Raw genomic sequence first — 57,671 nt, 5'->3', positions numbered from 1 at the left:
CCCGGCCACGTCGACGAGGCGCTGGCGGTCCAGGCGGTGGCGTTCGGACTCGACCCCGACGAGGTGGCCGTACGCCGGCAGATCGTGCTGCGCCACATGACCTTCCCGGGCGCCCGGGCCCTCGGCGCCACCACCCGGGGCCGGCTGGCCGGCTTCGTCTACGGCATGCCCAACGACCGCTCCCACTGGTGGTCCACCGTCGTGGAACCCCGTCTGCGTGCGCAGGGCCACGAGGACTGGCTCGACGACTCGTTCGTCATCACCGAACTGCACGTCCACCCCCGGTACCAGAAGCACGGCATCGGCCGCGCGCTGATCACCACGATCACCGACGGCGCCGACCAGCCCCGCTCGATCCTCTCCGCGATCGACATCGAGAGCCCCGCCCGCCGCCTGTACCGGTCGCTCGGCTACCGGGACCTCGCCCGCCAGGTCCACTTCCCCAGCGCCGTCAAGCCGTACGCCGTCATGGGCGCCCCGCTGCCCCTCCTTCGCGAATGACGGACAATCGATTACCGCCGCCCCCTCCGGCCCGGCTAACCTCCTGTCATCACCCTCCTCCACTCCCGGCCGCGCTCGGGCGGGGGGACCCCCATCAGCAGGAGTACGACAACCATGGCGAACGCACCGGTCCAGCGCATGTCCCAGTTGATGGCGAAGACGCTGCGCGACGACCCGGCGGATGCCGAGGTCCTCAGCCACAAGCTGCTGGTCCGCGCCGGTTACGTGCGCCGCACCGCCGCCGGCATCTGGACCTGGCTGCCCCTCGGCAAGAAGGTCCTCGCCAACGTCGAGCGCATCGTCCGCGAGGAGATGGACGCCATCGGCGCCCAGGAGGTGCTGCTCCCCGCACTGCTGCCGCGTGAGCCCTACGACGCGACCGGCCGCTGGGAGGAGTACGGCCCCGAGCTGTTCCGCCTGCAGGACCGCAGGGGCGGGGACTACCTCCTCGGCCCCACCCACGAGGAGATCTTCACCCTGATGGTGAAGGACCAGGTGTCCTCCTACAAGGACCTGCCGGTCACCCTCTACCAGATCCAGAGCAAGTACCGCGACGAGGCCCGCCCCCGGGCCGGCGTCCTGCGCGGCCGCGAGTTCCTGATGAAGGACTCCTACTCCTTCGACCTGGAGGACGAGGGCCTCGCCCGGTCCTACGCCCTGCACCGCGCGGCCTACCAGAAGATCTTCGAGCGCCTCGGCCTCGACTACCGCATCTGCGCGGCCACCGCCGGCGCCATGGGCGGCTCCAAGTCCGAGGAGTTCCTCGCGCCCGCCGAAGCCGGCGAGGACACCTTCGCGGACTGCCCCCACTGCGACTTCGCCGCCAACACCGAGGCGGTCGCCTACGAGCTGCGGCCGGTCGACGCCTCCGGCGTCCCGGCCGCCGAGGACATCCCCACCCCGGACACCCCGACCATCGAGACCCTCGCCGCCCAGCTCGGCGTGGAGGCCTCGGCCACACTGAAGAACCTGCTGGTCAAGGTCGACGGCGAGATCGTCGCCGTGGGCGTCCCCGGCGACCGCGAGGTCGACATGGACAAGGTCGAGGCGCACTTCGCCCCGGCCACGGTCGAGATGGTCACCGAGACGGACTTCGCCGCCCGCCCCGACCTGGTCCGCGGCTACGTCGGCCCGCAGGGCCGGGACAAGGTGAAGTACGTCGCCGACCCGCGCGTCGCGCCGGGCACGGCCTGGATCACGGGCGCCAACCGGGCCGACACGCACGCGCGGAACGTGGTCGCGGGCCGCGACTTCGAGGTCGACGCCTACGTGGACGTCGTCGTGGTGCAGGAGGGCGACCCCTGCCCCCGGTGCGGCACCGGCCTCAAGCTGGACCGCGCCATCGAGATCGGCCACATCTTCCAGCTGGGCCGCAAGTACGCCGACGCCCTCAAGCTCGACGTCCTCGGCCAGAACGGCAAGCCCGTCCGCGTCACCATGGGTTCCTACGGCATCGGCGTCTCCCGCGCGGTGGCCTCCCTCGCCGAGCAGACCGCCGACGACAAGGGCCTGTGCTGGCCCGCGGAGGTCGCCCCGGCCGACGTCCACGTGGTCGCCGCCGGCAAGGCCCTGCAGACCGAGCTCGCCCTCGACGTCTCCGAGAAGCTGTCCGCCGCCGGCCTCCGCGTCCTGGTCGACGACCGGGCCGGCGTCTCCCCGGGCGTGAAGTTCACCGACTCGGAGCTGATCGGCGTCCCGCACATCCTGGTCGTCGGCCGCCGCGCGGCCGACGGCATCGTGGAGGTCAAGGACCGCCGCACCGGCGAGCGCGAGGAACTCACCGTCGACGAGGCGGTCGCCCGCCTCACCGCCTGACCCCACCGAGCCCGTGCGGTGCCCCGCTCCCGCACGGGCTCGCCCGGCCGTCGTGCGAGGGGGCGTGCCCGGGCGCCCCGGTCCGCGTCCGCCCGCGCGTGCCCGGGTCCCGCACGCGCCGGAGCCCGCGCACCGGCACCGAACAGGACCGTCTCCTCCCGGCGACCCGATCCGCACGACCGGCCCCTGGCGCCGCGTCAGCCAGGGGTTGCCCCGGCTGACGCGGCACTAGAACCAGCTCGCGAACTCCAGGAGCAGTTCCGCGTCGCGCTCGCGGCCGACGCGCCGGGCGCGTACGCCCGACTCCACCGCGCGGAACAGGGTCCATCCGGCCAGGCGTTCCCGGTCGACCTCCAGGGACTCCGCGAGGCGTCTCACCCGGCGGCGGGTCGTCGTCGCGCCGGAGGGCTGGGCGATGAGGTCCTCCACCCGGTCGCGGACCAGCCGGGCCAGGTCGAAGGCGCACTCGCCGACCACCGGATCCGGCCCCACCGCCAGCCACGGCGTCCGGTCCCCGGCGAGCACCTTGCTCTGCCGGAACGTGCCGTGCAGCAGCTTGTGCTCCGGCGGCGCGGCCACCAGCTCCTCGCGCGCGGTGAGCGCCGCCTCCACCAGCGGCGCGACCTCCGGATCGGCCGCCGCACCCGCCCGCATCGCCAGGGCCTGCCGGCCGGTCCGCTCGGCCACCGTCTCGAAGACGTGCCCGTCCTGCCCGTGCGGCGGAGCCACCCAGAGCCGGCGCAGCGTCCCCGCCGCCTCCAGCAGCGCCTTCGCCTCCGGCAGCGACCGCACCGACACGTCCGGGTGCAACCGCTCCAGCAGCAGCACACCCTCGGTCCCGGAGGCGGGCGGCTCCAGCAACCGGACCGCTCCCCGCCCGTCCCAGTGGGCCAGCGCGGCCCGCTCGCCCTCCGGGCGCGCCCGGCGCGGCGCCAGCTTCAGCACGGCGGGCGCGCCGTCCGCCGTGCGCACCAGGACGACCAGGCTGCTGCGCCCGCCGGGCACCTGGACCCGCTCCACCGTCAACTCGCGTTGTGCGACGGCCCCGCGCGCCACCTCCGGCAGCCGCTCCAGCCAGGCGTCGCCCCCGGGCGCCGTCTCGGCGAGCGCCCTCACCAGCCGCTGCGGCGGGTCGAAAACCATGCGCGAGTCGCTTCCTTCCTGCTGTACGCGGTGCCCGCCGCCCCGTCACGCCGTCGGCGCCGGGGTCCCCGAAGCCGTACCGCCCCGCTCGGCGAGCCCAGGGAAGGCTACGCTCCCGCCGCTCCAGCGCACCGACCGCACCGCCGCCTCCCGCATCGCCTCGGCGGCTCCCCGGCGCCCTTCCCCCGTGCTGTCGCGCACCAGATCGGCGTACACCCCGGTCACCCGGTCCTCCAGCTCCGCCGCCAGCCGCACCGCCGAGGCCGCGTCCGGCACCGGGAACGGCAGCGCGTACCCCGCGGCGGCGGCGACGGGCTCGCCGCCCGCGTCCCGCACCGCGCGCACCAGCGCGTCCCTGCGCGCCCGGTGCGCGTCGTACGCCGTGCGTGCCTCGGTGCGCCGCTCCCGGCCGATCCGCCCGCCGACGACCCCGTAGCCGTACACCGCCGCGTGCTCCGCCGCCAGGGCCGCCTGCAGGGCCCGCAGTTCCCGGTCCTCCGCCTCGTTCACCGTCCCGCCTCCGTCAGCAGATACGCGTGCGCCGCCCCGGCCGCCGCCACCGAGGCCAGCAGCCGGGCCAGCTCGCCCGGCGCGTCCAGCAGCGCCTCCGCGCGCCGGCTGGCGATCTCCCGCTCGGCGGCGGCGAGTTCGGCGAGGGCGTCCTTCTCCCGCGCGGGCACGGCGGCCGCCGGGGAGGCCGGGGGCGAAGCCGATCCGGTGGGCGACGGCGAGGCGGAGCCGGAGGGCGACGCCACCGGCGCGCCGCCGAACGCCTTTTCGTGCCGTACGACCTCCGCGCGCAGCGGACGCAGCCGCTCCGCCAGTTTCGGATGCGCGGCGACGACCGCGTCGTACCGCTCGGCCAGCGCCCTGCTGTCCCGGGCCGCACGCGCGCGTGCCCGGTCGGCGGCGGAGGGCCGGCTGCCGCCGGTGCCGGAGCCGCCGGACCCGGCGGAGCAGCCCGCAGCCAGCAGGACCGCCGGGGCGACGGTGAGCAGACTCCTTCTGCGCGGCCCCGAACGGGCGCGCGGAGACGAGGGGAACGGCACGGCAGACGTCCTCGGGGGCTCGTACGAACGGGGCGACGAAGGCAAGGGGCCGCTGGCCCGTGATCACGGTACCCGGGCGCCCGCCCGGCAGCGGTCAGCGGCACCCTCCGTGACCGGGTGGACGGCAACACCCTCCGCGACCGGATACCCTTTGAGCAGACACGCGCCCCATCCCACAACAGCACACGCGGCCGAGGAGTCACCCGGATGAGCACCACCCAGAGCGAGAGGCTTCGAGAACTTCTGGAACCGCTCGTCAGCTCCCAGGGGTTGGACCTCGAGGAGATCGCCGTGGACTCGGTCGGCCGCAAGCGTGTGCTGAGCGTCGTCGTCGACTCCGACACCGGTGCGGACCTGGACCGGATCGCCGATGTGAGCCGCGCGCTCTCGGCGAAGCTCGACGAGACGGACGCGATGGGCGGCGGGGAGTACACCCTGGAAGTCGGAACCCCGGGCGCGGAGCGCCTCCTCACCGAGCACCGGCACTACGTGCGCGCCACCGGCCGTCTGGTGCGGTTCCAGCTCGCCGAGGGCGGCGAACTGGTCGCGAGGATCCTTGAGGTGGACGACGAAGGCCTCGACGTCGAGGTGCCCGGAGTGAAGGGCCGCAAGGCCACCGCGCGCAGACTCGCCTTCGACGGCATCACCCGGGCGCGCGTCCAGGTCGAGTTCAACCGCAAGGACGACGCGTCCGGCAACAAGAACGACAAGAACGACAAGAAGGAAGAGGAGGCGTAGCCGTGGACATCGACATGAGCGCCCTGCGGGGCTTGGTACGGGAGAAGGAGATCTCCTTCGACCTGCTGGTCGGGGCGATCGAATCGGCCCTCCTCATCGCCTACCACCGCACCGAGGGAAGCCGCCGCCACGCGCGCGTGAAGCTCGACCGGGAGACCGGACATGTGACCGTGTGGGCGAAGGAGGACCCCGAGGACATCGAGGAGGGCCAGGAGGCCCGCGAGTTCGACGACACCCCGTCCGGCTTCGGCCGTATCGCCGCCACCACGGCCAAGCAGGTCATCCTGCAGCGCCTGCGCGACGCCGAGGACGACGCGACGCTCGGCGAGTACGCCGGGCGTGAGGGCGACATCGTCACCGGTGTGGTCCAGCAGGGCCGCGACCCGAAGAACGTGCTGGTCGACATCGGCAAGCTGGAGGCCATCCTGCCGGTGCAGGAGCAGGTGCCCGGCGAGACCTACCCGCACGGCATGCGGCTGCGCAGCTACGTCGTCCGGGTCGCCAAGGGCGTGCGCGGTCCGTCCGTCACCCTGTCGCGCACGCACCCCAACCTGGTGAAGAAGCTGTTCGCCCTGGAGGTGCCGGAGATCGCCGACGGCTCGGTGGAGATCTCCGCGATCGCCCGTGAGGCCGGTCACCGCTCGAAGATCGCGGTCCGGTCCACCCGCTCCGGTCTGAACGCCAAGGGCGCCTGCATCGGCCCCATGGGCGGCCGGGTGCGCAGCGTCATGGGCGAGCTGAACGGTGAGAAGATCGACATCGTGGACTGGTCCGACGACCCGGCCGAGATGGTGGCGAACGCGCTGTCGCCGGCCCGGGTCTCCAAGGTGGAGATCGTCGACATGGCGGCCCGGTCCGCCCGGGTCATCGTGCCGGACTACCAGCTCTCCCTGGCGATCGGCAAGGAGGGGCAGAACGCCCGTCTCGCCGCCCGTCTGACCGGCTGGCGGATCGACATCCGGCCGGACACGGAGCAGACCGGGGAATAGATCCAAGCCGCGGGACGCTGACATCACGACAGCTTCGCTCGCGGCACTGTTCGATTCTCGCCCCGAAGGGGTGAGGTCGCTCCGGGGAGGTAGACTAGGGAGTGTCTGGCCGGACACGTGCTGGCGTATGCCCCGAGCGCACTTGCGTGGGGTGCCGGGAGCGAGCGGTCAAGAACGAGCTGCTGCGGATCGTGGCGATCGAGGACGCGTGCGTCCCGGATCCTCGCGGTACGCTGCCCGGCCGGGGTGCGTACGTGCACCCCGTCCCGGTCTGTCTCGACCAGGCAGTGCGCCGCAGGGCGTTTCCTCGGGCGCTACGCGTCCCGGGGCCGCTCGACGTAAAGGCGTTGCGCCACTACGTCGAGCGGGCACAAGGTTGCTGAGCAGTGGCTCTGAGCCGACTGGGCAGGCAACACGGTAAGAACATGCCGCACGGAACCCCTCGTGCGGTCTGGTACCTCGCGAGTCGAAAGCAGGTCGAGATTGCGATGAGCACTCGATGAGTACGCGATGAGTACGCCCATGAACTAGCGACGGTCCGGACGCAACCCGGACCTCAGAGGAGCGAAGTGGCTAAGGTCCGGGTCTACGAACTCGCCAAGGAGTTCGGTGTCGAGAGCAAGGTCGTCATGGCCAAGCTCCAGGAACTCGGTGAATTCGTCCGTTCGGCGTCTTCGACCATCGAAGCGCCCGTTGTACGCAAACTGACCGACGCCTTCCAGCAGGGCGGGGGCAACGGCAAGTCCGCCGCGAAGCCCGGTGCGCCCCGGAAGGCCGCCCCCAGGCCCGCCGCGCCTTCCCCGGCGCAGGCTGGGGGTCCCTCCCACGGCGTCAGGCCAGTGGGGGAGCGTCCGGCCGCACCCAAGCCGCCGGCCGCACCCAAGCCCGCCGCGGCCCAGCCGCCGGCGGCTCCGGCAGCGCCGGCAGCGCCGTCGGCTTCCTCGCCGGCGGCCTCCCGTCCGACGCCGGGCCCGCGCCCCGCGCCGCGTCCGGCTCCGGCGGCCCCGGAGTTCCAGGCCCCGCCGGCGGCTCCGCCCGCGGCGGCGGCCCCGGCCCCGTCCGGTCCGAAGCCCGGTGGCGCGCGTCCCGGTGCCCCCAGGCCCGGCGGCCGTTCCGGCGGCCCGGGTCAGGGCCAGGGTCAGGGCGGCCAGGGCCGTCCGGCCGGTCAGGGTCAGCGTCCCGGTGGCGGCGCTCCGCGTCCGGGCGCCCGCCCGGCCGGTCCGCGTCCCGGCAACAATCCCTTCACCTCCGGTGGCTCCACCGGAATGGCCCGTCCGCAGGCGCCGCGTCCGCAGGGCGCGCGTCCCGGTCCCGGTGCCCCCGGCGCCGGTCCCCGTCCGCAGACCCCCGGTGGTCAGGGCGGCGGCGGTCCGCGTCCGCAGGCTCCGGGCGGACAGCGCCCGACGCCGGGCTCGATGCCGCGTCCGCAGGGCGGCCCCCGTCCCGGCGGCGGCCCCGGCGGTCCGCGTCCCAACCCCGGCATGATGCCGCAGCGTCCCGCTGCCGGCCCGCGTCCCGGCCCCGGTGGCCGCGGTCCGGGCGGTGCGGGTCGTCCCGGCGGCGCCGGTGGCGGCGGTCGTCCCGGTGGCGGCGGCGGTTTCGCCGGCCGTCCGGCCGGTCCCGGCGGCGGTGCCGGTCGTCCCGGTGGTGGCGGCGGCGGTTTCGCCGGTCGTCCCGGCGGCGGTGGCGGCTTCGGCGGCGGCGGTGGCCGTCCCGGCTTCGGTGGCCGTCCCGGCGGTCCCGGTGGCCGCGGTGGCACGCAGGGCGCCTTCGGCCGTCCCGGTGGTCCCGCGCGTCGCGGCCGCAAGTCGAAGCGGCAGAGGCGCCAGGAGTACGAGGCCATGCAGGCCCCGTCGGTCGGCGGCGTGATGCTGCCTCGCGGCAACGGCGAGACCATTCGCCTGTCGCGCGGTGCGTCGCTCACCGACTTCGCGGAGAAGATCAACGCCAACCCGGCGTCGCTCGTCGCGGTCATGATGAACCTCGGCGAGATGGTCACCGCGACCCAGTCCGTCACCGACGAGACGCTCCACCTCCTCGCCGGCGAGATGAACTACAACGTTCAGATCGTCAGCCCGGAGGAGGAGGACCGCGAGCTGCTCGAGTCCTTCGACCTGGAGTTCGGCGAGGACGAGGGCTCCGACGAGGACCTGGTGGTCCGCCCGCCGGTGGTCACCGTCATGGGTCACGTCGACCACGGAAAGACCCGGCTGCTCGACGCCATCCGCAAGACGAACGTCATCGCGGGCGAGGCCGGCGGCATCACCCAGCACATCGGTGCCTACCAGGTCGCGACCGAGGTCAACGAAGAAGAGCGCAAGATCACCTTCATCGACACCCCGGGCCACGAGGCGTTCACCGCCATGCGTGCCCGTGGTGCGCGGTCGACCGACATCGCGATCCTGGTCGTCGCGGCCAACGACGGCGTCATGCCGCAGACGGTCGAGGCGCTCAACCACGCCAAGGCGGCCGACGTCCCGATCGTCGTCGCGGTCAACAAGATCGACGTCGAGGGCGCGGACCCGGTCAAGGTGCGCGGTCAGCTGACCGAGTACGGCCTGGTGGCCGAGGAGTACGGCGGCGACACGATGTTCGTCGACATCTCCGCCAAGCAGGGTCTGCACATCGACAGCCTCCTCGAGGCCGTCATCCTCACCGCCGACGCCTCGCTCGACCTGCGGGCCAACCCCACGCAGGACGCGCAGGGCATCTCGATCGAGTCCCGGCTCGACCGCGGCCGCGGTGCCGTGGCGACCGTCCTCGTCCAGCGAGGCACGCTGCGGGTCGGCGACACGATGGTGGTGGGCGACGCCTACGGCCGCGTGCGCGCCATGCTCGACGACAACGGCAACAACGTCGCCGAGGCGGGCCCGTCGACGCCGGTCCAGGTCCTGGGCCTGACCAACGTCCCGGGCGCGGGCGACAACTTCATCGTCGTCGACGAGGACCGTACGGCCCGTCAGATCGCCGAGAAGCGCGCCGCCCGCGAGCGCAACGCCGCGTTCGCCAAGCGCACGCGCCGCGTGTCGCTGGAGGACCTGGACAAGGTGCTCAAGGCCGGCGAGATCCAGCAGCTGAACCTGATCATCAAGGGTGACGCCTCCGGTTCGGTCGAGGCCCTCGAGTCCTCGCTGCTCCAGCTGGACGTCGGCGAAGAGGTCGACATCCGCGTCCTGCACCGCGGCGTCGGTGCGGTCACGGAGTCCGACATCGACCTGGCGATGGGCTCGGACGCCATCGTGATCGGCTTCAACGTGCGCGCCGCCGGGCGGGCACAGCAGATGGCCGAGCGCGAGGGCGTGGACGTCCGGTACTACTCGGTCATCTACCAGGCGATCGAGGAGATCGAGGCGGCCCTCAAGGGCATGCTCAAGCCGGAGTACGAGGAGGTCGAGCTCGGCACGGCGGAGATCCGCGAGGTCTTCAAGTCGTCCAAGCTGGGCAACATCGCGGGTGTGCTCATCCGCTCCGGCGAGGTCAAGCGCAACACCAAGGCGCGCCTCATCCGCGACGGCAAGGTCATCGCGGAGAGCCTCAACATCGAGGGTCTGCGTCGCTTCAAGGACGACGTCACCGAGATCCGCGAAGGCTTCGAGGGCGGTATCAACCTCGGAAACTTCAACGACATCAAGGTCGACGACGTCATCGCGACGTACGAGATGCGCGAGAAGCCGCGGGTGTAACACCCCACGGTGTGTGCCGGCCGGCGGGACAGCAGTCCCGCCGGCCGGCTCGTGCGTGCGGGGAGGGCGGCGCGGTCCGCCGGGCGCAATATCCGTCGATCGGTCCGCCTCCTTCGTTGTACGGTTCTGATGTCCCCGCCCACCACGGATGGCGGGGCCATCGATCCCGTGCCGGCGGGTGAACCGGTTGCACTCATGTATGTGGGGACGCTGTCCTTCGACCTCCTCCTCGGCGACGTACGGTCGCTGAAGGAGAAGCGCTCCGTCGTCCGCCCGATCGTCGCCGAACTCCAGCGCAAGTACGCGGTGAGCGCGGCCGAGGTGGATCACATGGACCTCCATCGCAGGGCCGTCGTCGGCCTGGCCGTGGTGTCCGGCGACGCGGGGCATCTGACCGACGTACTGGACCGGTGCGAGCGGCTGGTCGCCGGGCGCCCCGAGGTGGAACTGCTGTCCGTCAGGCGGCGCTTCCACGGCGAAGACGACTGACGACCACACCCCAGAGATACGCAGACAGGAAAGAACGGGAGACGGACCAGTGGCCGACAACGCGCGGGCGAAAAGGCTGGCGGACCTCATCCGAGAGGTGGTGGCCCAGAAACTGCAGCGCGGGATCAAGGACCCGCGGCTCGGCTCGCACGTCACCATCACGGACACCCGGGTCACGGGCGACCTCAGGGAGGCGACCGTCTTCTACACGGTGTACGGGGACGACGAGGAGCGGGCGGCCGCCGCGGCCGGTCTGGAGAGCGCCAAGGGCGTCCTGCGCTCCGAGGTGGGCCGGGCGGCGGGCGTGAAGTTCACGCCGACCCTGGCCTTCGTCATGGACGCGCTGCCGGACACGGCCCGCACCATCGAGGACCTCCTCGACAAGGCGCGCCAGTCCGACGCCAAGGTGCGCGAGGCGTCCGCAGGCGCCACGTACGCCGGCGGGGCCGACCCGTACCGCAAGCCGGACGACGACGAGACGGACGACACCGCCGAATGACCCAGAAGCCCACCACGCCCGACGGACTTGTCATCGTGGACAAGCCGTCGGGCTTCACTTCGCACGACGTGGTCGCCAAGATGCGCGGCATCGCGCGCACCCGGCGCGTCGGCCACGCCGGGACCCTCGACCCGATGGCGACGGGCGTCCTCGTCCTCGGCGTCGAGAGGGCGACCAAACTCCTCGGTCACCTGGCGCTGACCGAGAAGGAGTACCTGGGCACCGTCCGGCTCGGGCAGAACACGCTCACGGACGACGCGGAGGGGGAGATCACCTCCTCCACCGACGCCTCCCACGTCACCCGGGAGGCGATCGACGCCGGCGTCGCCGAGCTGACCGGCGCCATCATGCAGGTGCCGTCCAAGGTGAGCGCCATCAAGATCAACGGCGTGCGCTCCTACAAGCGCGCCCGGGACGGCGAGGAGTTCGACATCCCGGCCCGGCCGGTCACCGTCTCCTCGTTCTCCGTGTACGACGTCCGGGAAGCCGTCGCCGACGACGGCACGGCCGTGCTCGACCTGGTGGTCTCCGTCGTCTGCTCCTCCGGGACGTACATCCGCGCCCTCGCCCGCGACCTGGGCGCCGGCCTCGGCGTGGGCGGGCACCTCACCGCGCTGCGCCGCACCCGCGTCGGCCCCTACAAGCTGGACGCGGCCCGCACCCTCGACCAGCTCCAGGAGGAGCTGTCCGTGATGCCGGTCGCCGAGGCCGCCACCGCCGCGTTCCCGCGCTGGGACGTCGACGCCCACCGGGCCCGGCTCCTCCTCAACGGCGTGCGGCTGGAGATGCCCGAGGCGTACGCGGGCTCCGGAGCCGTCGCCGTCTTCGGGCCCGAGGGCCGGTTCCTGGCCCTCGTCGAGGAACACCGCGGCAAGGCCAGGAGCCTGGCCGTCTTCAGCTGACGGCACCGGCGGGCCCGTCCGTGGAGCGGCGTCACGGGGATGGACGTGCCGCCGCTCCACGGTCCCCCCTCGGTTCCCCCACCCCTAGGGTTATCCATCCACCCCGCTCCGTTCACCCGTAAGCGCGGGCGCTCGGAGTGAAGCGGGGGAGCGGAAGGGGGCGCGTTCGCCGAGCGGTCTGTCCCGCTGATCATCCCGGCCGTACTGTCGCGGACAAGGGCACGGATGCACGGCGGGAGGCCCGACGATGCCGTCGCGAAACGGATCCCCCGACCGCGGGGACTTCTCCTCGAACCGCACCGAGGTCACCGTGCGAGGCGGGCCCGCCGACGCCGTCCTGGTCCGCATCCAGGACCTCGCCGGCCGTCCGCGCGGCACCGGCTTCGCGGCCGACCACCACGGCACGGTCCTCACCGGCCACGAGGCCGTCGACGGCCTGCCCCTCCTCGTGCTGTACGGCGCCGGGGACCGTCACCACGTGGTGACCGCCGACGCGGTGACCCCGCTGCCCACGCTCGGCCTGGCCCTGATCCGCACCGAAGGGCTCGGTGTCGCACCGCTGCCCGTCACCGCGCGAGGGAGCGTCGAAACGGGCGCCTACGTGCGGATCGCCGCCGAGGGCTGGCGCGAGGCGCGCGTGCTGGGCACGAACACCGTGACCTACACCGCCACCGACCGCCCCCACATCCTGCGAGGCGCCCTGGAGCTGGCGGTCGGCACCGCCGGCCGGGACGCCCTGCGCCTGGGCGGCGGAGCCGCGGGCGGTCCGGTGCTCGACGCCACCACCGGCACGGTGCTCGGCGTCATCGGCACCGCCCTGCGCTCGGACGACCGCGACGTGGGCTTCGCCGTACCGCTGTTCCCGGGGGCCTGCGGGGAGACCGCGCTCGCCGGTCTGCTCGCCGAGAACAGGGCGACGGTCCCGGCCTACGGCACCGACCTCAACCTCGCCGGGCTGGTGCGGCTCACGGCCGCCACGGTGGCACGGCACCGGCCGCCCGGGGCGCCGGAGCCCGTCGAACGGCCCGCCCTCCACTCGGAGTTCGCCGCGTTCGAGCGGGGCGAGGCCACGGTGCTGGGCCTCGTCGGACCCCCCGGCACCGGCCGCACCACGGAACTCGCGGCGCTGGCCGCCCGGCGCCACCGTGCCGGCCGCCCGACGCTCCGGCTGCGCGGCGCGGACCTGCGCGAGGACGACGGCTCGGTCGCGGACGCCGTCCGCCGGGTCACCGACCGTGCCGCCGCCGAGGTCGCCGCCACGCTCACCCCCTTCGCACCCCCCGCGGACGCGCTCGGCGACCTGGGCCCGGAGCGCCTCGCCCGGCTCGCCCACGCCGCCGGCCGCCCCCTGCTGCTGCTCCTCGACGACCCCGAGGAGACGCCACCGGTCCCGGCGCACCGCCGCGCCGAGTGGGCCGCCGCCACCGCCCGGTGGCTGCGGGCGGTGGGAGCACGGCTGGTGGTGGCCTGCCGCGCGGAGCACTGGGAGGAGGCGGGGTTCCCGGAGAAGTCCCTGCACACCGGCGAACCCCGCCCCGACGGGCTGCCCGCGTGCGTGGCGCTCGGCGATCTCACCGCCGAGGAGGCCCGCCGGGCCCGCGCCCGCCTCGGCGTCCCGGAGGGCGCCGTGACCGACGCCGACGCCCGGCACCCCCTGACCCTGCGACTGTTCGCCGAGGTCCGGGCCGCCCTGGACGGCACCGCTCCGGAGACCGGTGCCGCCCCCGACGCCCCCGACGCCCCCGTCGTCCCCGCCGACCGCGACCTCGTCCTCTCGGCCCACCTGGACCTGACCTGCCTGCGCATCGCCGTCCGCCTCGCCGAGGAGAACGGGATCCGCGGCACCGCCGTACGCCGGCTGGCCGCCAGGGTGGCGGGACAGGTGCACGAGGCCGCCCGGCGCAGCCTCGCCGGCCGGCAGGGCGAGCTGGACCCGCAGACGTTCGACACGGTGTTCCCGTGGGACCGCGCACCGGACCGGCTCGGCGGCGGCACCGGCTGGGCCCCGGCCGTCCTCGCCGAGGGCCTCCTCGTCCCGGCCGGGACCGGCTACCGGTTCGCCCACGAGGAACTCGCCGACTGGCTCCAGGGCATCCACCTCGACCTCGACGGCGCCCTGCGCGCCCTGGTCCACGACCGGCGCGCCCCGCGGAGCCCCGACGCCGTGCCGCACCACCGCGTCGGCCCCGTCGTCCAGGCCCTGCTGCTCCTCGCCCGCCGGCACGGCACCGGCCGCCTCGCCTCCCGGCTGACGGACCTGACGCACGCCCTGGACGCCGACCCCGACGCGTGGTGGGCCGCCCGCCTGCTCACCGAGACCCTCACCCGCGTGCCCGACGCGACCCCGTACACGGATGTGCTGCGGTTGCTGACCGACCGCGTCGTGGCCTGGCGCGAGCAGCGCCGGTCCGTGCGACCGGAGCTGGGTCCCGCCTTCTGGACCGCTCTGCGGCTGCCGCTGCGGGCGCGGTGCGCGCTGCTGCGCCGGCTGGTCCACGCCGACGGCCCCCCGTGCGAGAGCGGGCCCCGCTTCCTCGACGCCGCCGCCGGTCTGCTCGCCGCCGACCCCGTCGCCGTACTGCCGCATGTGATCCGCTGGTTCGAGGACGAGCGGCCGTTGCCCGCCACCCCGCACGCGACCGTCGCGACGGCCGCGCAGGCGCTGCTGCACACCCACCGGCACCAGGCCCTGGACGCGCTGACGGAGGCGCTCGCCGACAGCGCGCACCGGCGGGCCGACCAGCTGCTCACCGTGCTGGCGGAGGAGGAGACCGCGGCGGTCTGCCGGGCCGCGGACCGGTGGGCGAAGGACCCGCGCCCCGCGCGCCGGGCCGCGGCGATCACCTACGGGCTGCGGGCCGCGCCGCACGCACGCGACGACACCGACCGCACCCTGCTGAGATACGCGGCCCTCGCCGTACTCGTCCGCAGCGCCGACCGCGAACTGCACGGCGGCGCGCTCGCCCTCCTCGTCCGTGACCCGAACAGCAGGGACCGGCACCTCGCGCGGGCCCTGGAACACTTCGCGGCGGGTGACCCGCACCTGCCGCCGAGCGCGCTGACCGGCGCCCTCGGCACCCACCCGGAGCCCGTGCTCGACGCCTTCCGGACCAGGCTGGCCCGGGTGGACGCGGGGGAGACCTTCCGCGCCCTCGCCGACGCCACCACCCCCGCCCTCTCCCGCCCGGTCGCCGCACTCGTGCGGGAGGCGGCGGAGCGGCGGCCGGAGCTGACGGGACACGTGGCCGCGTACGCCGACCGCCGGCTGGACCGGGGCCCCGCCGTCCGTGCCGTACTCCGGGGCCTGATCACCGGGCTGCTGGACGGCGGTCCGCAACCGCTGCGGGCGGCCCTCGCCGCAGTTCTCGCCGCCCCCGGGACACCGGCCTCCCGCCCACTGCGCCGCGAACTGCTCGACGTCCTGCTCACCCGCGAGACCGACCCCGGCGTGCTGGAGGCGGTGCTGCGGGCAGCCGCCCGGAACACCGGCCCCGACCTGCGCGTACTCGTCCACGGCGCCGGGCTGCTGCTCGCCCGCACCGCGGAGGGCGCCGCCCGCCTCGACCGCTGCCTGGCCGACCTCGGCCGCCACGTCCCGGGGTTCGCCGCCGCCGTGGCCGGCTGGCTGGCGGACGCCCCGCGCGAGTGGGCCCTGCTCGTGGGACCCGGCACCCGCCGGACCCTCGAGAACCCGGCGGACACGACCGTCCCCGCCTGACCCCGGGCCGCCGGGCGCCCCCGTCACACAGCCCCCATACCGATGCGGGCCCCCGGCACACGGCATGGCACCCTTAGAGCTGCGCAGGGAAGTCCACGGACTCGGGTTCGTCCGACGAGGTTTCGACAAGGAGCAGGCACAGTGCAGCGCTGGCGTGGCTTGGAGGACATCCCCCAGGACTGGGGGCGCAGCGTCGTCACCATCGGTTCCTACGACGGGGTCCACCGCGGACACCAGCTGATCATCCGGCATGCCGTGGGCCGCGCCAGGGCGCTCGGCGTCCCCGTCGTCGTCGTCACCTTCGACCCCCACCCCAGCGAGGTCGTCCGCCCCGGCAGCCACCCGCCGCTGCTCGCCCCGCACCATCGGCGCGCCGAACTGATGGCCGAACTGGGCGTCGACGCGGTACTGATCCTCCCCTTCACCACCGAGTTCTCGAAGCTGTCCGCCGCCGACTTCGTGGTGAAGGTCCTGGTCGACAAGCTGCACGCCAAGGCGGTCGTGGAGGGCCCCAACTTCCGCTTCGGGCACCGCGCCGCGGGCAACGTGGCGTTCCTCGCCGAGCAGGGCCGGGTCTACGACTTCGAGGTCGAGGTCGTCGATCTGTACGTGACCGGTGAGGCGGGCGGCGGCGAGCCGTTCTCCTCGACGCTCACCCGCCGCCTGGTCGCCGAGGGCGAGGTCGAGGGCGCCGCCGAGATCCTGGGCCGTCCGCACCGCGTCGAGGGCGTGGTCGTCCGGGGTGCCCAGCGCGGCCGCGACCTGGGCTTCCCCACCGCCAACGTCGAGACGCTCCCGCACACCGCCGTCCCCGCCGACGGCGTCTACGCCGGCTGGCTGCACGCCCAGGGCGAGGCCATGCCGGCCGCGATCTCCGTCGGCACCAACCCGCAGTTCGACGGCACCGAGCGCACGGTCGAGGCGTACGCCATCGACCGCGTCGGCCTCGACCTGTACGGCCTCCACGTCGCCGTGGACTTCCTCGCCTTCGTGCGCGGCCAGGCGAGGTTCGGCACGCTCGAGGCGCTGCTGGAGCAGATGGCCGCGGACGTCGAGCGCTGCAGGGAACTGGTGGCCGCGGCCGGGAAGCCGTAGCCCCACGGCACGCCCCCGCCACCGCCGGCCGACGGCTCACGACCCATGGGCCGCTGGACGCGGACGCCGTCCCGGCCGGGGCCCGACGACGGGTCGCGGCCGCGCACACGAAAGCGGCCCCTGGCAAGGGGCCGCTCACGTGGCGGGGCGGACGGCCCGCCCGAGGAGCCTTACTGCTGCCCGGGGTGTCCCGGGTGTCCGGGCTGTGGCTGTCCGGGCTGCGGAGGATACGGCTGGCCCGGGACCTGCGGGTAGGCCTGCCCGGGGTACTGGGCCGGGGGCTGCGCGGGCTGGCCGTAGGCCTGTCCGGGCTGCGGCTGCTGGGGGTAGGGCTGCTGGGGGTAGGGGCCCGGCCGGCCCGGGACGGGCCCGCCCGGCAGCGGCGGGGCGGCGACCGGCGGCGGGTTGCCGTCCGAGGTCCACAGTCCGTGCGACTGCTGATGACGGACGAAGTCCTCGGCGACCAGCGCCGCGAGGTTGAAGTACGCCTCCCGCACCTTCGGCCGCATCATGTCGAGGTCGACCTCCGCGCCGGCGGCCAGGTGCTCGTCGAACGGCACCACGAGCACACCCCGGCACCGGGTCTCGAAGTGCGCCACGATGTCCTCGACCTTGATCATCTTGCCGGTCTCGCGCACTCCCGAGATGACGGTGAGGGACCGCGAGACGAGATCCGCGTACCCGTGCGCGGACAGCCAGTCCAGCGTCGTACTGGCGCTGCTCGCACCGTCCACGGACGGCGTGGAGACGATGATGAGCTGGTCGGCGAGGTCCAGCACCCCGCGCATCGCGCTGTAGAGCAGACCCGTGCCGGAGTCGGTCAGGATGATCGGGTACTGCTTGCCGAGCACGTCGATCGCGCGCCGGTAGTCGTCGTCGTTGAACGTCGTGGACACCGCCGGGTCGACGTCGTTGGCGATGATCTCCAGACCGGAGGGCGCCTGCGAGGTGAACCGCCGGATGTCCATGTACGAGTTGAGGTACGGGATCGCCTGGACGAGGTCCCGGATGGTGGCGCCGGTCTCGCGCCGCACACGGCGGCCGAGCGTGCCGGCGTCCGGGTTGGCGTCGATCGCGAGGATCTTGTCCTGCCGTTCGGTGGCGAGGGTGGAGCCCAGCGCGGTGGTCGTGGTCGTCTTGCCCACCCCGCCCTTGAGACTGATGACGGCGATGCGGTAGCAGGACAGCACCGGCGTACGGATCAGTTCCAGCTTCCGCTGACGCTCGGCCTCCTCCTTCTTCCCGCCCAGCTTGAAGCGCGAACCGCCGGCCGCGGGGCGGCTGCTCTTCGCCTTCTGCCTCCTGCTGTTGAGCAGCCGGTCCGACGACAGCTCCACGGCCGCGGTGTAACCGAGGGGCGCCGCGCCGGGGTTGGTCGGCTGCCGCTGGTCGTGCTGAACGGCCTGCGGCCAGACGGCCCCGGTACGCGGATCGACGGGCTGCTGCGGCACCTGCCCGGGGTGCGGGGGCTGTGCCTGCGGCGGCACTCCGGGCTGCTGCGCCGGTGCGCCGGGCTGCTGCTGGGGGAAGCCGTAGGCACCGGGCTGGGCCGGGGGAGTGGGCGGCTGGGCGGGGGTGCCCTGCTGGGGGAAGCCGTATCCGGCCGGGGGAGCCGGCGGCTGGGCGGCGGGTCCCGGCTGGGGGAAGCCGTATCCGGCCTGCGGGCTGGGTGCGGGCGGGGTCCCGGGCTGCTGCGGGGCGGGGGTGCCCTGCTGGGGGAATCCGTACCCCGCCTGCGGAGCCGGTGGCTGCTGCACGGGGGGTTGCTGCGCGGGCGGCTGGGGGAAGCCGTACCCGGCCTGCGGCGCGGGCGGGACAGGGGCGGCCGGGGGGTTCCAGGCGGCGGGCGCGGGCTGCGGAGCCTGCGGCTGGAACGGCGGCTGCTGGACAGGCGCGGCCGACTGGTCCTGGGCCGCCGCGGGCTCGGGCCGGGGTTGTCCGGGCCCGCCCGCTCCCGCCGGCTGGGGGGCGGGTACGGGCGGGTCCTGCGGCGGCTGTACGGGCCACTGGGCCGCGGGCGCCGGGACGGCGGGGTGCGCCGGAGGCACCGGCGGAGCCTGTGGCACCGGGGGAGTCCAGGCGGGCGGGGCGTCGGACACGGCCGGGACGGCGGCCGAGGGCGCGCCGTCCTCCTCGACGTCGGTCACCGGCGTGGCGCCCTCGGGCGCGGCGGCATCGTCCGCGTCGGTCACGGGGGACCCGGCGTCCTCGGCTGCCGTGTCGCCGACCGCGGAGGCTTCCCCGGTCGCGACGCCCTCGACGTCGTCGACGTCCTGAGGCTCCTCGGCCTCCCCGGTGTCCCCGGCCTCGGAGGTGGGTACCTCGCCGAGGCCGGGGACACCGGACGGGGCGGAAGCACTCTCCGCGTCATCGGTGTCCGAGGTGCCCGCCGCGACGCCGGAGACATCGGCGCTGCTCTCGGGGGCGTCCGCCCCGGCCTCGTCGCCGGCCGGCTCGGGCCGCGGCTCCGCCTCCGGCGTCGCCGCGGCATCGCGCTCGGCGATCTCCCGCTTCAACGCGGCGGCGGAGAACCGAAGCGTGGCGCCGCTCTCCAGATCCCCGTTGCCGGGCTGCGCCTCCTGCTCACCCGCGGCCGCCGGCGCGGACCACTGCGACCGGAACCCGCCGGCCGGGACGTTCGGCACAGCAGCAGGGGAGGCCGTACCGGATTCCGTGCGCTTCTCCTCCCCTTCCGGTTCCGGCCGCTGCGGCTCGAACCCGCTCCCCACCGGAAGCCGGGGCACGGCCACCGGCTCCCCGGAAGGCGGCGCGGGCGGCGTGAACGGGGTGCCCGGCGCAGGCGTGTGCGGCGGCGGAGTCAGTCCGGGCAACGGCGGAACGGGCCCGGCGGAAGGGGGAGCCGAGGGAACCGAGGGAACCGAAGCAGGCGAAAAAGGGGACGAACCGGAAGACGAAGCGGGTGAGTTGGGCGAACCGGACGTACCGGAGGCGGTGGGGGAACCGGAGGACGAGGGCGACGCCCCCGACTCCGAACTCCCCGAAGCGTTCTGGGTGTACCAGGCCGGCGGCGCGTAGTCGATGGTGAACTCGCCCGTCGTCTCGATGGCGGACTCCGCGTCGGGCTGGTCATCGCCGGGTGTCGCCCAGCCCCCGCGCGTCCCGTCCCGGTCGCTGCTCACAGTTCCTCCTGGTGTGGTCGAGCACCCTCGTGCCGTGCTGAGGCGACCATTTCTCGTCGTCCGACGTGTCCGAAAAGGAAACGAAGTCGTCCGAACCGGCCCTCCCTGTAGGACGCCGATGTCTGGCCCCCGGGTTCTGGCGTCGCGCCGGGTACCACCCTAATCACCAGTAGCCCTGCCCCGTCAGCCCTGCCCACCTCGCGGCAGCTGCGGTTCGCGGCACGCACGGTCACTCACCACTCGGCAAACACCCGCAGATGCGTCAAACCGCACATGGGGCCCAAAGAGTTGTGAGCCGTCCGGTCAGTCCATGCGACGCGGCGTTCCCACCAGACCGATCTCGGCATCCGTCGGCTGCGTCATCACGTACTGCCGGTCCCGCTCCGTGCACCACAAGGTGACGCCGTCGGCGAGGGTGGGAAGTGACTCGTACTCGGCTCGGGGCAATCCCGTCACCCGCCCGATCTCCACCGCCTCATCGGGCGAGACGCGTTGCACACCCACCAGGCGTGCCTGACGCGCCAACCTGGGCGCAACCGGACTCAGATAGGGCAGAAGCGTGAGGACGGACTGCCAGGGCGCCGAGGTCACCCGCCCGCGCGGCGGTCGCATGCCGCAGTCCCGGATCACCAGGACGGGACCCGTCGCCGAGGCGCCGAGCGGAGGTACCCGGCCCACCTCGTGCACGGTCATCCCGGACTGGCCGCCGCCGACCGCCTGCACGACCTGCGCCCAGTGCCCGGGCCGACCGGTCTCCACCGCGACCCGCGCCCCCGTCGCCGCCGCGCGCAGCGCCAGCACCTGTGTCGTCCACAGACCACCGATGAGCAGGATGTCGAACGGTGTCGGGCGGTTCACTCCGAGAACAGCGGGCTGTCCCTCGGCGTTCACACCCACCACGACACCGTCGTCGCCTATGGGCAGGGCCAGCACGTCGGCCTCGGCCAAGGGCAGCGTGTGCCGTGGATGCCGGGGTCCCAGCAGACCGAACCCGGTGCGCAGACGGTCCCGGAGACCGACGGGCGGCTGTGTCCCGGCGACCGGACCGGCCGGTGCGGGGGATGTCGGCATGACCATCAGCGGGCACCTCCGAGCGGCAGAGTGGCGAGCACACCGGGCAGTTGCTCCCGGTCCAGACGTACGATCCCGGTTCGCGCCCGGCGTGCGGCATGCTCCAGTGCGCGGCGGGCAGCGGCCAGCTCGGTGCTGCTGCGGCCGGTGACCCGCACGTGGCCGGTGACCGCCACGTCCCGCTGCCCGCTGCGGGCCAGGGTCAGGCTGAACGTCGTCGCCAGCGCGGGGACCGCCGTCAGCTCGGCGACGAGCTGGGGCAGACCGTTGCCGGGGCCGCCGAGCGAGGGCCAGCGGCGGACCCAGTACGTGGTGTGCCTGCGGTTGTCGCAGCGCCAGCTGCGGCTGGACTCCTCGGTCCGCCGCCGGGGCGCGTCGCTCTGTCCGGCCTGGGCGGTCACCATGGGGTTGGCGCACGCCGACGTGCTGATGGCGGCCGTCAGTTCCTCCTCGGTCAGCAGGCTCGCCCGGAAACCGGCGCCCGTCAGCCGACTGGACAGGTGCTCCGCCGACCGCACCAGGCACTTCTGCGCTCCGAGGATCCCGCCGCCACGCGCGGCCACCGCGTCGGGGCAGAGTTCATGGTCGAGTTTCAGCGCGATCCACATGATGCGGACCGCCGGCGAGACGGTTCCGGTCTGCAGCTGCTGGTAGTTGGTCACCACGACCGACTGCTGGGGCAGGTGGGGCGCGGGTGCGGGCTGAGTGTGCAGCACGATCTGCGCCGACTCCAGACGGATGCCGTCCACGTCCAGCGCGTCCCGGACCAGAGCGAGCGGGAGCGGCCTGCGGCCGCGCTCGGCACGCAGGGCACCGGCGTCGGCCTCCACCTGAAGGACGGCGCTGAGGAAGCTCCCGTCACCCACCATGCCCGTCGGCCGCCGGTCGCGGTCGCCGCCGTGGCTGTAGGTGTGCGTCCGCAGGTTCGGCTCGCACTCCACCGCGGGGACCAGACCGGGGTCGACGTCCTGCGGCACCGGGGTCTTCGCCGCTCTCCGGAGGCGGGCACGCAGAGCCAGCCGGCTGCCCAGCCAATCCGGCAGGGAGTGTCCTCTGCGCCGTACGACCGCAAGCCCGCAGAGGAAGACGGCGACGACGGCACCCGGCACCAGGACGAAAGGGCCGATGAGCCAGCCGCACACCACCAGGGTGACCGCCAGCTCCAGCAGCACCAGCCGCTGGACCAGGAAGGAGCCACCGCGCCCCGAACGCGTCCGCAGACGGGGTGCGACGGCCCTCGACGTCGCCGATTGCGATCGCGACCGGGTCCGTGGCGCGGAAGCCATCACTGAAAAACCCCCGAACTCTCCCTGAAACACTGCCCGCGGGAAACCGGCAGGGCCCCAGCACCCTACCCGTGCCGCACACCCGAACGCGCAGCAGGCATAGTAGGAGCCCGGATCGACAGTCGGGGTTCCAGAGACAACCGGGGGTGTGGGGACGGATGTTCAGTGGCCACCCACTGATCATCCACCGATCCTCCACTTCCTCGCACGGGGAGAGATCGAGAGCAGATGGCATCACGGCGCGATGAACTGAACGCCTACACCTTCGCGAAGCGCCGCACACTCGCGTCCTTCCTGCAGCCCTCCCCCTCGGGCTCGGAGGAAGACGCCCCCAAGCCGCTCAGGGCAGTCGTGCCGGGCGTCATCGTCGCCGTCGTCGTCCTCGCCGTCTTCGGCGCGATCGGCCTGTTCAGCCCGACGGCCCCGAAGGGATGGGACGAACCGGGGGCGCACGTGATCGTGGCCAGCGACTCCACCACGCGGTACGTCGTGCTCAGGACGGAAGGGAAGAAACAACTGCACCCCGTCCTCAACATGGCGTCCGCGAAACTCCTCCTGGACCCCGACAAGGACAGCGTCATCACCGTCAAGGAGAAGGTCCTCGACAGCGGCGAACCACCGCACGGCGCCACGATCGGCATCCCCTACGCGCCCGACCGGCTGCCTTCGCCCGAGGAGGCCGAGGCCGCCAAGCGCTGGGCGGTCTGTGAGCGGCCCGGAGCCGGCGGCCGCGCCATCCAGAAGGCGGCGTTCGTCCTCGCGGAGAAGGAGTGGTCCAGGACCGAGGGCTCCGGCAAGCTCTCCCGGGGCGAGCTGATGTACGTCGTCGGCCCGGACGGCACCTCCCCGTACGTGGTCGACTCCCGCGGCTACGCCTATCCGCTGGCCGATCCGGCCGACAAGGAACTCCTCAAGGCCCTCGACACCCAGGGGCGCGCCCCGCAGCGCGTGTCCCAGGAGTGGCTGGACACCCTTCACCGGGGCGACCCGATCTCCGTCCCGGAGATCCCGGGCACACCGGGTGCGCAAGCGGGAGCCGCCGAGGCCCTCCGCCAGTACGACAAGGTCGGTATGGTCATCAAGGCGTATGACGGCCGGCGCATGCAGTACTACGTCGTCCTGCCGGGCGAGGTGGCACGCGTCTCCGAGTTCACCGCCACCCTGCTGCTCAACAGCGGCGACCTGGTCGGTGTCGGGCAGGCGGGTGAGGCCCAGCAGGTCAGCCCCGGTGCGGTCGTCGACAGCACGGACTTCGAAGGGGAGCGGAACTGGCCGTCGTACCGGCCGAAGACGGTCAACGACGGCACCGCCGCGACGTCCGGCCGCAACACCGTCTGCAACGTCCTGCGCTCGGTGGACGCCGAGAAGGGGAGGACGACCCTGTCCACCTGGGCGGGCACCGGTTTCCCGGCGGAACTGCCCACCGGCTCGTCCAGCGCCTACGTCACCCCGGGCTCCGGTCAGCTCTACCGGCAGTTCCAGGGTACGGAGACCGGCGCCGGCGGGGTCTTCCTGGTCACCGACACGGGGCTGCGCTACGCCCTGCAGTCCAACAGCGACAGCGCCACGGACGACGAGGGGATCGGAACCTCCGACAAGCAGCGTGAGCAGGGGCTCAACGAGGCCAGGATCGCCCAGTCCCGCCTCGGCTACGAGAAGGTGCCCCCCTCTCCCGTCCCGGCACAGTGGTCGACGTTCCTGCCCACCGGCCCGCGCCTGTCGGAAGCGGCGGCGCGGCAGCCGCAGGGTTCCTAACCGCCACGGCCCGTCAGGAAGCGACCAGTCATGCCGACACATATCCGCACCGGGCGCGACGCCACCGAACGGACCGACGACGTACGGGCGGTCCGACACCCTCGCGCACTGTCGCGTACGACGGTGACCGTGCTCGCCGCGACCGTCCTCGCGGGGACCGTTCTCGTGTTTCCGGCAGCTCCCGAGGCACGGGCGGACGACGCCGGACGGTGCACGTTCCCGTCCAAGAAGTACGAGGGCCGGCCGTGGGCACTGCAACGCGTCAACCTCGACGCGCTCTGGGCACGGTCGAAGGGGGAGGGCGTTCGGGTCGCGGTGATCGACACAGGCGTCGACGTGAAGAACCCCCAGCTCTCCGACGCCGTCGACGCCTCGAAGGGCAGGAACTTCCTGCCGTCGAAGAACGCCAAGGGCGAGAGGATCGAGCGCGGCAACGCCCAGGGCACCACCGACACCGTCGGCCACGGCACCCGCGTGGCCGGCATCATCGCCGCCCGCCCCGCCGAAGGCACCGGCTTCGTCGGCCTGGCACCCGAGGCCACCGTCATCCCGATCAAACAGAACGACGCGGAGGGCAACGGCACCGCCGAGACACTCGCGGCCTCGATCCACCATGCCGTCCGGGCGGGCGCCGACGTCATCAACATCTCCCAGGACACGGCCAACGCCGTCCGGCCCGACCCGAGCCTGGAGGAGGCGGTCGACCACGCCCTGGACCAGGAGGTCGTGATCGTCGCCTCGGCCGGGAACGACGGCCTCGGAGGCAACGTCAAGGTCACCTACCCGGCCTCCTACGAGGGCGTTCTCGCCGTGGCGGCATCCGACCGCAACAACGAGCGAGCGCCCTTCTCCCAGTCCGGTGAGTTCGTGGGCGTGGCCGCCCCCGGCGTCGACATGGTGTCCACCGTCCCCGGCAACGGCCACTGCGCGGACAACGGCACCAGCTTCTCCGCACCGTACGTGGCCGGGGTGGCGACCCTGCTGAAGGCCAGGTTCCCCAAGTGGACGGCCCGCCAGATCGTCGCCCAGATCGAACAGACCGCGGAACGCTCGATTCCCGGCCACGACCGCCTGGTCGGCTGGGGCGTGGTCGACCCCGTCAAGGCCCTCACGGACGTCGATCCGGCCCGCCCCGTGGAGTCGCCCCGGGCCGAGGAAGGGGAGATCCGCGCGGAGGCGCCCGCCGTGGCCCCCCTGCACTTCGGCGAGACGGCCGAGGAACGCAACACCCGTCTGGGGACGTACGTGACGGTCGGCGGCCTGGTCCTGGTGGCGGGCCTGACCGGCACGGCGGTCGCGGTCAGGGACGCACGACGCCGGCACGGGGGCCGGGGAGGCCACGCCTGACACAACTGCCGGTACTCCGCCTCGTCCTGGCCGCCGTGCTGCTCGCGACGGCCTGCATCAAGGCCGGCCGCGTACGGGCCTGGCGCGAGTCCCCCAATCCCCCGGCCCCCGACGTCCCGGACGCAGCCTTCGTCGTCACGCGCCTGGTGCTGGTCACGATGGCCGTGGTCCTGACCGTCACGGGCGTCCGCGTCCTGGCAGTCGGGGACGGCGCGGGGAGCGGAGCGACGACGAACCGACCAGTGTCGTGGAGCAGGCTGTGACGGCTCTGGACGGCACGTGGAAACGAGGTCATCGATAGCAGCGGCTCCACGGTGATCAAGAACGCGGCCGTGGACCACGGCGGCGTCGACGCCCTCACCCGGCCGCCGACTCGACCTTCATGGTCACGGGCAACGGCGCGGGAACTGCCTGTTGCGTCCACGTACCACGCACCCCCTCCAAGGAGGACGACTGGCTGTTGTCCCCGGGCATCGACGGAGGTGAGGGAATGACGGTACCGGCTCACGCGTACGCGGCGACGAACCGCGAGGGCACCTGCTGATCCGCCTGCCCTCCTAGCTCCCGGCTTACCTCTCCCTCAACGGCAGATGGCGGAACGCTCGACCGCCCGGGTGTACTCGGTGATCAACTCCTTCATCGCCGCCGAGTCGTCCACGCCGTCGGCGTAGACCTGCGCGGTGGCGAACAGAATGTGTTCAGGACGCTCCGGGTTGCTGCAACGCGCTTGCTGCACGGCTCCCGTGCCGGTGAGCAGGGAGTCGCTGTCATCCGTCAACACGGCGGACTTCACCTGTGGTACCCCCTGGGCCACGTCGACGACGGTGTCACCTTCCTCCCACCATTCCTGGCTCACTCTGAGAGCCATCTCGCCGTCGACATTCACCTGGCAGCGCTTCAAGCTGGGTACCGGGTTCTTCTCGTGGACGTCGATCTTGTCTCCCGGCGGGAGCAGCTCAGTGGTGACGTCCGAGGGCAGCGAGATGCCGCAGAGGGATTCGGGGACGTCATAATTTTTCTCCGCGTCAGGCCCCGAGCATCCGGTGAGTACGCCGACCGCCGTGAGCACGATTGCGGATGCTGTGAGTCGTCGGGTGATCAGACCGAGCATATTTCAATCTACTCAGCTTGACACTCTGGACGGCGCATCACAGTGGGCCGCTTCGTGGGAGCGGGAGGCGGCTTCCTTGGTCAGAACGATCAGGTGCTGCCGAAGCTCTGAAGGGTCCGCTTCTCCGTGCTGCTTCAGTCGAACAATCACGCTCAGGTGACGATTGACTCCATGCGAAGTGCAGGGGACGTAGATGGCGGACACCTTACTGGAGGCTACGGCTTTGTCCCCGGCAGGGAAAGATTCAAGTGAGGCCCGAGGAGCAAATTGTTCCACAGCCTCCCGTACCCAGCTGTCCGTTTCACGGTATTCCAGCATCTCGGCCCTGGCCGAGAGAAGTTGTTCTCCATCCCCGCTGACGAAGCACGAACTCGCGTATGAGTCGTCCCGTTCGCCGATGCGAGGATCTGTTGTGCTGTCGTTGAACGAGTAGGATGCCTTGTCCGGCAGAATGGCCTTCAGGGTGGAAACGGCATCGGTCTTACCTCCGAGGGAATCGCATACTTCTTCTGCGCGGATCGCTCCCTTCTTCTTGAACGGTGGAAGGGAGAAGTGGTGGAAGGTGGTGGCTATGATAGTCAGAGAAAGTGCCGATGCTGCCACGAGCAAGACCTTTTTCCTGGTGAGATTCAATTCCTCATCCTTCTGTGTCGAGTGACCTGAGAACTCCCTCGCCTTCAAGGTATTCATGTACCTTGGTGCGAGCGCTGTTGAAACCACTCTCTGCGGACGTCCCCACGGACGCCTCAATAAGCGGATAGCGTTGGCCGCCGGCCTCGCCGGCCTCGCCGGCCTCGCCGGCCTCGCCGGCCTTCCGAGCTGCCTCTTCAGCCAATCTGTAAGTGGAGTCTCGGGGGAACTGTCCTTCAGCAGGGGTGCGGGTGGAGCTTTTTACTGCAGTGTTTCGGTGCAATCAGGAGATTTTTCGACTTCCTTGGTGTAGGAAATGATGAGATGTTTCATGGCGTCGGAATCCATGTGTTTTGAACCGGATGCCTGCAGAGCTGCATACAGTTCCTGTCCGCGGACCTCGTCCACACACTTTTGAGTTTTCCCAAAACCCTCATTTCCGGAGTACCGGAAACGGCCGCCCTCCGCTGAAAAATTGATGTCCTCAAGTGTCTGCCCTGAAGCGAAGTACGTAGTGGTCCTTCCCTTGGGCAGCCATTCGTGGGTAGTTGTCAATATGAGCGTGTCGTCCACCACGACCTTGCATGTGGTAATCCATGAACGAATCTCTTTTCGAACCTTAATTTTTTCCCCTGGAGGCAAAAATGCGGTTAGTTCATCGGAGACCACCTTAATTCCGCACAAGCTGCGGGGTATCGTGTAGTTGCGATTCTTTTCATCGGCGCTGCAGCCGGTAAGGAAGGAGAGCGGGAGGCTGGCCGCAAGAATAGAAATGATTTTTCGCTGCATTTTCTTTCGGTGGTGATTCATGAGTGTCTTTCTTCTGTTGTAAGGCTATGAGTAACTTGTGATACTGTCAGGGGACTGGCCGTTGACAATGTCTCGGGCGTTGAGATAACCCTGGCGATTTGCCGTATGCGCAGCCATGGCGGCATCCCCCGAGTCAATTGTGTGATACTCGTCGGCTGCTGCGCGTGCGGCAGCCGACGTAATGGCGAGATTTCTTTTCATGCCTTCCTGCCAGAATTGCCCACCTGTGGTCTGGGCCGCTTGCTTGGCCTGCCCCTCGGCGTCTTCGAACACCGCCTCCAGAACGACGTTGGTCGCGGTACCGGTGCCTCCACCGACCACAGCCCCGATCCAGGGTGTTGCAATGAAGGACGTACCCACACCGACCACGGTGCCGACCGTGCCGGAAATCGTGTTCTTCCGCTGGGCGACCGCATGCTCGTAGCCCTTGTCCTTGTCCGATGCTTCCTTGCCAATGGCCTCCTGGACGCCAAGTCCAAGTGTCCCGGAGATTTCCCCTGACCTACCAGCAATTTGCTCAATGAGTAACTGGTAATTGTCGGATACCCGCCGGTCCGGCGGTAGGTCGGGATTCAGGTGGTAGTCCATGAGGCGCCCCATGTATTCTTTCTGACCGACCTCCACGGCAGCATACCCCTCTTCGTTCCGTCCGATAGCGAAAAGGAGCTTGGTTGCGTCCGTGTGGGCGAGTTCTGCCTCTGCGCCGGCGATCGGATGCAACTTTTCGATGTCTCGCCAGTCTTCGGACCCCGGGTCCCTCTTTACATCACTCAAGGAGCGGTTTAGGTCGGGAAGATACTCAGAAGTGATCTGGCCGATACTGTCGGACATGTATCCGTTATTGGTCAGTCGCTCGGGGTCGTCCGCAATAGAGACAACCAAGCTCTCCATGAGTTTCGCTTGCTGTGCGTTGTGTAGTGGTGTATCCGCCGTGGGCATCTCACCCGCCGGATGTCCCGTCGTCGCAGCTTCCAGTGCCAGGGCCAAGTTGTTCTGACCTGTATGGAGATCATCTCCCTTGGCATTCTTCTCCTGGGGCCACTCCCGCTCCTCGAACAAGTACTGGAAGTTGGACAGTGAGACCTTTCCGTTCTTGCCGTCGTCGTCGGTGTCCCGCTCGAACGGATTGTCTGGGTCATTCTTCGACACGAACTGCTGGTTAAAGAAGTCGGTGGCCGCGTCCGGGCTGTTGGACAGGCCTTTCAGGTAGCCCGTCAGCGGGTCGACCCCGCTGTCCTCCCCGATCCGGTTGAGCCGCGGAGCCATGGGACCGCTGTGCCAGGCGGTGTTCGCATGCTCACCGTTGCCGGTGAACTTGCGCTCGGTGGCCATGAGCTTCGTACCGTAATCCTTGAGGAAACGGTCGTCGTAGTCGCCGGTCCGCATGAGGTTGCTCATGACCTGGAAGCCCATCGGGCCGCCATGGTTGCCGTAGATCGGCTTGTCACCGATGTCGATCATCGTGCGCTTCCAGCCCGCCATGGCAGCCGTATCGCTCTGCGTGGCGTTCGCCAAGGTCGTGCCCAGGTTCCGCTGCAGGTCGTCGAACTGCTCCAGACGGTCGCGCCCCAGTTCCCAGTTGCCCCTGTGCGGATCGCTGAGCCCGGCCCAGAACTCCAACGTCTTCTTGGGCCCGAGCGCTGTGGCGAACCGCTCGGCGAACAGATCGTCACCGACGTACTTCTTGAGCCCGGCGTTGATCCTGTCGAAGTCCTTGACCGTCAGGTCGTCGGGATTCTTCTTGGCGAGCGCGGCCAACTGGTCGGCCTGCTTGAGCGCCTCGGCGGCGGAGTCCCGGTCCGCGTAACCGGCGTCGGAGAAGCCCGTCTTGCTCTGGTCGACCAGGGCCTGCAGAACGGTCCTGGCCGAGTTGTCGCTCTCGGTGGCCTTGTCTAGGATCCCCTGGATCTCGTCGCGAAGGGCCGTGATGTCGCCCTTGCTGTCCTGGTCCATCGCCCTCCGCGCCTCAGGAGGAGCGTTCGTGGTGACCGTGAAGCCCCCTTCGTGGCCGATGACCGTGAGGTTCCTCTTCCGGCCGCCATCGAGGGCGTCGACGAGTTGCCGGTGGTAACCCTTCAGCTCGCCCACCGTGTCGCTGAGGATCTTGTAGATGCTCTCCGCCTGGGTATGGGCGTCCGCGAACTCGCCGGCCGTCTTACCGATGAACTCCTTGGAGACCTTGGCGTTCACGCCGGCCCAATCGGCGTTGTTGGCACCCTTGCGCAGATCGTCCTCGGCGTCCTTCTTCAGGTCCCCGAGGCTCCTGACGAGCGTCGACCAGTCCTCGACGGCGTCGTCGAGCAGTTTGAAGTCGGCGTCGCGGAGCGTGTCCAGTTCCATGGGTATACATCCTGGGAGGGAAACGAAAAGCAGACTGGGGGAAGGTGGTACGAGCAGCGATGAGTGCGGGACGCGGCAGAAGACGCCCTCAGCGTTCCACTACTCCTCTTTCTTCTTGCTCGACTCCCCATAGATCGTGTTCTTCTCGCCCGGAGCCCCGACCCGCTCGTCGAACCCGGCGTCCAGGGCGGCGATGCTGCTCATCCGACGCTGGATGTAACCCTCGTCGTTGTCGTGCAGTTTCTTGGTCACCCGCATGTGGTTCGAGATGTGGGCGCACGCGTCCATCAGGGACTTGAGCTGCTCCTCCCACCGGTTCGACACGTGCTTGAGCCCCGCGCCGAGCGCGAAGCCCTGCTTCGACAGGTCGGCGGCGGCCGAATCGCTGCTGGGCACGGCGACCCGCGCCTTGTCCCACAACTGGTTGTAGAGCCCGAAGGCGACCTTGCCGATCTTGGTGAGTCCGTCGTTGGCGACCTTGAGGTCGCCGTACGCGCTCGGTCTACCGAGGCCGCCGGAACCACCGCCCCCGTCCAGCTGGTTGAGCTGCATCTGCGTGGAATCCTGCTGCCGCTGCAGGGCGTCGGCTTTGAGCTGCTCCCACTCGGCCCATGCCATGGACGGTTACCTTCCCGGTGTACAGGATCATCAGTGCCGTTGCCGGCCGGACGGTGCTCAGCGGTGTCTGGGCTCCGGCACGAGTTAGCAACCCACCCGAGAGCACCGAGACGCTGCGGCTCCCATAACCAGGTTGCTGACGTAAAGGTTCCGGGTGGATCCGCCCGTTCCGGGCGAGATGACAGGTGAAGCGCGCCTTGATGCCGGCAGCATGCCCGCATGGGCGGTGTTGATGAGGACATCGTTCGAGCCCCGGCCGAAAAGGCACCTCCAAGGCACGGATGTAACTGAGTTGGCACACATCACGATTGGCTCTGTCGTACCCGTTGGCTAGAGTGGCGATCACGACTGGTTTGCGAACGTAGGGCGCACAGCTGGCCAACTGGCCGGTCTCGGCCGATGGTGTCACGGGGAAACGGGGAGGAAGCGACGTGCTTCCAGCAGAGATGGTGGGGGGCGTGTCCGCCACCAGGGCACTGAACCTGGAAGTCGCCGACGAGGCGCTGACCACGTTCGTGAAGCGTGTGGACGGCGTACTGCGCGACCTGGAGAGCTCCGCCGCCCACCCCACACGGGTCGGCGGCCAGACCATCAAGCCCACGTCGCTGAACAGCGGCAGTACGGCCGCCTTCCCGGAGGCGCACGGGCTGTACCTCCAGTACAACCGCGTCCATGAGGAACTGACCTCGCTCTCCAGGACACTGCACCTGCAGATCGAGGCGATCGGCATCGCCGTCAAGGGCGCGCACGTGGGCTTCGACAACCTCGAAGAGGAACAGCGCCGTCGTTTCTGGACCATCCAGGCGCAGATCGGGCAGATTCAGGACGCCAGGGACGGCGAGCAGCGCGCCAAGGGCGGGGACATTAGCGGGAGCCTGTGACGATGACCGACAAGAAGCACGAGGCGGACCTGGAGCGGGTCTCCCAGCAGAACTCCCTCACGGACTTCACCCGGGGCGTCGAGGAGCGGCCCGCGATCGACCCTCTCAGCAGGCTGATCCGCACGGCGGTCGAATCGACCCCCGTCGGGCAGGCCCTGCAAGGGCGTACGAACTTCGAGAACCACAGCCTCAACGCCATGGTCGACCTGGTCGAGCAGACCGACCCGGAGGACCTGGAGTCCTCGGGCAAGGCCCTGTGGGCGGCGCGGAACGCCATCAAGGACGCGGCCAAGGAGCTGGACGGCCACATCGAAAGGGTGCACTGGGTCGGGGAGTCGGGCGAGGCGTTCCGCAAGTGGGGGCGTTCGCTCGTCACCGACACGTACGCGTTGAGCGAGTTCGCCGGCGGGGCGGGTGACCAGATCACCGCCGCGGCCATGGGCCTGGCGGACGTCCGCAAGGCGATGCCCCCTCGCGACACCCGCGCGGAGGCCATGCGACCCGGCCAGTTCCCGAAGGACGAGCGGGTCGAGAGCAACGACGAGTACACCGCGGCCCTGAAGGTGGAGAAGAACCGTCAGGAGGCGATCAACCAGATGAACCGGTTGTCGTCGTACTACGCGGTGTCCGAGGAACAGCTGGCGGCACTGGAACCGCCGAAGTTCAAGACGATGCCGAACGTGGGTGTGCCGAAGCCGGAGCCTGAGTACAGTCCGGGACCGGGTCTGTCGGACGGATCATCCGGAGCGCCGACCTCCGGTGTGGCCAGGGAAACCACGCTAAGAGGAGTCGAAGGTCACCGTCCGGCAACCGTTGCGGAAGGGCATGCTGCTTCGCAGACCATGCAGGGTCTCGCGGTACCCAGTGATGCTGTCACGAGCCCGAGCGTCGACTTCGGCGTTCCCGTCGGGACAACCATCGACAGTGTCGGCACACTGCCGCCCCCGACAGCGGTTGCCACAGGGCAGACGCCGCCCAACGGCGTTCCCGGCGCCGCGAGCGGGACGGCCAATCCGGTCACGAGCGGTTTCGGCGCCTCGCTCCCCCCGATCCTCTCTGGCCGTTCCGACGGGCGGCCGAGCGGCGCGCGCGCTTCCTTGCCTGTCACGGCTCAAGGCCGAACGAGTGCGGTTCATGGGAGTGCTTCGGGCGTGACGCCAGGACCCGCGGCGGGCGGAGCGCCTTTGAATCAAGTGGGTCGAGCAACAGCCGCGGGGACGGCGACCGTTCAAGGCAGAACCTCAACGGCCCAACCGTTGCCCATGGGGCCGGGGGTGAGTGGTGGCACGCCGCGGACCGGCGGTACTGCGACGCCTCGGGCGGCAAGCAGTATGGTCACCGGTGCCGGCACCACGGGCGGCGTAGTAGGCGGCCGTCCTTCGACTGTTGCCGGGGGCCCGGTGCGAGGCGGGCAGAGGATCCCTTCGGGCACGGTGGCCGGTGCCGGGACAGTCTCCGGTTCCCGGTCCTCGGTCGGTGGGCCCGGACAGTCCGGTGTCTTCGGGACGGCTGGTTCTCCGGCACGCCCCGGTTCGAGCACGGTCAACGCGCGCGAAGGCTCGACTGTGCCCGGAATCGTCGGAAACCCTGCTGAGCGACACTCCGCCGCCAGCGCAACACGCAACGGCATGACTCAGGGCGGAACCGGCCTGGTACGGCGCCCCGGTGGCCAGGTCGGGCCTGGTGAAGACCGCAGAGCGGAGAGAGCACAGCGGTCCTCGCGCGTGGCCGGAGACGAGGGGACGGGCGAACCCGGCAAGCCGCGGCACGATACGCCGCCAGTCAACTAAAGCGCTAGCGAGGACTCACCACACCATGAAGTCAGGGACACGTCGAGGGCGACGAGTACGTGCCATGGGCGCCGTCGTGAGCGCTCTGGTCACGGCGAGCGTGGCGTTCGCCCCAGGTGCTGCTGCCGCCGATGTCCAGTCGGAGCAGTGGTATTTGAAGCCCATGCAGGCCGAGCAGATGTGGAAGGTCAGCACAGGCAAGGGCATCAAGGTCGCGATCATCGACTCCGGAGTCAACCCCCGTACTGATTCGCTCAGAGGGCAGGTACTCGCCGACGAAGTACCCGAAAACGTTGCTTACGGCGCCACCGACGACTACGACGGCCATGGAACAACCATGGCCGAACTGATCGCTGGTACCGGAGCGAACGGTGGCATCCAAGGGCTTGCGCCTGGAGCGAAAATCGTTCCCTATCGGATCCAAACAAAAGATCAGCAGGACGGTGAGGAAAAACGGAAAACGGCTACAGAGCTGGAAGCCCTTCGAGCGGTTGCGGACACCGACGCGCAGATCGTCAGTATGTCATTCGGCTCAGATATCGCTTACCCTGAGATTGAAGCCGCGATCAAGCGTCTCGCCTCGAAGGGCAAGCTGTTGATTGCTGCCGTGGGAAACGATGGTGAAGAATTCATCAATTACCCAGCCGCTTACCCGTACATCCTGGGTGTCTCGTCGATCGATGAATCCAGCAGGGTATCGGAATTTTCCGCCTATGGGCACTACGTTGACCTTGTGGCCCCAGGAGAGAACATCCCGGCATACTGCCGACCCGATTTCACTACCTACTGCCACGACCTCCAGGGCACAAGCCAAGCCACTGCCATCACCGCAGCCGCCGCCGCCCTCATCTGGTCCGCGCACCCCGACTGGACCGCGAACCAGGTCACCCGTGCGCTGATCGACACCGCGGGCCGTAAGTGGGCGAAGGACAAGCCGACGCAGAAGTCCGGGTACGGAACCATCCGGCCGCGCGTGGTGCTCGCAGACCCGAACTACGACGCAGGCGACCCCTACTCCGACCCGCTCGGGAAATGGAACAAGACGGAAGGGGAGAAGCTGGTGACGGAGATCGCGCCGTCCGCGGCTCCTGCTTCCCCCTCTGCAACAGGCGGGTCACAAGACGCGGGGTCCACTCCCGCGGACAAGGCAGCCGAAGCAGAATCGAAGGCGGAGACCGTGTCCGCGGAATCCTCGGACGACGGCAACACGCTGTGGATCGCCCTGGGCGCCGCCGCGGCGGTGATCGTGATCGGCGGGGCCGCCTTCGGAGTGCTGCGCGCACGGCGCGCACGGTGACACCGGCTCCGCCGCCCACTCGTACCCGCCCGGCTCGAGAAGGCCGGAAGGCCGAACCGGGCGGGCACCCACGTATCACCGCCGTAAGCCACTGAGTCACAACAGCTGGAATCCAGAACAGAGACAGGGAGGGCCGGCTGACCATGGCCGTCGACCAGAAACTCGAAGATGCAGCGGTAGTCAAGCTGCAGAAGGACATGTACGAGAAGTTCGAGAACATCCGGAAGCGGGTGCGCAGCCTCCAGGGTGTGATCGACAGCCTCGAGGGGCAGTGGCACGGCATCGGTCGCGCCGCGTTCGACACCAAGCAGTACGAAATCAACACGTCTTTGCAGAACATGGGTCGCGTACTCGCCGATGTCATCGACGCGATGACCACGGCGCGCAACATCAAGGACAGCAAGGAAGACGAAGTCCGCGCCTCCGTGAACAAGATCAACGTGCTGGACGGCGCCCCCACGGTGCAGTCCTCCCCGTTCAGCTCGTTCTGAGCCGGCGGAATTCCCGGTAATCGGTCGACAGCGCACACGAGCGAGACGAGGTAGACAGAGATGAGCCGTAACAACGAGGGACTGCAAGTCGGCTATGACGGTCTCGACATCGCGGCGACCACCATCGCCAACGAGGCGAAGCAGCTCGAGGAGGACCTCCAGCAGCTCCGGCAGATGGTGGTCAACAGCAAGCAGTACTGGGCGGGCAAGGCGCAGGACACCTTCGACGAGAAGCTGCGGCGCTGGGACAAGGAAGCCAGCGACATCCACCAGGCCCTGATGGGCATCGGCCAGGTCGTGGGCTCGTCCGGCGGTACGTACATGGAAGGCGACCTGGCGGCGTCCCGATACCTGCAGTGACCCTTTTCCCGTAACCGGCCGTCACTCGTCATGATCGTCGGATCGGACTGGACTCCGCCGTCCCCAAGTCCATGCAACCGTGAGGCCCCTGGCAGGAACGATCTTGCGACAGAGAGATCCGGCCGAGGGGCCTCACGTGCTGACCGGCGTCACGTGCGCCGCCGTACTCGATGTCCGTCGATCCATCGCCGAGGCGTCCACGGCGTGTGTGAATGAGTCAACTCCCTGCTCAGGACTACCTTAAAGGCCCTGCGGTGGATCCCTCTCGACACCAGCAGGATCCCTAGATCGACGCCGTGGCCCTCTTTCTGTTTCAGCTCGAGTAGGGCCGGACCATGTGAATCGTCCGTTCGCTCGACGTAAGACCGGAGAGTGCCGCACGCCTCATCTGCGCAGCGTTCCGCCTTCCGGCCGGTGCAGTCCTCAGGGTCGGCAGCCGAGCTTTTTCTTGTAGGCGTCGAAGTAGGAAGGGACAAGCTTTTCCAGCAAGGCTTGTGACTCTTTGTTCCACCTCATGTCCTTGACTTCTACGGACACGACGTCACCCTCCTTGCTGACCCCAGGGCACGGGATCACCGTTGCTACCCCGCGATGCCATGAGGCGTATGCACCTCCCTTGAAATAGCGCAAGTTTTTCACCTCGTAGTCCTGGAAGAGGTCGCGCAGTCCATACCCGTTCTTGTGCCAATTCCCGTCGCTGACTACGGAGTCGTTTCCGTCTACGTACATGTGGCAGAACTGGCCCTCTGCAAGGCTGAAGGGTCCGGTGTCCTGTTCAATTTTGTCGCCGTCGTCGAGCAGGGATTCCAGGACGTCTCTGGTGGCAGGGATTCCGCAGATGTCGTCCGGGACGGGATATGAGAGTCCTTCGTCCGATGATTGGCAAGCTGTGAGCGTCATTGCGAGTGCGGTGGCGGTGAAAATCTTTTTAAGTTGCAAGGATGATCCCCTCATTCTGTTTTTACTTGGCCTGCGGGGAATGGCTGATCGAGTGACAGGTCGACTGTTGAGGTAGTTTCACGTTCCGTCGCCCGAGGAGTTCCATTGAGCGCCATCAGAGTGACTGACGCCCGCTTGAGTGCGAACGGCTCGTTCGATGGCCTCCCTGGTCCTCGCGTCAATTTCTCCATGATGCGCAAAATAGGTAGTCACGGCTACCGTAGATGCCTCGGCTGCCGCTTTCCTTCCTTCTGAGTACTCCTTTCCTGCGCTGATTTCGGCCTTGTCCGTCGTGTCCTTGTTGATGCTCTTCAAAACGCTTTCAGTTACATCCTCCGCCAGCCAATTGACTGGTTCCCCCACGACAGAGAAGGGAGCGGGAATAGCCCCAGTCCCCAGCCCTACGATCCGGTTGACCCACTTCGCATTGTCGGCTGCAGCCTCGTTGAATTCCTTGTTCTCGGCCGTTTGGTAGTCGTAGATCGCGTCGGCCCGCGAGTTACTCATGATCCCTGCGATGGCGGCCCCCGGCGCGACTAGATCCCCGACGCGTGCACTGTCCTCCGGGGTGATATTTTTCCCCTCCACCCGCAGGAACTCATGCACCACATTCGTCGTGTACGCCTGCTGCGCGGAAGTGATCGCACTGTACGCATTCGGATCCTGCCCCACCAGGCCCAGGAACTTCTGCGCGTCCCCGTACCCGAGGTCGGCGGCTGCTCCATTGACCGGGAAGGTCTTGCTGTCGGAGCTCTCCATGTACATCGACCGCTGGAAGTCGCCGATGTAGTCCGCCGAGATGTTGCCCAGACTGTCCCGCAGTGCGTAAAGCGGGCCGGTCTTCTCCTCCTCCAGGTCCCCGTTCATGTTGTGCGTCAGCAGGTCCGGGTTCTTGGTGAACTTCTCCACGATGTCGTGGACCAGCTTCGCCTGCGCCTCGCTGTGCTTGACCGAGGGGTCGATTGTGCTGCTGTCGTACGGGTGACCCGTCGCGGCGGCCTCCAGGGCGTGGCCGAGGGCGTTCGGTCCGAAGTTGAGCGCGTTCTTCGTCGCCTCCTCATCCGCGAGGAGGTGCTGGCTGTTCGTGTCGACCGTCCACTCGAAGTCCTTCTTGGTGAAGAGGTCGAGGTAGGACTTGAAGTCCGTCTTCTCACCGGACTTGATCGTGCCGTCCTCGTTGTACGCCGTGGGCTTCTCGGTGAAGAACTGCTCGGCTGCCTCAGGGCTGTGCCCAAGGGCCTCGAGCACGCTGTTCAGCGGATCGTTGCCGCTGCCGAGCTTTCCGGAAGGGTTGAACCCGTAACGGTCGTCGCTGCCGGCGGGCTTGCTGGACATGAAGCGGTGCGGATCGTCCTGGTGGAGCTGGGTGACGTGTTCCGCGATGGGGGTCAGGAACGCCGGATCGTAGTTCCCGTAGCGGAGCAGACCGCCCAGGACCTGGTATCCGTAGGGCTTGCTCCACATGCCGCGTTCCCACTCGATCTCCTGGGTGCCCAGCTTGCGGAACTCCGCGCCCCACCACGAGGGCAGGTGCTGCCGGTCGCCCTTGATGCTCTGCGGGGTGTAGGGGTCGGTGGCGTTGGCCAGGGCGTGGCCCATGTACTTCTGCAGGTCCTGAACGCCGGCGAGGCGGGTCTTCGAGGCGTCCTCGCCGGTGCCGTCGATCGACATGGCGGCGTAGAACTCGAGCGTCTGCCTCGGTCCGCCCAGCCCTTCGAAGAACTCGGTCGCGAACTCGCCGTCCTTCTCGCGTCCGTTGTGGCGCAGCAACCTGTTCAGTTCGGCGAGTTCGCGGTCGGTCATGTCCTCGCGCCTCTTGGCGAGTTCCAGGGCCCGCTCGACCTGCGCGTCATCGAGTGAACCGTACTTCGCGTGACCGGCGTTGTACGGGTCGCTTCCGTGCGCCCGCTTGAGTGCCAGCTTGGTGGAGATGTCGATGTCGTTGGCGTGCGCGACCTTTCCCGTGATGGAGTCGGCGTAGCGCTGCCGGTCCTGCTTCGTGTCGTCCTTGCCGTCCTTCGCGTCGGCGCCCGACTTGGGCTGGACGCCCACGCTCACCGTTCCGTCGCGGTTGTCCTGAACGGTGTATCCCTTGCCCTTGGCCTCGTCGGTGAGTGTCCTGACGCTCTTCTGCAGTGCTTCGAGTTCACGGTGGGCGTCGTCCAGGACCTGGAAAATGCTGTTGGCCTCCGTGCGGAGGTCCGCGAACTCCTTGGCGGTCCTGTCCACGAACCCTCGTGTGACGCCGGCGTTCACGCCTTCCCAGCGTGCTCGGTCGGACTTCTTCTTGAGGCCGTCACGAGCATCGGCCTCAAGCTGTTTGAGGTTGGTGACCGCCTTCTTCCAGTCCGCTACCGAAGTCCCCAGCTTGCCGAGGTCGACCTGCATCAGGTCGGCGTAGGTGATGGACATGCCTGAGCTTCCCCCGTGCTACTTGAAGTACTTGCCGAGCTCCGAGGCGGGCACCGCGGACCCGTTGCGGTTCCTGATGACGGCGGCGATCTCGGCGTCGTCGTTGGCGTGCCGCTTCTTGCTGTAGTCCAGGTGGTTCGAGATGTGGGCGCAGGCCTGACGGACCGCCTTCACCTGGCTCTCCCAGACCGTCAGCGTCGTCATCAGTTCGTCGCCCATGGTGAAGTTGGACTTCGACAGCGCCGATGCCGCCTGGTGCGTGGAACCGGCGTGGTCGGAGTTCATCCCGGAACCGGCGATGTCCACCTTCTTCACGAGGTCACCGTGCAGGACGAAGGCGTCATGTCCCACGGCGCCGAGGTCGTCCTGCTGTACGACCAGGTCGGGTGTGCCGCCGGTGCCCGGTCCTTGAGCGGGCGCCTGGTTCACCTGCATGTGCGTCGGCTGCCGGTCGGCAGCCTGAGCCTTCAACTGTTCCCACTCGTCCCACGCCATGGGTCCCCTCCTCCGTTGTCGTCAGCAGGACACGGCCATACCGGTTCTCTTCCGGTTCTCTTCCGCGCGGCGCTTTCGGGAGAAGCCGCGACGAAGCCCTCAGCCAGTCTCCGGCCCCACCGGACCGGAAACAGCCGGTACGGTCAGAAAGCCTCCTCCGTCACCAATCCCGTCTGCACCAGCGGCCGTCCCCGTCGCCGGGAGACGAACACGCCTCGTCCCGGAGGCATCGGACGCGGACGCACGCCGCCCAGCAGGTCGCCCTCGGCCGGATCACCGCTGAGGACGACGCCCTGCGCGCCGAGTTCCTTCAGCCGCTGCATGAAGGGCTCGTATCCGGAGCGGCTCGCGCCCGCGGTGGAACGGGCGATGATGAAGCGCACGCCGACGTCCCGGGCGAGGGGGAGCGACTCGGTCAGGCCGGCCAGGGGGTTGCCGCTCGACGTGGCCACCAGGTCGAAGTCGTCGATGACGATGTAGACCGTCGGCCCCTGCCACCAACTGCGGTCGCGCAGCTGCTGCGGCGTGACGTCCGCGGTCGGTGTGCGCCGCTGCATCAGTTCGGCCAGCGCGTCCATGTGGTGTTGCATCTGGTTCGACATGGGGACGTACTCGGCCAGGTGCGAGGACGGGGTCACGCCCAGCAGGGAACGCCGGTTGTCGATGACGAAGAGCTTGCAGCTGTCGCCGTCGTAGCGCTCGGTCAGGCGCCGGATGAGCAGCTTCAACAGGTTCGACTTGCCGGACTCGCTCTCCCCGAACACCAGGAAGAAGGGATCCTGCTCGAAGTCGACGAACACCGGTTCCAGGTTGTCCTCGTCGAGCGCGAAGGAGATCCCCTGGCGGGGGAACCGGTCGCCGGGAGGGAGCTGGTGGGCCGGGAACTCCCTCGGCAGCAGGCGCACCGCGGGAGCACCGGGCTGCTGCCAGTGCCGGGCCACCTCGGTCCCGAGCGCCTGGGTCGCCTCCGCGAGGTCCGTGTCGGAGGACAGGCCGTCCATCCGCGGGACCGCGGCCATGAAGTGCTGCTTCTGCGGGGTCTGGCCGCGGCCGGGCACCCCTGTCGGCACGTTGGCCGCGACCTTGCGGTCGAACTCGGAGTCCATGGGGTCGCCGAGCCGCAGCTCCAGGCGGTTCATCAGCTGGTCCTTGAGGTTGCCGCGGACCTCCATGGAGCGGGAAGCGGTGAGGATCAGGTGGATGCCGTAGCCGAGGCCGCGCGTCGCGATGTCCAGCACGACCGGCTCCAGCGCGTCGTAGTCCGTGCGGAAGTTCCCCCAGCCGTCGATGACCAGGAAGACGTCGCCCCAGGGCTGGTCGGTGACGGAGATGTCGCCCCGCGCACGCCGGGCACGGAACTCGGCGATCGAGGAGATGCCCGCCGTGCGGAAGTACTCCTCCCGGCGCGTCATGACGCCGTACACCTCGGCCGTCGTACGCCGCACCTTCTCGGGGTCCAGGCGCGACGCCACCCCGCCCACGTGCGGGAGTCCCGCCACGGCGGACAGACCGCCACCACCGAAGTCCAGTCCGTAGAACTGCACCTCGTGCGGAGTGTGGGTGAGCGCGAAGGAGGCGATGACCGAGCGGAGCAGCGTCGACTTCCCGGACTGCGGACCGCCCAGGATCTGCATGTGGCCGGCCGCACCGCCGAAGTCCAGCCACAGGGGGTCGCGGCGCTGCTCGTACGGCTTGTCGACGAGGCCGACCGGGACGACGAGCCGGCCCGCGCCCTCGTAGCCGGGCTGGGTCAGGCCACGGCCGGGCACCTCGGCGAGGCCGGGCAACAGCGCGTCGAGTGACGGCGGGGTGTCCAGTGGAGGCAGCCACACCTGGTGCGCCGCCGGGCCCTGCGCCTCCAGGCGCCGCACGACGACGTCGAGGACGGTGTCGGCGAGTGCGTCGTCCGGTTCCCCGTTCGTCACGCCACCGGACGCATCATGCTGTTGCGGAACCGCCGCGTACCGCACCGGAACCCGCGCGGCCGTGAACAGCACGGGCCGGCGGTCGACGGGCAGGGGACCGCCGTGCGACGCTGCCCGGTCGACGCCCGAGCGGTACACACCGGAGACATACGCGGCCTTGAAGCGCACCATCTCGTCCGTACCGAACTTCAGGAAGCCGGAGCCGGGCACGTTCGGCAGCTCATAGGCGTCCGGGACGCCGAGTGCCGCCCGCGACTCGGCCGCCGAGAACGTGCGCAGACCGATCCGGTACGACAGATAGGTCTCGAGTCCGCGCAGCCGGCCCTCCTCCAGCCGCTGCGAGGCGAGCAGCAGGTGTACGCCCAGCGACCGGCCGATGCGGCCGATCTGCACGAACATCTCGATGAAGTCCGGCTTCGCGGTGAGCAGTTCGCTGAACTCGTCGATCACCAGGACGAGGGACGGGATCGGCTGCAGCGGGGCACCCGCGGCGCGGGCCTTCTCGTAGGCGTGGATGTTGGCGTAGTTGCCCGCGTCACGGAGCATCTCCTGGCGGCGGTTGAGCTCACCGCGGATGGAGTCCCCCATCCGGTCGACGAGGGTCAGGTCGTCGGCCAGATTGGTGATCACGGCCGCCACATGCGGCAGTTGGGCCATGCCCGCGAAGGTGGCGCCGCCCTTGAAGTCCGCCAGTACGAAGTTGAGGGTCTCGGAGGAGTGGGTCACGGCGAGGCCGAGCACCAGGGTGCGCAGCAACTCCGACTTTCCGGAACCGGTCGCGCCGACGCACAGGCCGTGGGGGCCCATGCCCTCCTGCGCCGCCTCCTTGAGGTCGAGCATCACGGGCCGGCCGTCCTCGCCGACGCCGATCGGCACCCGCAGCCGCTCGGACTGCGAGCGCGGTCGCCATGTCCGCCGCGGGTCCACCGCGGCGGCGTCACCCAGATTCAGCAGGTCGGTGAAGTCCAGGTTGGCCAGGAGCGGTTCGTCGTCGTCCCCGCCCGACGCCATGCGCAGGGGGGCGAGCTGCCGGGCCAGAGCCTCCGCGGCCTCGTACGAGAGGACGTCGGGAATGCCCTCGTAGATCATGCCGTGCGCCGCCTCGAGGCGCAGATCCTTCGGACGGACGGTGATGGAGAGGTCGCCGCGTCCGGCCGTGAGGTTACCGGGCACGACCTCCAGCACGGTCACGCCCTGCAGGCCCTCCGGACTCGCCAGCAGCGACGTCGGCGGCAGCGAGACGCCGTCGAGCACGACGACCAGGTGCGGCTGTTCGGGCACGGGCGGCCCACCCGGGTGGAAGCGCGGACGGCCCTGGAGACGGGACGAGAGCAGCTCCTCCAGAAACATCGGGTCGGTCGTGACGAGACGCACGCTGCCGGCGCCGTCCGCGGCCGTCGGACACTGCACGTGGGGCAGCCACTTGGCCCACTCCCATTCGGGTGCCGACTCACGTCCGGTGGCGACGGCGATGACCAGGTCGTCGGGGGAGTGCAGCGAGGCCAGGGAGGCGGTGACGGCACGGGCCGTGCCGTGCACGCTCTTCGGTTCGCCGCTGAGCGTCACGTGGTAGAAGGCGCGCAGGGAGACCGCCATCGGGAGGTCGTCGAGGGTGCTGTGGGTGGCCGCCAGGCGCTGCATGGCCCCGGCGGTCAACGGTTCCAACTGGTCCACCGGAGCGGTCTCCGGCGAAATCAGGGGAGTGGCCAGGGCCTGTGGGCCCAGACCCACTCGCACCTGCCCGAAGTCCGCGTCACCGGCGCGCCGTTCCCAGACCCGGCTGCCCTCGGCGACCAGGGCCCACAGTTGCTCCGGTGAAGGGTGCAGATAGTACTGGGCGTCGCGCTGGGCCTTCGCGGTCTCCTGGGCGGCGAACCGGACCTGGGACAGGTACCTGAGGTAGTCCCGGCGCAGGTCCGCCAGCTGACCCTGGTTGCCGCGACGGTAGCGAACCAGCATCGCGACGCCCATGGCGATGGTGGAGGCCACCATCACCATGCCCATGATCTTCATGAACGGCTGGGCCTGGGGGTTGAAGAAGAACACCACGGACCCGCCCATGCCGAGCATGGGCAGGAGTTGCATCAAGGCGCCCTCCTGCTGACCGCGCGGCAGTTCCGGAGGCGGTTGCAGCACTACTTCGTTCGTGGGCACGTCCTTCGGCAGCGCACGCGGTGGGCGCTTGACGACGATGTGACTCACTCGCACCAATTCCCTTGCCGAGCCGATCCGTTCCGTCAGCCGCCCCGTGTCCGGCGAACGTCGATCGCGTTGCGCGATCCTACTGACAGCCGCTGACGGCCGTGGACGGTAGGGTGCCGTGAGGCGCGTGAGCAGTTGCGAACAAGCCCACTGAAGTCCGTGCACCGCCCGACAGTCCGTGCACCGGGCGGCACGTGGCACACGTGCGGTCCGTGCGGAGTGCGACAGGTGGCCCACGTGCGGCACGTGGCACTCGTGCGGTCCGTCGGCTCGCCTCCGAGGGGTGGTCGGCGGACAGATCGGCAGATCGGCAGATCGGACGAAAGTACCGCCCAGGGCCGTGCGCGACGGTACACGCCGGTCCGCAGTACCGACGAGGGGGAACAGCAGGTGAGCATGACGGCCTCCACGCCGGCCGGTACGGCCGGCGGACCGGGCACCGGAGCCCCGTCCGGGGCAGGCACGGGATTCGGCTTCTGCCGGGTCACCATCGTGGCACCCGACAGCCGTATCGACGTGGCGCTGCCGGACGACGTGCCGGTCGCCGACCTGTACCCGGAGATCCTGCGGTTCTCCCAGCAGAGTCCCGCCGAGGGCGCACCGGTCGGCTACCACCTCGTACGCCGCGACGGGACCGTCCTCGACAGCGCCCGGTCCTTCGCGGCCCAGCGCATCCTGGACGGCGAACTGCTCACGCTGCGCCCGTTCTCCGAGTCGCTGCCACCCGCCGTCTTCGACGACGTGTCGGAGGCGGTGGCATCCGCCGTCAGCCGTGACCGCACCCTGTGGGACGGCGAACTGACCCGTGTCTCCGGTCTCGTGGCGGGCGGCGTCCTCCCGGCGCTGCTGGCGTTCGTGGCCTGGAGCTCCCAGGTCCGCCACGACATGCACGGTCTCCAGGGCATCCTTGCCGCGATCGCCGGCGTTCTGCTGACCACCTTCGCGTGCGTCCGTGCGCGTGTGTACGACGATCGTGGCTCCGCGGTCGCCCTGGGACTGGGGGCTCTGCCCAACATCGCCGTGGCCGGCTCGGGACTGCTGCCGCTCGCGGAGGGCCAGGGCATCGGACGGCTCCAGTTCCTCCTGGCGTGCGCGGCGGTGCTGGTCGCCTCCGTCCTGCTCGCCCTGGTGTCGCCGGGTGGCGACAGCCCCTTCGTGGCTTTCGTCCTCGCTTCCGCGATCGGCCTGCTCACGACGTTCCTCGCGATGCTGACACGGCTGGAGCCCATGGAGACGGCCGCCGTGTGCGCGCCCCTGGCGGTGTGCGCCCTCGCCTTCCTGCCGGGCCTGTCCGTGCGCTTCGCCCGGCTGCCCATCGGCTTCGAACCGCCCAGCGCGTCACGCGGTTCCTACCGGACGGAGGAGCAGGACGCCCCGGAACCCGTCGACACCCGGCGCATCGCCGCCCAGGCCCGCCGCGGCCACGAACTCCTCGTCGGACTCGTCGGTGGATGCGCCTTCGTGTCCGTGGGGGCGTCGGCCGTCCTCGGCTTCTCCGGCAACGTCTGGGCGCAGCTTCTCGCCCTGGCCACCGGCGTCGCGATGCTGATGCGCGCCCAGCTGTTCCGGTACACCGCTCAGGTCGCCCCCACTCTGGCGGCCGGACTCGCCTGTCTGGTCCTCCTCGGCCTGGGGCTCGCGGCGAACCCGCCGGCACACGACTGGCGCGACGCGATCCAGGGTGACACCACCGCCCTCGACGTTCGCAGCGTGTGGCTGACGGCGGCCGTGGCCGCGGCCATCGCCCTGGTCACCGCCATCGGTCTGATCGTCCCCCGTCGCGGCGTCACGCCCTTCTGGGGCCGGTTCATGGAGATCGCGGAAGTATTCGTCCTGCTGACGCTGGTCCCGCTGGCGCTTGCCGTCTTCGACGTCTACGCGGCGGCCCGGTCGATGACCGGTAACTGATTCCCCGCTCTCCGGTGGAGGGCGGGCAGGGGTCCCAGGTACGCATGGGCGGCACACGGAGTGCCGCCCGTCCCCGTCTCACCCGGCGTCGCGTCCGCCGTTCCGCGGGGCCGGCTCCAGGTCGAACTCCCCGTCCCGCGCCCCCAGCACGAACGCCCGCCACTCGGCCTCCGTGTACCGCAGCACCGTGTCCGGGTCGAGGGAGGACCGCATGGCCACGGCGCCGCCGGGCAGGTAGGCGATCTCCACCCGCTCCTCGTGTTCCTCGGTGCCCGGCGCGCTGTGCCATTCGGCGCCGGAGATGTCGAGGGCGTAGAGCTCGTTCTTCTCCCGCTCCTTGCGTGCCTTGGTCTCCTCAGCCGTCTCCGCCATGTCGCAGCGACCCCTTCCCGACGTACGAACGGTCCGAGCGATCACCTTAGTGGCCTCCCGCCTCCGACCTGGCCGGTTCGGCGGACCGGGCGAAAGGTGCCCGCAACCGCCTGGTACCCTGAGTGACGGCCGTTCGTGTACGCACCCCCGGAGCGATTCCCCGCCCTGGAGGCCGCGCCCAGCGGATCCCCGCCTTCCGAGTCATGGAAGACCCCCCGAGACGCAGACCGGGGGCACTCGGTGGCCACTCACAGACCATGAGGAGTACGCGTGTCGCTCGACGCCGCAGTGAAGAAGCAGATCATCTCCGAGTTCGGTACCAAGGAGGGTGACACCGGCTCTCCCGAGGTCCAGGTCGCTCTGCTGTCCCGTCGGATCTCCGACCTGACGCAGCACCTCAAGACCCACAAGCACGACCACCACTCCCGCCGTGGTCTGCTGATCCTCGTCGGTCAGCGCCGCCGGCTGCTGCAGTACCTCGCCAAGAAGGACATCCAGCGCTTCCGTGCGCTGGTCGACCGCCTCGGCATCCGCCGCGGTGCGGCGGGCGCCAAGTAGGACGCCGTGAAGGGAGCGGTTCCCGGAGAGATCAGGGGACCGCTCCCTTTGCCGTACGTGCGGAGTGTCACCTCCCCTTTGTAGTGTGGTGGCACAACGCAATACGTACGACTCGGTGTGATGACCCGTACCGCATCGGGTACGCGGTTCCATGGGCATCACCAAGGACGTCACCAGACGTCACGACGCACGAGGAGAAGCGCGCCCCGCCGCCGCCGGTCCTCGGTAGTGGCCCCCGGGAGAGTGAACCCCGGGTGCTTCGATCGAAGACCGGCCCGCACCAGTGGAGCGCTTCTCCGCCACCGTCCCCCCGCCACACGGGCGAGGAGGGACGAAAGACGACAAGTAACGGAGAAAACCTGGTGGAGAACGAGACCCACTACGCCGAGGCCGTCATCGACAACGGCTCCTTCGGCACCCGCACCATCCGCTTCGAGGCGGGCCGCCTGGCCCGGCAGGCCGCCGGTTCCGCCGTGGCGTACCTGGACGACGACACCATGGTGCTGTCGGCCACCACCGCCTCCAAGAACCCCAAGGAACAGCTCGACTTCTTCCCGCTCACGGTGGACGTCGAGGAGCGGATGTACGCGGCCGGCAAGATCCCCGGCTCCTTCTTCCGCCGGGAGGGCCGGCCCTCCGAGGACGCCATCCTCACCTGCCGCCTCATCGACCGCCCGCTGCGCCCGTCCTTCAAGAAGGGCCTGCGCAACGAGATCCAGGTCGTCGCCACGATCATGGCGCTCAACCCCGACCACCTGTACGACGTCGTGGCGATCAACGCCGCCTCCGCGTCCACGCAGCTGGCCGGTCTGCCCTTCTCCGGTCCGATCGGCGGCGTCCGCGTCGCGCTGATCAACGGCCAGTGGGTGGCCTTCCCGACCCACACCGAGCTCGAGGACGCCGTGTTCGACATGGTCGTCGCGGGCCGTGTCCTGGAGGACGGCGACGTCGCGATCATGATGGTCGAGGCCGAGGCCACCGAGAAGACCATCAAGCTGGTCGAGGGCGGCGCCGAGGCGCCCACCGAGGAGGTCGTCGCCGCCGGTCTGGACGCCGCGAAGCCCTTCATCAAGGTGCTCTGCAGGGCCCAGGCCGACCTCGCCGCGAAGGCCGCCAAGCCGACCGCCGAGTTCCCGATCTTCCTGGACTACCAGGACGACGTCTTCGAGGCGCTGACCGCCGCCGTCAAGCCCGAGCTCGCCCAGGCGCTCACCATCGCCGGCAAGCAGGAGCGCGAAGCCGAGCTGGACCGCGTCAAGGCGCTTGCCGCCGAGAAGCTCCTGCCGGAGTTCGAGGGTCGCGAGAAGGAGATCTCCGCCGCGTACCGCTCGCTCACCAAGCAGCTGGTCCGCGAGCGCGTGATCAAGGAGAAGAAGCGCATCGACGGCCGCGGTGTCACCGACATCCGCACCCTGGCCGCCGAGGTCGAGGCCATCCCGCGGGTGCACGGCTCGGCGCTGTTCGAGCGTGGCGAGACCCAGATCCTGGGCGTCACCACTCTCAACATGCTCCGCATGGAGCAGCAGCTGGACACCCTCTCCCCGGTGACCCGCAAGCGCTACATGCACAACTACAACTTCCCGCCGTACTCCACCGGTGAGACCGGCCGCGTCGGCTCCCCGAAGCGCCGCGAGATCGGCCACGGCGCCCTCGCCGAGCGCGCCCTGGTCCCGGTCCTGCCGGCGCGCGAGGAGTTCCCCTACGCGATCCGCCAGGTGTCCGAGGCGCTCGGCTCCAACGGCTCGACGTCCATGGGCTCGGTCTGCGCCTCCACCATGTCGATGCTGAACGCCGGTGTGCCGCTGAAGGCCCCGGTCGCCGGTATCGCCATGGGCCTGATCTCCCAGGAGATCGACGGCGAGACGCACTACGTCACCCTCACCGACATCCTCGGTGCGGAGGACGCCTTCGGCGACATGGACTTCAAGGTCGCCGGCACCAAGGAGTTCGTGACCGCCCTCCAGCTCGACACCAAGCTGGACGGCATCCCGGCCTCCGTCCTGGCCGCCGCCCTCAAGCAGGCCCGTGACGCCCGCCTCCACATCCTCGACGTGATGATGGAGGCGATCGACACCCCGGACGAGATGTCCCCCAACGCGCCGCGGATCATCACCGTGAAGATCCCGGTCGACAAGATCGGCGAGGTCATCGGCCCCAAGGGCAAGATGATCAACCAGATCCAGGAGGACACCGGCGCCGAGATCACCATCGAGGACGACGGCACCATCTACATCGGTGCCGCCGACGGCCCCTCCGCCGAGGCCGCCCGCACCACGATCAACGGCATCGCCAACCCGACGATGCCCGAGGTCGGCGAGCGCTACCTGGGCACGGTCGTGAAGACGACCACGTTCGGCGCCTTCGTCTCCCTCCTCCCCGGCAAGGACGGTCTGCTGCACATCTCGCAGATCCGCAAGCTGGCCGGCGGCAAGCGCGTGGAGAACGTCGAGGACGTCCTCGGCGTGGGCCACAAGGTCCAGGTCGAGATCGCCGAGATCGACTCCCGCGGCAAGCTCTCCCTCATCCCCGTGATCGAGGGCGAGGACTCCACCGACGACGACAAGAAGGACGACGCCGACCAGTGACGTCCCGTGGCTCGAAGGCGACGGCCCGCACCTCCTCGGAGGCGCGGGCCGTCGCCCGTACCCAAACCCTCATCAAGGGAGAGAACGGCATCGGCACGGTCCGCAAGACCACCCTCCCCGGCGGCCTGCGCATCGTCACCGAGACCCTGCCCTCGGTCCGCTCGGCGACCTTCGGCATCTGGGCCCACGTCGGCTCCCGCGACGAGACCCCGGCCCTGAACGGCGCCACCCACTACCTCGAGCACCTGCTCTTCAAGGGCACCGCCCGCCGGTCCGCCCTCGACATCTCCTCCGCCCTCGACGCCGTCGGCGGCGAGATGAACGCGTTCACGGCCAAGGAGTACACGTGCTACTACGCGCGCGTGCTCGACACCGACCTGCCGCTCGCCATCGACGTGGTCTGCGACATGCTCACCGGCTCGGTGATCCGCGAGGAGGACGTCGACGTCGAACGCGGCGCCATCCTCGAAGAGATCGCGATGACCGAGGACGACCCGGGCGACTGCGTGCACGACCTGTTCGCGCACACCATGTTCGGCGACAACCCCCTCGGCCGCCCGGTCCTCGGCACGGTCGACACGGTCAACGCCCTGACCGCCGACCGCATCCGCCGCTTCTACAAGAAGCACTACGACCCCACCCACCTCGTGGTCGCCTGCGCCGGCAACGTCGACCACCACAAGGTCGTACGCCAGGTCCGCGCCGCCTTCGAGAAGGCCGGCGCCCTGAAGAACCCGGACGCCGAGCCGATCGCCCCGCGCGACGGCCGGCGCGCCCTGCGCACCGCGGGCCGCGTCGAGCTCGTCGGCCGCAGGACGGAGCAGGCGCACATCGTCCTCGGCATGCCGGGCCTGGCCCGCACCGACGAGCGGCGCTGGGCCCTCGGCGTGCTCAACACCGCCCTCGGCGGCGGCATGTCCTCCCGCCTCTTCCAGGAGGTCCGGGAGAAGCGCGGGCTGGCCTACAGCGTGTACTCGTACACCTCCGGCTTCGCCGACTGCGGCCTGTTCGGCGTGTACGCGGGCTGCCGGCCCTCCCAGGTGCACGACGTGCTGAGGATCTGCCGCGACGAACTCGACCGGGTCGCCGGGAACGGCCTTCCGGACGACGAGATCGAGCGGGCCATCGGCCAGCTCCGGGGCTCCACGGTCCTCGGCCTGGAGGACACCGGCGCGCTGATGAACCGGATCGGCAAGAGCGAGCTGTGCTGGGGCGAGCAGATGTCGGTCGACGACATGCTGGTCCGGATAGCCTCGGTCACCCCGGACGACGTCCGCTCGGTCGCCCGCGACATCCTGGGACGGCGGCCCTCCCTGTCGGTCATCGGCCCGCTCAAGGACAAGCAGGCGTCCCGGCTGCACGACGCCGTCGCCTGACCCACTCCGGTAAGGGAGCAACGAACATGAGCAAGCTGCGCGTGGCGGTCCTCGGCGCCAACGGCCGGATCGGTTCCGAGGCGGTACGGGCGGTCGAGGCCGCCGACGACATGGAGCTGGTGGCCGCCCTGGGCCGGGGCGACAAGCTGGAGACCCTCGCGGAGACCGGCGCCCAGGTCGCCGTGGAGCTGACCACCCCCGCCTCGGTCATGGGCAACCTCGACTTCTGCGTACGCCACGGCATCCACGCGGTCGTCGGCACCACCGGCTGGACCGACGACCGCCTCGCCCAGCTGAAGGGCTGGCTGGACCAGTCCCCGGAGACGGGCGTGCTCATCGCGCCGAACTTCTCCATCGGCGCCGTGCTCACCATGAAGTTCGCGCAGATCGCCGCCCCGTACTTCGAGTCCGTCGAGGTCGTCGAGCTGCACCACCCCAACAAGGTGGACGCCCCCAGCGGCACCGCCACCCGCACCGCCCAGCTCATCGCCGAGGCCCGACGCCGGGCGGGCACCGCCCCGGCCCCGGACGCCACGACCACCGCTCTCGACGGCGCGCGCGGCGCCGACGTGGACGGGGTCCCGGTGCACGCGGTCCGGCTGCGCGGCCTGCTCGCCCACCAGGAGGTCCTGCTCGGCGGTGAGGGCGAGACCCTCACCGTGCGCCACGACTCCCTGCACCACAGCAGCTTCATGCCGGGCATCCTGCTCGGTGCCCGCCGCGTGGTGACCACTCCCGGCCTGACCTTCGGCCTGGAACACTTCCTCGATCTGAACTGAGCCCGGGCCGACCCATGCGCGCCAAGATCTCCTACGCCGTCACGGCCGCCGTCCTGGTCGTCTACTTCGTCCTGGTCGGCAGCCGCGGTGTGCTGCTCGTCGAGGCCGGCACGCCCCTCACCGTCACCTTCGGCGTCGCGGTGCTGATCCTGCCGGTCATCGGGGTGTGGTTCCTGTGGAAGAACACCGAGTTCGTCCGGGACGCCAACCGGCTCGCCGCGCTCCTGGACGCCGAGGGCGGACTGCCCGTCGACGAGCTGAAGCGCCTGCCCAGCGGCCGGGTCGACCGCGACTCGGCCGACGAGGTCTTCGCCCGGCGCAAGGCCGAGACGGAGGACGCCCCCGACGACTGGCGCACCTGGTTCCGGCTCGCCGTCGCCTACCACGACGCCCGCGACACCCCGCGCGCCCGCAAGGCGATGCAGCGGGCGATCAGCCTGCACAAGACCGCCCCCTGACCCCGGGCCGGCGCGGGCCCACGGGGGCTCGGGGACTCAGTCGCGCCGGTACTCGGCGGCCCACACCTCCACGGAGTCGGCCGCACGGTCGAAGGCCGACCGGTCCCGGCCGAGGAAGTCCGCGTTGTGCGAGGTCAGCAGCGGAGGCGCGGAATCCGTCGAACGCCCCCGCCGGGCGAGGACCAGCGCCTGCCCCTGCACCGTCCGCGGCAGCCCCAGCCAGCGCACCGGCTGCTGCACCGTCCGCGCGGCGACGACCTGCTCCCAGGGCGTCGTGCGCGTGGTGAGGAAGACGACGTGGCGCAGCCCCCGGGCGCTCACCCACACACCCATGCGCAGCAGCCGCAGCGCGGCCGCGACGACGGCCAGCGCGAGGGCGAACACCGTCCCGGCCGACGAGAGCTCCGCCGTCGCCGCGATGATCACCGCGGCGAACAGCACGAACGAGGCGAGCAGCAGCAGGAGCGCCGCCGCCCCCACGCGCCACGGACCGGGACGGTACGGCCGCCGCCAGCGGTCCCGGTCTTCATACGGCAGGGCGACATCGTCCGCCGTGTCGAACGCGCGGTCGGCCGTCAGGAAGGGCAGGGGCACGGCTGGTCCTCACTCGATCCATGCATGGGCTGTGCCCGGTGAGGCTACCGATCTGTGTCCCCGGTCACCACCTCCGGGGTCCGCCTGGCGCCCCTGCCGCGGAACGGGGCGGATCAGCGCCCGTCGGACGCCTGCGACTGCCGCGTCTCCGCGCCCGAGGGGCCGGTGGACAGCGCCGGCATCCCGATGACCAGGGAACCCACCAGCCCGGCGACGACAGTGAGCCCCAGCAGCCAGCGCCCGGCCAGCTGACCGGCGGAGGCCCGCTCGCGCGGCGGCGGGGTGACATTGCTGCGGAATCTGTCGGCCTCGGCGACGAAGGCGAACGGTACGGGTTCACGCCGACCGGACATCTGAGGTGCGTCTCCCTTCCGGGATCGAACGGATCACTGTCACCGGCACAGACGAACGGCGGCCCCGGAAGGTGCCCGCTTTCACCGACTTCGCAGAAGTTCGCCGCCGTTCACCGCCGTATGCCGCGTCCTGGTGCCGAAGAACCCCTTGCCGATGCGGCGTCGTAGAGTGGGCGCCGCCGAGAGACGTGATGGAAGGACCCCCCGCGCCGTGACCGACACCCCCGCCGACGACCTCAAGCCCGACTTCCGCAGCGATGTGACCGTCGAGCTGGTCAAGCACACCGCGTCCGACGCCGACGTGCTGTTCGCCGCCCGAGTCTCGACCATCGGCGAGCAGTCCCTGGCGGAGCTCGACAAGGACCCCGAGCGCTCCAAGGGCCTGATCAACTACCTGATGCGGGACCGGCACGGCAGCCCCTTCGAGCACAACTCGATGACCTTCTTCGTCAACGCCCCGATCTTCGTCTTCCGCGAGTTCATGCGGCACCGTGTGGGCTGGTGCATCGCCGGCGACACCGAAATCACCCTGGAGAGCGAAGCGGGTAACCTCCGGCGGCGCACCATCGCCGAGCTGTACGGGCTCTGGCACGCCGGTGCCGAGGACCGGCTGCCGCACTCCGCGGGCGGCGTCACCTGGCACGGCCGGGCCGGCAAGTGGACGGCACGGGTCAGGCACGGTGGGACCGATCATTATCTGGGGCTGTACGAGAACCGGGAGGCGGCCGAGTCGGCCGTGGCGGAGTTCCGGGAGCAGCACCCCGGCACCCGCCTGCGCAAGCTCGAGTCGGTGCGCCGCGACCACGTCCGCTGTTACGACGAGGAGACGCTGCTCGCGCAGCGGGCCAGGATCGTCGACGTGATCCAGTCCGGGGTCAAGCCTCTGGTCAGGATCACCACGGCTTCGGGGAAGGTACTCCGCTGCACGGTCGACCACGCGGTGTTCACTCCCGAGGGATGGTGCAAGGCGGGGGAGCTCGCCGTGGGCGACGCGGTCATGGTGGCGGGCACCGGCCCGGGTCCGTCCGAAGCCCCGGTTCCGCCCGGTCTGCGGCGAGGGATCGGAGTGTGGACCGCCATGCAGCGGGAGCGCCTGATCAAGGAGGTCGACACCTGTCATCTCTGTGGCCGGGACTTCCCCCGTGACCAGCTCGCCCTCGACCACGTGGTCCCTGTGGCGCGCGACCTGGTCCAGGCTCTCGACGAGCGGAACCTCGCCCCCGCGTGCGAGCCCTGCCACGTGACCAGGAGCGGTGGCGAACAGGCGCTGGCGCGGCGCGCGGGCAAGGTCGCGAAGACGGTCCCGGACCGGGTCGTCGACATCGTGGATGACGGCGAGGAGATGACCTACGACCTCTCCGTCGAGGGCCCGTGGCACAACTTCCTCGCCAACGGCATCGTCGTCCACAATTCGTACAACGAGGAGTCCGGCCGTTACCGCGAGCTCCAGCCGGTCTTCTACGTGCCGGACGAGTCCCGCAAGCTGGTACAGGAGGGCCGGCCCGGCAAGTACCGCTTCGTCGAGGGCACCGCGGCCCAACAGGAGCTGGTGGGCCGTGTCATGCAGGACTCCTACCGGCAGGCGTACGAGGCCTACCAGGAGATGCTCGCGGCCGGTGTCGCACGCGAGGTGGCCAGGTCGACGCTCCCGGTGGGCCTGTACTCCTCGATGTACGCCACCTGCAACGCCCGCTCGCTGATGCACTTCCTCGGCCTGCGCACCCAGCACGAGCTGGCGAAGGTGCCCTCGTACCCGCAGCGGGAGATCGAGATGGTCGGGGAGAAGATGGAGGCCGAGTGGGCTCGTCTCATGCCGCTCACCCACGCCGCCTTCAACGCCAACGGGCGCGTGGCCCCGTGAGGAGCTCCGTTCCGGCCGGCGGGGACACGTGTGCGGATCAACCGCGCGAGGTGTCCGTATTGCGGCATTTCGCGAAGTTCATCTAGCCTGATCAAACGGGCCCGGCACTGCCTGAACCCCCGAGCAGGCAGTGCCGGGCTCTCCCTGTCGTCGCACCTCGTCGCCTCCCCCTAGGGAAGACCCCGAGCTGAGCAACGAGTAGCGTGTAGCCCATGGCTCCGACCTCCACTCCGCAGACCCCCTTCGGGCGGGTCCTCACCGCCATGGTCACGCCCTTCACGGCGGACGGCGCACTCGACCTCGACGGCGCACAGCGGCTCGCCACCCACCTGGTGGACGCAGGCAACGACGGCCTGATCGTCAACGGCACCACCGGCGAGTCCCCCACCACCAGCGACGCGGAGAAATCGGATCTCGTACGAGCGGTCCTGGAGGCCGTCGGCGACCGCGCCCACGTCGTGGCCGGAGTCGGCACCAACGACACCCGCCACAGCACCGAACTGGCCCGCGCCGCGGAGCGCGCCGGCGCGCACGGCCTCCTGGTCGTCACCCCGTACTACAACAAGCCCCCGCAGGAGGGCCTCTACCGGCACTTCACGGCCGTCGCCGACGCGACGCCGCTGCCGGTCATGCTCTACGACATCCCCGGCCGCAGCGGTGTCCCGATCAGCACGGAGACGCTCGTCCGCCTCGCCGAGCACCCCCGCATCGTCGCCAACAAGGACGCCAAGGGCGACCTCGGCCGCGCCGGCTGGGCCATCGCGCGCTCCGGCCTCGCCTGGTACTCCGGCGACGACATGCTCAACCTGCCCCTGCTCTCCATCGGAGCGGTCGGCTTCGTCTCGGTCGTCGGCCACCTCGTCACCCCGGAGCTGCGTGCCCTGGTCGAGGCGTACACCTCCGGGGACGTCCAGAAGGCCACCGAGATCCACCAGAAGCTGCTCCCGGTCTACACCGGCATGTTCCGCACCCAGGGCGTCATGACCACCAAGGCCGCGCTCACCCTCAAGGGTCTGCCCGCCGGCCCCCTGCGCGCCCCCATGGCCGAGTGCACGCCGGAAGAGACCGAGCAGCTCAAGATCGACCTTGCCGCCGGCGGGGTACAGCTCCAGTAACCAGGCTTCGCGCGACCGCTCGCGCAGACGGACTTCACAACTGAACAGGCGGGCCACCGGTGCCCGTACAGCACAACGACAACTGCTTCTGCACGAACGTCACGCGCGCCACGTGCCCCACCGGTACGTGGCGCGCGTGTGTGAGGAGAGTCTTTTGAGTCATCCGCATCCTGAACTCGGCTCACCGCCACCGCTCCCCGAGGGCGGTCTGCGCGTCACCCCGCTCGGCGGTCTCGGGGAGATCGGCCGCAACATGACGGTCTTCGAGTACGGGGGTCGCCTGCTGATCGTCGACTGCGGAGTGCTCTTCCCCGAGGAGGAGCAGCCCGGGATCGACCTGATCCTGCCGGACTTCTCGTCCGTCCGGGACCGCCTCGACGACATCGAGGGCATCGTTCTCACCCACGGCCACGAGGACCACATCGGCGGCGTCCCCTTCCTCCTGCGCGAGAAGCCCGACATCCCGCTGATCGGCTCCAAGCTCACCCTCGCCCTCATCGAGGCGAAGCTCCAGGAGCACCGCATCCGCCCCTACACCCTCGAGGTGGTCGAGGGGCACCGCGAGCGCATCGGGCCCTTCGACTGCGAGTTCATCGCGGTCAACCACTCGATCCCCGACGCCCTCGCCGTCGCGATCCGCACCCCCGCCGGCCTGGCCGTGCACACCGGCGACTTCAAGATGGACCAGCTGCCGCTGGACAACCGCCTCACGGATCTGCACGCGTTCGCCAGACTCAGCGAGGAGGGCATCGACCTCCTCCTCGCCGACTCGACGAACGCCGAGGTCCCGGGTTTCGTCCCGCCCGAGCGCGACATCTCGGGCGTGCTGCGCCAGGTGTTCGCCGGCGCCCGCAAACGGATCATCGTCGCCAGCTTCGCCAGTCACGTCCACCGCATCCAGCAGATCCTGGACGCGGCGCACGAGTACGGCCGCCGGGTCGCGTTCGTCGGCCGCTCCATGGTCCGCAACATGGGCATCGCCCGCGACCTCGGCTATCTGAAGGTCCCGCCGGGCCTGGTCGTGGACGTCAAGACCCTGGACGACCTGCCGGACAGCGAGATCGTCCTGGTCTGCACGGGTTCCCAGGGCGAGCCGATGGCGGCCCTGTCCCGCATGGCCAACCGCGACCACCAGATCCGCATCGTCGACGGCGACACCGTGATCCTGGCGTCGTCGCTCATCCCCGGCAACGAGAACGCGGTCTACCGCGTCATCAACGGTCTGACCCGCTGGGGTGCCAACGTCGTGCACAAGGGCAACGCCAAGGTGCACGTCTCGGGCCACGCCTCGGCCGGTGAACTGCTGTACTTCTACAACATCTGCCGTCCGAAGAACCTGATGCCGGTGCACGGCGAGTGGCGCCATCTGCGCGCCAACGCGGAACTGGGCGCACTGACGGGTGTCCCGCACGACCGCATCGTCATCGCGGAGGACGGCGTGGTCGTCGACCTCGTCGAGGGCAGAGCCAGGATCTCCGGCAAGGTCCAGGCGGGATACGTCTACGTCGACGGCCTCTCCGTCGGCGATGTCGGCGAGCCGGCTCTCAAGGACCGCAAGATCCTGGGTGACGAGGGCATCGTCTCGGTCTTCGTGGTCATCGACTCGTCCACCGGCAAGATCACCGGTGGCCCGCACGTCCAGGCCCGCGGCTCCGGCATCGAGGACTCCGCCTTCGGCGAGGTGATCCCGAAGATCACGGAAGCCCTGGAGCGCTCCGCCCGGGACGGTGTCGTCGAACCGCACCAGATGCAGCAGCTCATCAGGCGCACGCTGGGCAAGTGGGTCTCCGACACCTACCGGCGCCGGCCGATGATCCTGCCCGTGGTCGTGGAGGTCTGACGGTCCGTCGGGCGCCACGAGCGCCGGACAGGGAGCGGGGCGTCTCGATTTGCATCGGGGTGCTCCGCTCCAGTACGTTTACGACTCCCCCCGATCGGGCACCCGGCTACTTCGTAGGCCGGAACGAGTCCCGGAAGGGGCGGGGAATCCGACTCAGAACCTCTGATAAAGTCGGAGCCGCCGGAAAGGGAAACGCGAGAGCGGGAACCTGGAAAGCACCGAGGAAATCGGATCGAAAAGGATCTGATAGAGTCGAAGACACCGAAGGGAAGCCCGGAGGAAAGCCCGAGAGGGTGAGTACAAAGGAAGCGTCCGTTCCTTGAGAACTCAACAGCGTGCCAAAAGTCAACG

The 57,671-nt window shown here is 70.0% G+C and carries 46 protein-coding genes and 1 pseudogene (1 of these 47 running past the window's edge); 29 read left to right on the top strand and 18 right to left on the bottom strand.

Going from position 1 to position 57,671, the window contains the following annotated elements; translation table 11 throughout:
* Positions 1-501, top strand: the 3' portion of a protein-coding gene (locus ACF07S_RS19940) for a GNAT family N-acetyltransferase (protein WP_391974693.1). Its footprint begins 66 nt before the window's first position; 501 of the gene's 567 nt are visible here — the last part of the coding sequence; its start codon lies off the left edge, out of view; its stop codon occupies positions 499-501.
* A gap of 114 nt (positions 502-615) precedes the next feature.
* Positions 616-2,316 (top strand): proline--tRNA ligase, encoded by a 1,701-nt coding sequence (locus tag ACF07S_RS19935; RefSeq protein WP_391974692.1) that lies wholly within the window; start codon positions 616-618, stop codon positions 2,314-2,316.
* A gap of 228 nt (positions 2,317-2,544) precedes the next feature.
* Here the strand turns inward: ACF07S_RS19935 and ACF07S_RS19930 are convergent, their stop codons facing one another.
* Genes ACF07S_RS19930 through ACF07S_RS19920 form a run of 3 tightly spaced genes read right to left on the bottom strand, consistent with a single transcriptional unit; the run spans position 2,545 to position 4,508 of the window.
* Positions 2,545-3,459 (bottom strand): aminoglycoside phosphotransferase family protein, encoded by a 915-nt coding sequence (locus tag ACF07S_RS19930; protein WP_391974691.1) that lies wholly within the window; start codon positions 3,457-3,459, stop codon positions 2,545-2,547.
* A 45-nt stretch (positions 3,460-3,504) separates the two neighbouring features.
* Positions 3,505-3,969: a ferritin-like domain-containing protein gene (locus ACF07S_RS19925; RefSeq protein ID WP_391965527.1), complete on the bottom strand. Its 465-nt coding sequence runs from the start codon at positions 3,967-3,969 to the stop codon at positions 3,505-3,507.
* Positions 3,966-4,508, bottom strand: coding sequence for a hypothetical protein (locus ACF07S_RS19920; protein ID WP_391974690.1), 543 nt, complete (start codon positions 4,506-4,508; stop codon positions 3,966-3,968). The genes ACF07S_RS19925 and ACF07S_RS19920 overlap by 4 nt, the downstream gene beginning before the upstream one ends.
* 207 nt (positions 4,509-4,715) lie before the next feature.
* On the opposite strand from ACF07S_RS19920, the gene rimP reads away from it, so the two are divergent.
* From rimP to ACF07S_RS19875, 9 genes are all read left to right on the top strand, one after another.
* Positions 4,716-5,246, top strand: a complete 531-nt coding sequence (rimP, locus tag ACF07S_RS19915) for a ribosome maturation factor RimP (protein ID WP_391965529.1) — start codon at positions 4,716-4,718, stop codon at positions 5,244-5,246.
* Positions 5,247-5,248: 2 nt separating this feature from the next.
* Positions 5,249-6,235, top strand: coding sequence for a transcription termination factor NusA (gene nusA / locus ACF07S_RS19910; RefSeq protein ID WP_391965530.1), 987 nt, complete (start codon positions 5,249-5,251; stop codon positions 6,233-6,235).
* 101 nt (positions 6,236-6,336) lie between these two features.
* Positions 6,337-6,618 (top strand): YlxR family protein, encoded by a 282-nt coding sequence (locus tag ACF07S_RS19905; protein WP_391965531.1) that lies wholly within the window; start codon positions 6,337-6,339, stop codon positions 6,616-6,618.
* A 186-nt stretch (positions 6,619-6,804) separates the two neighbouring features.
* On the top strand, positions 6,805-9,918 hold the full coding sequence (infB, locus tag ACF07S_RS19900; RefSeq protein WP_391965532.1) for a translation initiation factor IF-2: 3,114 nt from the start codon (positions 6,805-6,807) through the stop codon (positions 9,916-9,918).
* Between the two features lie 195 nt (positions 9,919-10,113).
* Entirely contained in the window at positions 10,114-10,407 is a 294-nt protein-coding gene (locus ACF07S_RS19895) for a DUF503 domain-containing protein (protein ID WP_391965533.1), read from the top strand.
* A gap of 49 nt (positions 10,408-10,456) precedes the next feature.
* A complete protein-coding gene (gene rbfA / locus ACF07S_RS19890) occupies positions 10,457-10,906 on the top strand; it encodes a 30S ribosome-binding factor RbfA (protein ID WP_391965534.1) in 450 nt (149 codons plus the stop codon).
* Positions 10,903-11,808 (top strand): tRNA pseudouridine(55) synthase TruB, encoded by a 906-nt coding sequence (gene truB, locus ACF07S_RS19885; RefSeq protein WP_391974689.1) that lies wholly within the window; start codon positions 10,903-10,905, stop codon positions 11,806-11,808. Before rbfA ends, truB begins: the two co-directional genes overlap by 4 nt.
* A 247-nt stretch (positions 11,809-12,055) precedes the next feature.
* Entirely contained in the window at positions 12,056-15,526 is a 3,471-nt protein-coding gene (locus ACF07S_RS19880) for a trypsin-like peptidase domain-containing protein (RefSeq protein ID WP_391974688.1), read from the top strand.
* A 141-nt stretch (positions 15,527-15,667) separates the two neighbouring features.
* Positions 15,668-16,621, top strand: a complete 954-nt coding sequence (locus tag ACF07S_RS19875; protein WP_391965537.1) for a bifunctional riboflavin kinase/FAD synthetase — start codon at positions 15,668-15,670, stop codon at positions 16,619-16,621.
* Positions 16,622-16,791: 170 nt separating this feature from the next.
* Here ACF07S_RS19875 and ACF07S_RS19870 read toward each other — a convergent pair whose 3' ends face one another.
* The 3 genes from ACF07S_RS19870 to eccE all read right to left on the bottom strand — a co-directional run bounded on the left by ACF07S_RS19870 (position 16,792) and on the right by eccE (position 22,118).
* Positions 16,792-19,761, bottom strand: coding sequence for an SCO5717 family growth-regulating ATPase (locus tag ACF07S_RS19870; RefSeq protein WP_391974687.1), 2,970 nt, complete (start codon positions 19,759-19,761; stop codon positions 16,792-16,794).
* Positions 19,762-20,064: 303 nt separating this feature from the next.
* Positions 20,065-20,838, bottom strand: a complete 774-nt coding sequence (locus ACF07S_RS19865) for a hypothetical protein (RefSeq protein WP_391965539.1) — start codon at positions 20,836-20,838, stop codon at positions 20,065-20,067.
* Positions 20,838-22,118 (bottom strand): type VII secretion protein EccE, encoded by a 1,281-nt coding sequence (gene eccE / locus ACF07S_RS19860; protein ID WP_391974686.1) that lies wholly within the window; start codon positions 22,116-22,118, stop codon positions 20,838-20,840. The genes ACF07S_RS19865 and eccE overlap by 1 nt, the downstream gene beginning before the upstream one ends.
* A gap of 228 nt (positions 22,119-22,346) precedes the next feature.
* Between eccE and eccB the strand changes: the two genes are divergently transcribed.
* From eccB to ACF07S_RS19845, 3 genes are read left to right on the top strand one after another with little or no spacing between them, the layout of a single operon-like run.
* The gene (eccB, locus tag ACF07S_RS19855) at positions 22,347-23,873 is read left to right on the top strand and encodes a type VII secretion protein EccB (protein WP_391965541.1); all 1,527 of its coding nucleotides are present in this window, start codon (positions 22,347-22,349) and stop codon (positions 23,871-23,873) included.
* A gap of 30 nt (positions 23,874-23,903) precedes the next feature.
* Positions 23,904-25,220 carry a type VII secretion-associated serine protease mycosin gene (gene mycP / locus ACF07S_RS19850; RefSeq protein ID WP_391974685.1) on the top strand — a complete coding sequence of 439 codons (1,317 nt, stop codon included), beginning with the start codon at positions 23,904-23,906 and terminating at the stop codon, positions 25,218-25,220.
* A 35-nt stretch (positions 25,221-25,255) separates the two neighbouring features.
* Positions 25,256-25,483: a hypothetical protein gene (locus tag ACF07S_RS19845; protein WP_391974684.1), complete on the top strand. Its 228-nt coding sequence runs from the start codon at positions 25,256-25,258 to the stop codon at positions 25,481-25,483.
* Positions 25,484-25,800: 317 nt separating this feature from the next.
* Here the strand turns inward: ACF07S_RS19845 and ACF07S_RS19840 are convergent, their stop codons facing one another.
* From ACF07S_RS19840 to ACF07S_RS19820, 5 genes are all read right to left on the bottom strand, one after another.
* Complete coding sequence (locus ACF07S_RS19840) at positions 25,801-26,331, bottom strand: hypothetical protein (protein WP_391974683.1); 531 nt, start codon at positions 26,329-26,331, stop codon at positions 25,801-25,803.
* 12 nt (positions 26,332-26,343) lie between these two features.
* Positions 26,344-27,021: a hypothetical protein gene (locus ACF07S_RS19835; protein ID WP_391974682.1), complete on the bottom strand. Its 678-nt coding sequence runs from the start codon at positions 27,019-27,021 to the stop codon at positions 26,344-26,346.
* 201 nt (positions 27,022-27,222) lie between these two features.
* On the bottom strand, positions 27,223-27,771 hold the full coding sequence (locus ACF07S_RS19830) for a hypothetical protein (RefSeq protein WP_391974681.1): 549 nt from the start codon (positions 27,769-27,771) through the stop codon (positions 27,223-27,225).
* Positions 27,772-27,795: 24 nt separating this feature from the next.
* Entirely contained in the window at positions 27,796-30,111 is a 2,316-nt protein-coding gene (locus ACF07S_RS19825; protein WP_391974680.1) for a hypothetical protein, read from the bottom strand.
* 99 nt (positions 30,112-30,210) lie between these two features.
* Positions 30,211-30,729, bottom strand: coding sequence for a hypothetical protein (locus tag ACF07S_RS19820; RefSeq protein ID WP_391974679.1), 519 nt, complete (start codon positions 30,727-30,729; stop codon positions 30,211-30,213).
* Positions 30,730-31,160: 431 nt separating this feature from the next.
* Here ACF07S_RS19820 and ACF07S_RS19815 point away from each other — a divergent pair, with 431 nt between their 5' ends.
* The 5 genes from ACF07S_RS19815 to ACF07S_RS19795 all read left to right on the top strand — a co-directional run bounded on the left by ACF07S_RS19815 (position 31,161) and on the right by ACF07S_RS19795 (position 35,548).
* The gene (locus tag ACF07S_RS19815) at positions 31,161-31,610 is read left to right on the top strand and encodes a hypothetical protein (protein WP_391965548.1); all 450 of its coding nucleotides are present in this window, start codon (positions 31,161-31,163) and stop codon (positions 31,608-31,610) included.
* Between the two features lie 2 nt (positions 31,611-31,612).
* Positions 31,613-33,400, top strand: coding sequence for a hypothetical protein (locus tag ACF07S_RS19810; protein ID WP_391974678.1), 1,788 nt, complete (start codon positions 31,613-31,615; stop codon positions 33,398-33,400).
* 64 nt (positions 33,401-33,464) lie between these two features.
* A complete protein-coding gene (locus tag ACF07S_RS19805; protein WP_391974677.1) occupies positions 33,465-34,697 on the top strand; it encodes a S8 family serine peptidase in 1,233 nt (410 codons plus the stop codon).
* 143 nt (positions 34,698-34,840) lie between these two features.
* Positions 34,841-35,188, top strand: a complete 348-nt coding sequence (locus ACF07S_RS19800; RefSeq protein WP_030834540.1) for a WXG100 family type VII secretion target — start codon at positions 34,841-34,843, stop codon at positions 35,186-35,188.
* A 60-nt stretch (positions 35,189-35,248) separates the two neighbouring features.
* Complete coding sequence (locus tag ACF07S_RS19795; protein WP_217130101.1) at positions 35,249-35,548, top strand: WXG100 family type VII secretion target; 300 nt, start codon at positions 35,249-35,251, stop codon at positions 35,546-35,548.
* A 423-nt stretch (positions 35,549-35,971) separates the two neighbouring features.
* On the opposite strand, the gene ACF07S_RS19790 is transcribed toward ACF07S_RS19795, so the two are convergent.
* The 4 genes from ACF07S_RS19790 to eccCa form a co-directional block, all read right to left on the bottom strand.
* Positions 35,972-36,448 carry a hypothetical protein gene (locus ACF07S_RS19790; protein ID WP_391974676.1) on the bottom strand — a complete coding sequence of 159 codons (477 nt, stop codon included), beginning with the start codon at positions 36,446-36,448 and terminating at the stop codon, positions 35,972-35,974.
* Positions 36,449-36,565: 117 nt separating this feature from the next.
* Positions 36,566-38,899, bottom strand: coding sequence for a hypothetical protein (locus ACF07S_RS19785; protein WP_391974675.1), 2,334 nt, complete (start codon positions 38,897-38,899; stop codon positions 36,566-36,568).
* A gap of 18 nt (positions 38,900-38,917) precedes the next feature.
* Positions 38,918-39,394 (bottom strand): hypothetical protein, encoded by a 477-nt coding sequence (locus ACF07S_RS19780; protein ID WP_391974674.1) that lies wholly within the window; start codon positions 39,392-39,394, stop codon positions 38,918-38,920.
* Positions 39,395-39,537: 143 nt separating this feature from the next.
* Positions 39,538-43,521, bottom strand: coding sequence for a type VII secretion protein EccCa (gene eccCa, locus ACF07S_RS19775; RefSeq protein ID WP_391974673.1), 3,984 nt, complete (start codon positions 43,519-43,521; stop codon positions 39,538-39,540).
* Positions 43,522-43,917: 396 nt separating this feature from the next.
* On the opposite strand from eccCa, the gene eccD reads away from it, so the two are divergent.
* Complete coding sequence (eccD, locus tag ACF07S_RS19770) at positions 43,918-45,429, top strand: type VII secretion integral membrane protein EccD (RefSeq protein WP_391974772.1); 1,512 nt, start codon at positions 43,918-43,920, stop codon at positions 45,427-45,429.
* 78 nt (positions 45,430-45,507) lie between these two features.
* On the opposite strand, the gene ACF07S_RS19765 is transcribed toward eccD, so the two are convergent.
* A complete protein-coding gene (locus ACF07S_RS19765) occupies positions 45,508-45,801 on the bottom strand; it encodes a DUF397 domain-containing protein (RefSeq protein ID WP_391965555.1) in 294 nt (97 codons plus the stop codon).
* A 270-nt stretch (positions 45,802-46,071) separates the two neighbouring features.
* Here ACF07S_RS19765 and rpsO point away from each other — a divergent pair, with 270 nt between their 5' ends.
* The 5 genes from rpsO (at position 46,072) to ACF07S_RS19740 (ending at position 51,557) form a co-directional block, all read left to right on the top strand.
* On the top strand, positions 46,072-46,359 hold the full coding sequence (gene rpsO / locus ACF07S_RS19760; protein WP_391965556.1) for a 30S ribosomal protein S15: 288 nt from the start codon (positions 46,072-46,074) through the stop codon (positions 46,357-46,359).
* 362 nt (positions 46,360-46,721) lie between these two features.
* Positions 46,722-48,944, top strand: coding sequence for a polyribonucleotide nucleotidyltransferase (locus tag ACF07S_RS19755; protein WP_391965557.1), 2,223 nt, complete (start codon positions 46,722-46,724; stop codon positions 48,942-48,944).
* Positions 48,941-50,320 carry a M16 family metallopeptidase gene (locus tag ACF07S_RS19750; protein ID WP_391965558.1) on the top strand — a complete coding sequence of 460 codons (1,380 nt, stop codon included), beginning with the start codon at positions 48,941-48,943 and terminating at the stop codon, positions 50,318-50,320. The genes ACF07S_RS19755 and ACF07S_RS19750 overlap by 4 nt, the downstream gene beginning before the upstream one ends.
* A 26-nt stretch (positions 50,321-50,346) precedes the next feature.
* On the top strand, positions 50,347-51,099 hold the full coding sequence (gene dapB / locus ACF07S_RS19745) for a 4-hydroxy-tetrahydrodipicolinate reductase (protein ID WP_391965559.1): 753 nt from the start codon (positions 50,347-50,349) through the stop codon (positions 51,097-51,099).
* Between the two features lie 14 nt (positions 51,100-51,113).
* A complete protein-coding gene (locus ACF07S_RS19740; protein WP_391965560.1) occupies positions 51,114-51,557 on the top strand; it encodes a hypothetical protein in 444 nt (147 codons plus the stop codon).
* A 36-nt stretch (positions 51,558-51,593) separates the two neighbouring features.
* Here ACF07S_RS19740 and ACF07S_RS19735 read toward each other — a convergent pair whose 3' ends face one another.
* Together ACF07S_RS19735 and ACF07S_RS19730 are read right to left on the bottom strand one after the other, a co-directional pair.
* A complete protein-coding gene (locus ACF07S_RS19735) occupies positions 51,594-52,151 on the bottom strand; it encodes a hypothetical protein (protein WP_391965561.1) in 558 nt (185 codons plus the stop codon).
* Between the two features lie 113 nt (positions 52,152-52,264).
* Positions 52,265-52,504 (bottom strand): hypothetical protein, encoded by a 240-nt coding sequence (locus ACF07S_RS19730; RefSeq protein WP_391965562.1) that lies wholly within the window; start codon positions 52,502-52,504, stop codon positions 52,265-52,267.
* Between the two features lie 154 nt (positions 52,505-52,658).
* Between ACF07S_RS19730 and ACF07S_RS19725 the strand changes: the two are divergent.
* From ACF07S_RS19725 to ACF07S_RS19710, 4 genes and pseudogenes are all read left to right on the top strand, one after another.
* Positions 52,659-52,940 (top strand): annotated as a pseudogene (locus ACF07S_RS19725) (FAD-dependent thymidylate synthase); the annotation flags it as partial.
* The gene (thyX, locus tag ACF07S_RS19720) at positions 52,941-54,365 is read left to right on the top strand and encodes an FAD-dependent thymidylate synthase (protein ID WP_391974771.1); all 1,425 of its coding nucleotides are present in this window, start codon (positions 52,941-52,943) and stop codon (positions 54,363-54,365) included. It abuts the pseudogene before it with no gap.
* Positions 54,366-54,577: 212 nt separating this feature from the next.
* On the top strand, positions 54,578-55,480 hold the full coding sequence (gene dapA, locus ACF07S_RS19715) for a 4-hydroxy-tetrahydrodipicolinate synthase (RefSeq protein WP_391965563.1): 903 nt from the start codon (positions 54,578-54,580) through the stop codon (positions 55,478-55,480).
* 154 nt (positions 55,481-55,634) lie between these two features.
* The gene (locus ACF07S_RS19710; protein ID WP_391965564.1) at positions 55,635-57,320 is read left to right on the top strand and encodes a ribonuclease J; all 1,686 of its coding nucleotides are present in this window, start codon (positions 55,635-55,637) and stop codon (positions 57,318-57,320) included.
* Positions 57,321-57,671 lie beyond the last annotated feature (351 nt).

It is taken from the genome of Streptomyces sp. NPDC016640 (assembly GCF_043076215.1).
Classification (GTDB): domain Bacteria; phylum Actinomycetota; class Actinomycetes; order Streptomycetales; family Streptomycetaceae; genus Streptomyces.
Note: the sequence above shows the minus strand (reverse complement) of the source record. Positions and strands in the feature narration are given on the sequence as shown.

Excerpts from the sequence above, each read along its gene's own strand:
- ACF07S_RS19935 (WP_391974692.1), top strand. The coding sequence starts at position 616 with ATGGCGAACGCACCGGTCCAGCGCATGTCCCAGTTGATGGCGAAGACG.
- ACF07S_RS19930 (WP_391974691.1), bottom strand. The coding sequence starts at position 3,459 with ATGGTTTTCGACCCGCCGCAGCGGCTGGTGAGGGCGCTCGCCGAGACG.
- rimP (WP_391965529.1), top strand. The coding sequence starts at position 4,716 with ATGAGCACCACCCAGAGCGAGAGGCTTCGAGAACTTCTGGAACCGCTC.
- ACF07S_RS19895 (WP_391965533.1), top strand. The coding sequence starts at position 10,114 with ATGTATGTGGGGACGCTGTCCTTCGACCTCCTCCTCGGCGACGTACGG.
- truB (WP_391974689.1), top strand. The coding sequence starts at position 10,903 with ATGACCCAGAAGCCCACCACGCCCGACGGACTTGTCATCGTGGACAAG.
- ACF07S_RS19880 (WP_391974688.1), top strand. The coding sequence starts at position 12,056 with ATGCCGTCGCGAAACGGATCCCCCGACCGCGGGGACTTCTCCTCGAAC.
- ACF07S_RS19865 (WP_391965539.1), bottom strand. The coding sequence starts at position 20,838 with ATGGTCATGCCGACATCCCCCGCACCGGCCGGTCCGGTCGCCGGGACA.
- eccE (WP_391974686.1), bottom strand. The coding sequence starts at position 22,118 with ATGGCTTCCGCGCCACGGACCCGGTCGCGATCGCAATCGGCGACGTCG.
- eccB (WP_391965541.1), top strand. The coding sequence starts at position 22,347 with ATGGCATCACGGCGCGATGAACTGAACGCCTACACCTTCGCGAAGCGC.
- mycP (WP_391974685.1), top strand. The coding sequence starts at position 23,904 with ATGCCGACACATATCCGCACCGGGCGCGACGCCACCGAACGGACCGAC.
- ACF07S_RS19840 (WP_391974683.1), bottom strand. The coding sequence starts at position 26,331 with ATGCTCGGTCTGATCACCCGACGACTCACAGCATCCGCAATCGTGCTC.
- ACF07S_RS19835 (WP_391974682.1), bottom strand. The coding sequence starts at position 27,021 with ATGAATACCTTGAAGGCGAGGGAGTTCTCAGGTCACTCGACACAGAAG.
- ACF07S_RS19830 (WP_391974681.1), bottom strand. The coding sequence starts at position 27,771 with ATGAATCACCACCGAAAGAAAATGCAGCGAAAAATCATTTCTATTCTT.
- ACF07S_RS19825 (WP_391974680.1), bottom strand. The coding sequence starts at position 30,111 with ATGGAACTGGACACGCTCCGCGACGCCGACTTCAAACTGCTCGACGAC.
- ACF07S_RS19820 (WP_391974679.1), bottom strand. The coding sequence starts at position 30,729 with ATGGCATGGGCCGAGTGGGAGCAGCTCAAAGCCGACGCCCTGCAGCGG.
- ACF07S_RS19810 (WP_391974678.1), top strand. The coding sequence starts at position 31,613 with ATGACCGACAAGAAGCACGAGGCGGACCTGGAGCGGGTCTCCCAGCAG.
- ACF07S_RS19805 (WP_391974677.1), top strand. The coding sequence starts at position 33,465 with ATGGGCGCCGTCGTGAGCGCTCTGGTCACGGCGAGCGTGGCGTTCGCC.
- ACF07S_RS19800 (WP_030834540.1), top strand. The coding sequence starts at position 34,841 with ATGGCCGTCGACCAGAAACTCGAAGATGCAGCGGTAGTCAAGCTGCAG.
- ACF07S_RS19795 (WP_217130101.1), top strand. The coding sequence starts at position 35,249 with ATGAGCCGTAACAACGAGGGACTGCAAGTCGGCTATGACGGTCTCGAC.
- ACF07S_RS19790 (WP_391974676.1), bottom strand. The coding sequence starts at position 36,448 with ATGACGCTCACAGCTTGCCAATCATCGGACGAAGGACTCTCATATCCC.
- ACF07S_RS19785 (WP_391974675.1), bottom strand. The coding sequence starts at position 38,899 with ATGTCCATCACCTACGCCGACCTGATGCAGGTCGACCTCGGCAAGCTG.
- ACF07S_RS19780 (WP_391974674.1), bottom strand. The coding sequence starts at position 39,394 with ATGGCGTGGGACGAGTGGGAACAGTTGAAGGCTCAGGCTGCCGACCGG.
- eccD (WP_391974772.1), top strand. The coding sequence starts at position 43,918 with ATGACGGCCTCCACGCCGGCCGGTACGGCCGGCGGACCGGGCACCGGA.
- ACF07S_RS19765 (WP_391965555.1), bottom strand. The coding sequence starts at position 45,801 with ATGGCGGAGACGGCTGAGGAGACCAAGGCACGCAAGGAGCGGGAGAAG.
- dapB (WP_391965559.1), top strand. The coding sequence starts at position 50,347 with ATGAGCAAGCTGCGCGTGGCGGTCCTCGGCGCCAACGGCCGGATCGGT.
- ACF07S_RS19740 (WP_391965560.1), top strand. The coding sequence starts at position 51,114 with ATGCGCGCCAAGATCTCCTACGCCGTCACGGCCGCCGTCCTGGTCGTC.
- ACF07S_RS19730 (WP_391965562.1), bottom strand. The coding sequence starts at position 52,504 with ATGTCCGGTCGGCGTGAACCCGTACCGTTCGCCTTCGTCGCCGAGGCC.
- thyX (WP_391974771.1), top strand. The coding sequence starts at position 52,941 with ATGACCTTCTTCGTCAACGCCCCGATCTTCGTCTTCCGCGAGTTCATG.
- dapA (WP_391965563.1), top strand. The coding sequence starts at position 54,578 with ATGGCTCCGACCTCCACTCCGCAGACCCCCTTCGGGCGGGTCCTCACC.